Source organism: Tateyamaria sp., from assembly GCF_039940735.1.
GTDB lineage: Bacteria > Pseudomonadota > Alphaproteobacteria > Rhodobacterales > Rhodobacteraceae > Tateyamaria.
On record NZ_JBDVGB010000063.1, the window covers coordinates 1 to 40,670 of the forward strand.

At 55.2% G+C, this 40,670-nt stretch carries 41 protein-coding genes; 27 read left to right on the forward strand and 14 right to left on the reverse strand.

Features of this window, described 5'->3' with window-relative positions:
- The coding region (locus ABJF76_RS13860; protein WP_413822593.1) for a hypothetical protein at positions 1-180 on the reverse strand (180 nt) is incomplete at its 3' end.
- A 183-nt stretch (positions 181-363) separates the two neighbouring features.
- On the opposite strand from ABJF76_RS13860, the gene ABJF76_RS13865 reads away from it, so the two are divergent.
- From ABJF76_RS13865 to ABJF76_RS13920, 12 genes are all read left to right on the forward strand, one after another.
- Positions 364-1,515, forward strand: coding sequence for a hypothetical protein (locus ABJF76_RS13865; RefSeq protein ID WP_413820018.1), 1,152 nt, complete (start codon positions 364-366; stop codon positions 1,513-1,515).
- 67 nt (positions 1,516-1,582) lie between these two features.
- Positions 1,583-2,428, forward strand: a complete 846-nt coding sequence (locus ABJF76_RS13870; RefSeq protein WP_413820019.1) for a sugar phosphate isomerase/epimerase family protein — start codon at positions 1,583-1,585, stop codon at positions 2,426-2,428.
- Positions 2,418-2,957: a DAK2 domain-containing protein gene (locus ABJF76_RS13875; protein ID WP_413820020.1), complete on the forward strand. Its 540-nt coding sequence runs from the start codon at positions 2,418-2,420 to the stop codon at positions 2,955-2,957. Before ABJF76_RS13870 ends, ABJF76_RS13875 begins: the two co-directional genes overlap by 11 nt.
- A complete protein-coding gene (locus tag ABJF76_RS13880) occupies positions 2,954-3,973 on the forward strand; it encodes a dihydroxyacetone kinase subunit DhaK (RefSeq protein ID WP_413820021.1) in 1,020 nt (339 codons plus the stop codon). Before ABJF76_RS13875 ends, ABJF76_RS13880 begins: the two co-directional genes overlap by 4 nt.
- On the forward strand, positions 3,970-4,866 hold the full coding sequence (locus tag ABJF76_RS13885) for a tagatose 1,6-diphosphate aldolase (protein ID WP_413820022.1): 897 nt from the start codon (positions 3,970-3,972) through the stop codon (positions 4,864-4,866). Before ABJF76_RS13880 ends, ABJF76_RS13885 begins: the two co-directional genes overlap by 4 nt.
- Positions 4,863-5,591 carry a GntR family transcriptional regulator gene (locus ABJF76_RS13890; RefSeq protein ID WP_413820023.1) on the forward strand — a complete coding sequence of 243 codons (729 nt, stop codon included), beginning with the start codon at positions 4,863-4,865 and terminating at the stop codon, positions 5,589-5,591. Before ABJF76_RS13885 ends, ABJF76_RS13890 begins: the two co-directional genes overlap by 4 nt.
- A gap of 1 nt (position 5,592) precedes the next feature.
- On the forward strand, positions 5,593-7,035 hold the full coding sequence (locus tag ABJF76_RS13895; RefSeq protein WP_413820024.1) for an L-fucose/L-arabinose isomerase family protein: 1,443 nt from the start codon (positions 5,593-5,595) through the stop codon (positions 7,033-7,035).
- Complete coding sequence (locus ABJF76_RS13900; RefSeq protein ID WP_413820025.1) at positions 7,032-8,063, forward strand: ABC transporter ATP-binding protein; 1,032 nt, start codon at positions 7,032-7,034, stop codon at positions 8,061-8,063. Before ABJF76_RS13895 ends, ABJF76_RS13900 begins: the two co-directional genes overlap by 4 nt.
- Positions 8,064-8,105: 42 nt before the next feature.
- A complete protein-coding gene (locus ABJF76_RS13905; RefSeq protein WP_413820026.1) occupies positions 8,106-9,440 on the forward strand; it encodes an ABC transporter substrate-binding protein in 1,335 nt (444 codons plus the stop codon).
- Positions 9,441-9,494: 54 nt separating this feature from the next.
- Positions 9,495-10,397, forward strand: coding sequence for an ABC transporter permease (locus tag ABJF76_RS13910; RefSeq protein WP_413820027.1), 903 nt, complete (start codon positions 9,495-9,497; stop codon positions 10,395-10,397).
- Positions 10,397-11,260 (forward strand): ABC transporter permease, encoded by an 864-nt coding sequence (locus tag ABJF76_RS13915; RefSeq protein WP_413820028.1) that lies wholly within the window; start codon positions 10,397-10,399, stop codon positions 11,258-11,260. The genes ABJF76_RS13910 and ABJF76_RS13915 overlap by 1 nt, the downstream gene beginning before the upstream one ends.
- Before the next feature lie 12 nt (positions 11,261-11,272).
- Complete coding sequence (locus ABJF76_RS13920) at positions 11,273-12,379, forward strand: nucleoside hydrolase (protein ID WP_413820029.1); 1,107 nt, start codon at positions 11,273-11,275, stop codon at positions 12,377-12,379.
- Here the strand turns inward: ABJF76_RS13920 and ABJF76_RS13925 are convergent.
- Entirely contained in the window at positions 12,376-13,527 is a 1,152-nt protein-coding gene (locus ABJF76_RS13925) for a mandelate racemase/muconate lactonizing enzyme family protein (RefSeq protein WP_413820030.1), read from the reverse strand. The genes ABJF76_RS13920 and ABJF76_RS13925 overlap by 4 nt on opposite strands.
- A 30-nt stretch (positions 13,528-13,557) precedes the next feature.
- On the opposite strand from ABJF76_RS13925, the gene ABJF76_RS13930 reads away from it, so the two are divergent.
- Positions 13,558-15,156, forward strand: a complete 1,599-nt coding sequence (locus ABJF76_RS13930) for a GMC family oxidoreductase (RefSeq protein WP_413820031.1) — start codon at positions 13,558-13,560, stop codon at positions 15,154-15,156.
- 7 nt (positions 15,157-15,163) lie between these two features.
- Here the strand turns inward: ABJF76_RS13930 and ABJF76_RS13935 are convergent, their stop codons facing one another.
- Positions 15,164-15,922, reverse strand: coding sequence for a hypothetical protein (locus ABJF76_RS13935; protein ID WP_413820032.1), 759 nt, complete (start codon positions 15,920-15,922; stop codon positions 15,164-15,166).
- Between the two features lie 837 nt (positions 15,923-16,759).
- Between ABJF76_RS13935 and pqqA the strand changes: the two genes are divergently transcribed.
- Genes pqqA through pqqE form a run of 5 tightly spaced genes read left to right on the forward strand, consistent with a single transcriptional unit; the run spans position 16,760 to position 19,882 of the window.
- Positions 16,760-16,864, forward strand: coding sequence for a pyrroloquinoline quinone precursor peptide PqqA (gene pqqA / locus ABJF76_RS13940; protein ID WP_413820033.1), 105 nt, complete (start codon positions 16,760-16,762; stop codon positions 16,862-16,864).
- 24 nt (positions 16,865-16,888) lie between these two features.
- Complete coding sequence (gene pqqB / locus ABJF76_RS13945; protein ID WP_413820034.1) at positions 16,889-17,785, forward strand: pyrroloquinoline quinone biosynthesis protein PqqB; 897 nt, start codon at positions 16,889-16,891, stop codon at positions 17,783-17,785.
- Entirely contained in the window at positions 17,782-18,525 is a 744-nt protein-coding gene (gene pqqC / locus ABJF76_RS13950; protein WP_413820035.1) for a pyrroloquinoline-quinone synthase PqqC, read from the forward strand. Before pqqB ends, pqqC begins: the two co-directional genes overlap by 4 nt.
- Positions 18,522-18,797, forward strand: a complete 276-nt coding sequence (gene pqqD, locus ABJF76_RS13955) for a pyrroloquinoline quinone biosynthesis peptide chaperone PqqD (protein WP_413822594.1) — start codon at positions 18,522-18,524, stop codon at positions 18,795-18,797. Before pqqC ends, pqqD begins: the two co-directional genes overlap by 4 nt.
- Positions 18,797-19,882, forward strand: coding sequence for a pyrroloquinoline quinone biosynthesis protein PqqE (gene pqqE, locus ABJF76_RS13960; protein WP_413820037.1), 1,086 nt, complete (start codon positions 18,797-18,799; stop codon positions 19,880-19,882). The genes pqqD and pqqE overlap by 1 nt, the downstream gene beginning before the upstream one ends.
- On the opposite strand, the gene ABJF76_RS13965 is transcribed toward pqqE, so the two are convergent.
- The 4 genes from ABJF76_RS13965 to ABJF76_RS13980 all read right to left on the reverse strand — a co-directional run bounded on the left by ABJF76_RS13965 (position 19,879) and on the right by ABJF76_RS13980 (position 25,893).
- The gene (locus tag ABJF76_RS13965) at positions 19,879-22,086 is read right to left on the reverse strand and encodes a PAS-domain containing protein (protein WP_413820038.1); all 2,208 of its coding nucleotides are present in this window, start codon (positions 22,084-22,086) and stop codon (positions 19,879-19,881) included. The two genes, pqqE and ABJF76_RS13965, sit on opposite strands and share 4 nt — an antisense overlap.
- On the reverse strand, positions 22,087-23,265 hold the full coding sequence (locus ABJF76_RS13970) for an FIST N-terminal domain-containing protein (RefSeq protein ID WP_413820039.1): 1,179 nt from the start codon (positions 23,263-23,265) through the stop codon (positions 22,087-22,089). It abuts the gene before it with no gap.
- Positions 23,266-23,300: 35 nt separating this feature from the next.
- Positions 23,301-24,002, reverse strand: a complete 702-nt coding sequence (locus tag ABJF76_RS13975) for a response regulator transcription factor (protein ID WP_413820040.1) — start codon at positions 24,000-24,002, stop codon at positions 23,301-23,303.
- 115 nt (positions 24,003-24,117) lie between these two features.
- Positions 24,118-25,893 carry a PQQ-dependent methanol/ethanol family dehydrogenase gene (locus ABJF76_RS13980; RefSeq protein ID WP_413820041.1) on the reverse strand — a complete coding sequence of 592 codons (1,776 nt, stop codon included), beginning with the start codon at positions 25,891-25,893 and terminating at the stop codon, positions 24,118-24,120.
- A gap of 221 nt (positions 25,894-26,114) precedes the next feature.
- Here ABJF76_RS13980 and ABJF76_RS13985 point away from each other — a divergent pair, with 221 nt between their 5' ends.
- The 3 genes from ABJF76_RS13985 to ABJF76_RS13995 are packed head-to-tail and all read left to right on the forward strand — an operon-like array spanning position 26,115 to position 28,276.
- A complete protein-coding gene (locus ABJF76_RS13985; protein WP_413820042.1) occupies positions 26,115-26,654 on the forward strand; it encodes a hypothetical protein in 540 nt (179 codons plus the stop codon).
- Positions 26,655-26,659: 5 nt separating this feature from the next.
- The gene (locus ABJF76_RS13990) at positions 26,660-27,628 is read left to right on the forward strand and encodes an ABC transporter substrate-binding protein (protein ID WP_413820043.1); all 969 of its coding nucleotides are present in this window, start codon (positions 26,660-26,662) and stop codon (positions 27,626-27,628) included.
- Between the two features lie 21 nt (positions 27,629-27,649).
- Positions 27,650-28,276, forward strand: coding sequence for an ABC transporter ATP-binding protein (locus ABJF76_RS13995; RefSeq protein ID WP_413820044.1), 627 nt, complete (start codon positions 27,650-27,652; stop codon positions 28,274-28,276).
- Here ABJF76_RS13995 and ABJF76_RS14000 read toward each other — a convergent pair.
- The 5 genes from ABJF76_RS14000 to ABJF76_RS14020 are packed head-to-tail and all read right to left on the reverse strand — an operon-like array spanning position 28,273 to position 32,376.
- Positions 28,273-29,064 (reverse strand): ABC transporter permease, encoded by a 792-nt coding sequence (locus ABJF76_RS14000; protein ID WP_413820045.1) that lies wholly within the window; start codon positions 29,062-29,064, stop codon positions 28,273-28,275. The two genes, ABJF76_RS13995 and ABJF76_RS14000, sit on opposite strands and share 4 nt — an antisense overlap.
- The gene (locus ABJF76_RS14005) at positions 29,061-29,777 is read right to left on the reverse strand and encodes an ABC transporter ATP-binding protein (RefSeq protein WP_413820046.1); all 717 of its coding nucleotides are present in this window, start codon (positions 29,775-29,777) and stop codon (positions 29,061-29,063) included. Before ABJF76_RS14005 ends, ABJF76_RS14000 begins: the two co-directional genes overlap by 4 nt.
- Positions 29,774-30,223, reverse strand: coding sequence for a hypothetical protein (locus ABJF76_RS14010; protein WP_413820047.1), 450 nt, complete (start codon positions 30,221-30,223; stop codon positions 29,774-29,776). The genes ABJF76_RS14005 and ABJF76_RS14010 overlap by 4 nt, the downstream gene beginning before the upstream one ends.
- A gap of 12 nt (positions 30,224-30,235) precedes the next feature.
- Positions 30,236-31,204 carry a YVTN family beta-propeller repeat protein gene (locus ABJF76_RS14015; protein ID WP_413820048.1) on the reverse strand — a complete coding sequence of 323 codons (969 nt, stop codon included), beginning with the start codon at positions 31,202-31,204 and terminating at the stop codon, positions 30,236-30,238.
- Positions 31,201-32,376, reverse strand: a complete 1,176-nt coding sequence (locus ABJF76_RS14020; protein WP_413820049.1) for an ABC transporter substrate-binding protein — start codon at positions 32,374-32,376, stop codon at positions 31,201-31,203. Before ABJF76_RS14020 ends, ABJF76_RS14015 begins: the two co-directional genes overlap by 4 nt.
- Before the next feature lie 144 nt (positions 32,377-32,520).
- Between ABJF76_RS14020 and pedF the strand changes: the two genes are divergently transcribed.
- From pedF to ABJF76_RS14050, 6 genes are all read left to right on the forward strand, one after another.
- The gene (gene pedF / locus ABJF76_RS14025; protein WP_413820050.1) at positions 32,521-33,219 is read left to right on the forward strand and encodes a cytochrome c-550 PedF; all 699 of its coding nucleotides are present in this window, start codon (positions 32,521-32,523) and stop codon (positions 33,217-33,219) included.
- Between the two features lie 15 nt (positions 33,220-33,234).
- Positions 33,235-34,137 (forward strand): transporter substrate-binding domain-containing protein, encoded by a 903-nt coding sequence (locus tag ABJF76_RS14030; RefSeq protein ID WP_413820051.1) that lies wholly within the window; start codon positions 33,235-33,237, stop codon positions 34,135-34,137.
- A gap of 100 nt (positions 34,138-34,237) precedes the next feature.
- On the forward strand, positions 34,238-34,747 hold the full coding sequence (locus tag ABJF76_RS14035; RefSeq protein ID WP_413820052.1) for a CoxG family protein: 510 nt from the start codon (positions 34,238-34,240) through the stop codon (positions 34,745-34,747).
- 47 nt (positions 34,748-34,794) lie between these two features.
- The gene (locus tag ABJF76_RS14040; protein ID WP_413820053.1) at positions 34,795-35,280 is read left to right on the forward strand and encodes a (2Fe-2S)-binding protein; all 486 of its coding nucleotides are present in this window, start codon (positions 34,795-34,797) and stop codon (positions 35,278-35,280) included.
- Positions 35,281-35,302: 22 nt separating this feature from the next.
- Positions 35,303-37,669 (forward strand): xanthine dehydrogenase family protein molybdopterin-binding subunit, encoded by a 2,367-nt coding sequence (locus tag ABJF76_RS14045; protein WP_413820054.1) that lies wholly within the window; start codon positions 35,303-35,305, stop codon positions 37,667-37,669.
- A gap of 13 nt (positions 37,670-37,682) precedes the next feature.
- Positions 37,683-38,462, forward strand: coding sequence for an FAD binding domain-containing protein (locus tag ABJF76_RS14050; protein WP_413820055.1), 780 nt, complete (start codon positions 37,683-37,685; stop codon positions 38,460-38,462).
- Positions 38,463-38,521: 59 nt separating this feature from the next.
- Here ABJF76_RS14050 and ABJF76_RS14055 read toward each other — a convergent pair whose 3' ends face one another.
- Both ABJF76_RS14055 and ABJF76_RS14060 read right to left on the reverse strand, forming a co-directional pair.
- On the reverse strand, positions 38,522-39,397 hold the full coding sequence (locus ABJF76_RS14055) for an FAD:protein FMN transferase (RefSeq protein ID WP_413820056.1): 876 nt from the start codon (positions 39,395-39,397) through the stop codon (positions 38,522-38,524).
- Positions 39,394-40,670 (reverse strand): 4Fe-4S binding protein (locus ABJF76_RS14060; protein WP_413822595.1); only part of this gene is annotated, 1,277 nt, incomplete at its 5' end. The genes ABJF76_RS14060 and ABJF76_RS14055, both read right to left, overlap by 4 nt.

Below are 40,670 nucleotides of genomic sequence, written 5' to 3' on the forward strand. Positions count from 1 at the left end.
ATTAAGCTGTAGCGTAAAGAAATCGCTTTCCGACGCTACGATCAGCGCGTCTATGTCATCCCGGTTGATCCCCGACATAGCGAGCGCCGCACCAAATGCGTCACACGCCCAATCGCGAAACGATGATCCGTCTTTGCGCCGGTTAAACGGCGTCTGCGCAGCTCCGATAACAAGGACCAAACTGTCTCCTCTCTTTCGTGTAGAGATTGACTCAGTAAATTTGTTCCTACAAGTCTGTTATAAGCACTTCTGGGAAACTCCGACTTACGTTGCATCGTTTACGCGGTGAAATCTCTGATTTCAGACGCGGATGGTAGATGCAATTTCTTCCGTAAGTGCTTTGCAGATTGGGGGTGTTTGATCATGTCTCTTGCGGCGGGCAAAGCCTATTCAGGACTGACCATCTTGGCGTGTTTTGGTGGCGGGAGCCTTTATGGCTGGTCCGGCTACCTGCCCACGGTGCGCGCGCAGTTTGGAGTCGGCAATGCCTCTGCCTCAATGGTGTTTTCGCTAGCGTTATTGAGCTTCACGTTGGGTGTCTTGCTGGGGCCATATCTGTTCGCACACATATCAGCGCGCTATCGGCTGAGCCTGTTGGCGGGCCTCTCGGTCCTTGCCTTGAGCATTACAGGGGCAAGCGTGGGGTTTGCGGGGTTTGTTCTGTCTTATGGGCTCTGCTTTGGTTTCGTCGCGGGTGCGCTTTATAACTATGCGATTTCAACGGCCTCAGCATCCGTGGCTGCGCATGTGCTCGTTCCGTTCAGCGTTGCGGCCTTTGGACTTGGCGGGGCGGTGTTTGGGCCAGCACATGTCTGGTTGACGGCAGCGGGCTGGGGCCTGTGGTCACTTGCACCAGCCTTGGTTTGCCTTGCCTTTGTAGCTGTTCTGGCGTTGGTAATGCGGCCATTTCCTGCTTTGGAAGAGGACGGTCAAGCGCGGCCAGAGCCGATGATCATACCTGACAAAATGATTGTAACGCTTGGCATTATCTTTGCTGCGGGGTCTTGTTCAGGCCTGATCGTGCTGGGCTTTGCGTCGCAAATCCTGCCGCGCGGCGCTGATGGGATCGGTCTTGCCAGCCTCGCGATCTTTTTGGCGGCGATTGGCAATACGCTTGGACGGTTGTGCGCGGCGATCACCGCTGGTCGGTTCGGACCGGCGCGGGCGATTATAGGGGCGCTGGTGCTGTCGATGATCACGCTTGGAGCGTTGGTTATTACCTCCGTTCCGGGTGTGATTGTTGGGTTGCTGTTTTTGGTCGCCTTTGCCTACGGTCAACTTGCGGCGACCATGCCGTTGTTGGTGAAATCGCAGGTCAGTGGTGCTGCATTTTCGCGTTCTTTTGGATGGGTATTCATCGGCTGGGGCGTTGCTGGATTGCTGGGCCCGTGGAGCGCAGGGTGGTTGATGGATGTGACAGGCAATGTGCACATTTCACTGATCCTGTGCATCTTGCTCGCCGCACTCAGCCTCTGGCTGGTGTCGGGGTTCGTCAAATCGGACAGGCCGTCATAGGATTGTTGACAGGTCTAATTTGTTACTACTAATGTGGATGTATCGCGGTCCGGGGGGAAGTGCTGCAATGAAGTTTGGAATTCACGCAGGGCTTTGGATGCAAGCCTGGACAGATGATCCGGCCCCCATTTTTAAGACAGCTGCAAAGATCGGATACGACGGGGTTGAGTTGTCTTTGCTCGGCATCGGTCTGGACCGTGCAGACGAAATTCGCGCGCAGGCTGAGGGGTGCGGGTTGGAGCTGACCTGCTCAACCGGGCTGGGACCAGAGGCAGACCCGACGTCTGATGATCCTGCCGTACGTGACAATGCGGTTACCGTGTTAACGCAAGCCATTCAGGTGACAGCGCGGCTGGGTGCAAAAGGTTTGGCCGGTGTGGTTGCGGCCCCTTGGGGTGTTTTTGATCCGGCAAATAAACCTGCACGTGCGGCCCGTTCTGCCGAAACTTTGGCGCGCGTGGACAGCGTGCTCAGGGACGAAGGAGTGACGCTGGGTATTGAGGCATTAAACCGCTTTGAGGGGGATCTGACCTCAACCGCGGCTGAGACCTGCGCGATTGCACGTGCCTGTGGGTCTGATCACATCGGCGTATTGCTCGATAGTTTTCACATGAACATCGAAGAGAAAGACCCGCCCGCAGCCTTGCGCGCCGCGGGAGAAACGTTGGTGCATTATCATGTCTCAGACAATGATCGTGGGCAGCCGGGGTCCGGGCGCTATGATTTTGCTGCTGATGCGCAGGCTTTGGCTGACATCGGCTATGACAAGTGGGTTGTGGCTGAGATGTTTGTGATGGCGGGGCATAGCTCAAGCCGCGATTTGAACATTTGGCGGGATATTGAGCCGGATCCGACGGTGGCGGCGACCAACACGCTGGCTTATCTCAAAGAGGTGTTTGGCGATGTCGGCTGAACCGTTCTTCTTAGCACTTAAAAAACGGTTTGCGGTTGAGGTGGACCAACTCAACGCGCTGGATGCGGCGATTGGGGATGGTGATCACGGGGCCACAATGTTGCGCGGATTGACCAAGGCTGAGACGGCAGCAGATGGGGCGCGGGCCAAAGCCTTTATGCGGGCTTCTGGCGGGGCCTCGGGGACGCTGTTTGGATTGATCCTGTTGGAGATTGAGGCGCATTTGGAAACGAATGCGACGCTGCACGAAAGGCTGACGCGGGCCTGTGCACGAATTTGCGATTTGGGTGAAGTCGCAGTAGGCGACAAGAGCATGGTGGATGCGCTAAGCCCGGCGATAGACGCGCTTGGTTCTGGAGGGCTGGAGGCCGCAATTGCGGCTGCCATGGTGGGACGGGATGGCACGAAAGACCTTTCTGCGCGCCGTGGTCGTGCGCAATATGTCGAGAACGGCGGGCGCGGGCATCTGGATCCCGGAGCGGTATCCGTGGTGCATTTCCTTGAAGTGCTGCGCGAGGTGGCTGCATGAAAAAGCTCTTTAACAGCGCAGAAACCATGGTTGAGGATATGCTCGACGGGTTTGTCAGTGCCTTTCCGCAGGTGATGCGCGGCACCAATGATCCGCGCGTGATCAAGCGTGCCACCCATACCAAAGATGCGGATGAAAAGGTGACGTTGCTGATCGGCAATGGCTCTGGCCATGAACCCATTGCGATGGGGTTTGTGGGGCAGGGCGTGTTGGACGCCAACATTGTGGGCGATGTCTTTGCGGCCCCCTCTGCCGATCTGATCTTAGACGGCTTGAATGAGCTGACCGGCAAGGCGGGATCGATTCTGCTGATCTCGCAGCATTCGGGGGACATGATCAACGGGCGCGCGGCCACGATGATGGCCAACGACCTTGGTCTGAAAACCGTGCCGTTGCCGATGTATGATGACATTTCTGCAGCCCCGCCGGAACGCAAACAAGACCGTCGCGGCGCACCGGGAACGATGTTTATTTACAAGATCCTTGGGGCCGCTGCTGAGGAAGGGCGATCGTTAGAGGATCTTGTGGCGCTAGGTGAGGCGGTGCGCGACAGGTTGGTCACGCTGGCCGCTGCTGTGACGCCGCCGGTATCACCGCTGACGGGTCAAAAGATGTTCAGCCTGCCAGAGGATGAGATTTTCCTTGGGATGGGCGTGCACGGCGAACCGGGTGTGGGCCGTGCTAAGGTGGGACCGGTCAACCAGCTTGTAGGGCAGATGGTTGAAAAACTGCTGGCCGATCGCCCTATGTCGAAGGGGTCGCGCGCTTGTGTGATTATCAATGGCATGGGCGGAACCACGCTAATGGAATTGCTCACGATCTGGGAAGAAACACGCAAGGCGTTGGCGTCACAGGGCATCACTGCGATTGCACCTATGATCGGCAGTTACGTGACAACGCAGGAAATGGGTGGATTTTCGATCTCGTTCCTTGAACCAACGGAAGACATGTTGGCCCTGTGGTGCGCGCCGTCGGACACACCTTACTTTCCTGCCATAAAATTGGAGCAGTCATGACGTTTTCAGAGGGACCAGTGTTTGGAGTGGCGGTTGACCAAGGCAGCGGACTTGAAGCTGCGTTGCGTGAGGGGCGCGGTGCGCAGGCGCGCGATGACGATCTGTTCACCTTCAAACGCATCGTTGTGGAAACGCTCAGCCCGTATGCTTCAACCATGCTGGTCGATGCGGCTTTGGGGCGGGAATTACTGCCATCATACGACGCAACTTGCACCAAAATGCTGGCCTATGAGGCGGACGTCTATCACATCGTCGATGAGGACCGGATTACCAAACTGCCCGATAATCTAAAGGTCTCGGACTACCCCGGATTGGACGTGCCGATCCTGAAATTCTTCCTGTATTACGGCCCCAATGATCCAGCTGAATTGAACCAACGCAAGGCTGATCTGGTGTCAAAGATTGGGGCCGAGTGTCGTGCCAATGGGGTGACGTTTTTGTTTGAGCCCATCGTTTATGACCGCGCGATCCCAGATGGAGCCTCGGCGGAATATGCGCTAGCGAAACCTGAATTGGTGCGTGCAGCAACGGTGCGATTTGCGGCAGCAGAGTTCAATATTGATTTCCTGAAAGTCGAAATCCCGGTGAATTTCGCGCAGATCGGCAGCACGATGTCACAGGCGCAAGCAAAGGCCGCATTTGCAAATGCGGCTGAGGCTGCGGGTGACATTCCGCTGCTCTACCTCAGTGCTGGTGTCACGTTTGAACAGTTCCGGGATGCGCTGAAAATGTCTCGGGACGCTGGTGTGAACGCCAAAGGCTTTATGTGTGGTCGCGCGATCTGGAGCGATGCCATCGGGTTATTCTGCGCTGAAGGTCCCGTCGCGATGGAACGTTGGATGAAGGCCACTGGCCGCGATCGACTGGCCGAATTGAAAGACACCATCACGTGAACCTCGCCCCGAAATATCAGGTTGTGCATGACAAGATCCTGCAACGACTCTACAGCGGGCAATATGCGATTGGCATGCGTTTGCCGACCGAGGGGGAGCTGTCCCAAGCCTTTGAGGTCAGCCGGGTGACGGTAAGAAAGGCGCTGGAAATGCTGGTGCGCGCGGGATTCCTGACGTCTCGTCAGGGGAGCGGATATAGTGTGGCGACGCTATCGCCACCTGCTTCGACCTGTCTGGTTAGTTTTACTGACAAAGTGCTTTTTGAGGGCCGCGTGCCCGGGGCAAAACTGTTGCGGATTGAGACACCAGCCAAAGGCATCCCTGCTGAGGTCGGCGCGCTGTTTGACGAGCCTCTGGCAATGGTTGAACGTCTGCGCACGGTGGACGGTGAGCCGCGCATGTTGACCCAAACTTGGATCCCGCGCCGTCTTGTGCCGCAGATCAATGCCGCGCACTTTCCAGAAACCGGCCAAAACCAGTCTATCCTGCGTATTCTACAGCAGGATTTTGCGTTGGAATGGACCACGGCGTGCGAAACGCTAGATAGCTTGTTGGCGACCGCAAACGTTTCAGACAGGTTGGAAGTGCCGGAGAAAACTCCGATCCTGTCGCAGGCCTGCACTGCCTTTGACAAGGACGGTCACGCGGTTTTCTTTGATCTGGTTTATCGCCAAGGACCGATTAGTTTTGACCTTGCCGGACCCGCCCCAAGGCAGATTGCATAACATGAAACAGGAACAGCATATGCCGCTGACCATTGGCCTAATAAAGGCTTCACTGCCCAGCTATTTCCCGCAAAAGCACGGGGTGTTTGAGGCTTGCCAAAACTGGTTAGAAGAACTGGCCAGCACACTTGGCGCGCGGGTTGTGGTGGCCAAAGATATCCCAATGAACGGGGCCGAAGCACGCAATGCTGTCGCAGATGTGCAGGCGCAGGGTGCTGATTTTCTGCTGCTGTTGCACGGTGGTTTTTCAATGGGGGACGTGGCGCGCGAGGTGGCGCGTTCGCCGCTGCCCATGGGCGTTTGGGCGACGCCCGAGCCGACGTTAGTGGACGACATTCAGCTAAATAATTTTGTCTCTCTCAACATGACCATGTCCATCGCGCGCGGCGTACGAGACCTAAGCACCAGCCCGGTGCAGTGGTATTTGGGTGCTCCGGGCGAGGCCGCACTGGCGCAGCGGATGGGCCAGACAATCCACGCGTTGGCAGCGAAGAAAGCGTTGGAGGGTGCCAAAATCGGAGTGATCGGCGGGCTGGCGATGACCTTTTACAATATGGAAGTATCGACCGATACGTTGATGCGCCAGTTGGGTGTTTGGTGTGAACATATCGACATTCACCACATGACAGACCTCATGGCCGCGCAGTCTCAGGCGGATGTGGAGGCCGAGCTAGCGGCGATGACCAAAGCTGCCGAGGTGCGCGGCGTGTCGGATGCGCAAATGGCACTGACGGCGCGTGCGTCACTGGCAATGCGGGCGATCGCGACGGAGGGGGGCTATGACGCGCTTACGGTGTCGGATTGGCCTGCATTGCAGGACCATCCCGGCATGCATCCCGGTGCAGCCTTTAGCTGGCTAGAGGAAAACGATGGCCTGCCTGTGGCCTCAGAGGGAGACATATTGGGGGCGGTTACACAATTGGTTGCCAAATCACTGACGGGCAAGGTCGGGTGTCTGCTCGACATGACCTCGCCCGACTTTGAGCGCGACCAGATTCTGATGTGGCATGGCGGCGGCGGGCCACTTTACATGGCAAAAGACGATGTGGCGTGGATCAATCACCCGATGATTGGGCGCGGGACCGAGGCCGGACCGATCTATGGCGCAATTGCGGATTATGAATTTGCTCATGGCGAGTGCACGGTCATTCGCGTGTCGCGCCACGGCACGGCGCGTTTTGCGGTTGAGGGCGTAGTGGCCGAAGGACCCGCGCCGGGGTTTACCGGGTGCCGTGGGTGGATTGGCGGGTTTTCCAGTGCAAATGGGGATTGTTCGGCGCGCGATGTGGTGACGTCGGTGATGGAGCACGGGTTGGAGCATCATTTCATCCTTGTGCCCGGGCTGTACCGCGCTGCATTTGAGGAATTCGCCGGATGGTGCGGGATGGGCGCTTTACCTGTGATCACGGCCCGTGATGGATTGCCAGAGGGGGCCTCGTTTTGACAGCAGTCCAACTCAAAGGTGTTCGCAAGGACTTTGGCGCGTTTACCGCCATCTCGCATATTGATCTGGATATAAAATCGGGTGAGTTGGTTGCGCTTCTTGGCCCCTCGGGTTGTGGCAAAACGACGACTTTGCGGATGATCGCAGGGCTTGAAGTGCCCTCCGCCGGGCAGATCTGTTTTGATGGCGAAGACGTGTCCGAAGTCGCCGTGCAAAAGCGCAATGTGGGTATGGTGTTCCAACGCTATGCATTGTTTCCGCATATGACCGTTGAAAAGAACGTCATGTTTGGGCTGAAGGTCCGTGGCACAGACAAGGCAGAGATTGATAAACGCCTGACAGAGATCCTCGACGTGGTGCAGTTGCAAGAATTCCGTCACCGCTTTCCTGCGCAATTGTCGGGGGGGCAAATGCAGCGCGTCGCGATTGCACGCACCTTGATCACCAATCCGTCCGTACTGATGATGGATGAACCACTGGCGAACCTAGACACCAAGCTGCGCGGAGAGATGCGGCGATTTATCCGAGAACTACAACAACGCCTTGGGATCACAACGATTTTTGTGACCCACGACCAGATTGAAGCGATGGAACTGGCGGACCGTGTGGCCGTGATCTTTGATGGAAACCTCGCGCAATATGACGCGCCTGATGCGCTTTACAAGCGGCCCAATAGCATTGAGATCGCGGATTTCATGGGGGCTACGAATGTCTTTGAAGCCACAATAGCGGGCAATACGGCAACGGCTGCTTTTGGTGCGTTGACGCTGGAAGACACGGCAACCGACGGCCAATCGCATGTCATGCTACGCGGTGAGGCGATTGATTTACATCTGGATGAAGTCACGGGCGAGCCGAACATCATCCAAGGGCGGATCACCGCCCGCGAGTTTTTTGGCGCCAACATCACCTATTCCGTCGACTGTGGCGGAGAGACGATCCAAGTCACCGAACAGTCGCGCCGCATGGTGGAGATCGGCCAACCGGTTTGGCTGACCATCCCGCCCGAACGCATCTGGATCATTTAAAAACCATAACCAAGAAAGATCAAAACGGAGGAGGAAGACACGATGAAAAAGACAATAGTAAGCTTGTCGGTGATCGGCAGCCTGATGGCGGGGGTCGCATTTGCGCAAGACGCCACAGCATTCCGGGACGGCTTTGTTGCCGGCAACGTCAGTTGGGAAGACGTGCAAGCGCGCGCCAAGGATGAAGGTGAGATCAACCTTTATTATTGGGGCGGCAGCGACAAAATTAACATCTGGATGGACAGCGTTGCAGTGCCTGCCTTGGCTGCCGAAGGGGTCAAGCTGAATCCCGTGCGGATAACCGGCACGAAGGATGCGGTTGATCTGGTGCTGGCCGAAAAAGGTTCTGGTAAGGGTCTGGGCGAAGGCAGCGTTGACGCGATCTGGGTCAATGGTGAGAACTTTGCCACCCTCAAACGGCAAGACGCCCTGATGGGTGCCTTTGCGGACAAACTGCCGAACTCGACCAACATTGAATGGAACCCTGAAGATCCGCGCGCTTTGTTAAACTTGCGTGACTTTGGTGTTGAGACCAACGCGTCAGAAATGCCGTGGTCAGGTCAGCAGTATGTCTGTTCGGTCAATACGGCCCGTGTGTCTGGAGATGTTCCGCACACCTTTGCTGCGATGAAGAGCTATCTGGAGGCTAATCCGGGCAAATTCGCTTATGTGAAGCCACCGCATTTCGTCGGCAACACATTCGTTCAAGCCGCGATGTATGCTCATAATCCTGATGGCAATGGCGCGGTTCCGTTCCAAGCATCGATTGACGAGATGGGTGCCGCTGAACTTGCGCGCTTGATCACGCCGGGTATGGAATACCTCAAGGCGCTTGAACCACATCTGCTTGGGGCAGGGGGCACAGCCCGTTATCCCGAAGATCCTAAGACGCTGGATGGCCTGTTCTTGAACGGCGAGATTGATTTCTCCTGTCAGTTTGGTCTCTTCGGTGTGGCCACGGGTTTGCGCGACGGCACGTATCCCGAAGGGGCGGAACAGTTTGTCTTTCCCGAAGGCAACATGATCAAAAACAAGAACTATCTTGTGATCCCCGGCAACGCGCCAAACCCGGCGGCAGCGATGGTCATGGCGAACTACATGGCCTCCGTGGACAGCCAAGCCACTAAGCTTGAGATCGCAGGCATGCCTGCGGGCATCGACCCATGGCGTCTGAGCGCTGAGGATTCAGCTAAACTTGATGCGGCCTCCCCCGGTCTGGTGGGCGTCACGCAGGCTGATCTGGATGCCAACACAGCACCAGATACCAACGCGACACTCGTGGATGTGATCGAAGCGACATGGCTTGAGTATATCGAGCGCGACAGTTCCGAGAGCATTGAGACCATCGTGGCCAACGCTGTGGCCAACCTAAAGTAAAACGCAAGCGAGGCTCCGGTGAAACGCCGGGGCCTTATTTCCTAAGGATGAAACGTGGCTGATACCAAAGAACTTGCCCGCCACCGGCGCGAACGCGCGTGGATGTGGATCCAGCTGTTGCCGGTGATGACGGTCTTGGTTGTGCTTTTTGGCGGCGCATTGGTGCTGGGCGTGGCGCAGTCCTTGGGCTTTGCCCCTTGGTTTGGGGTCAATACATTCCCGGATTTTTCCTATTTCGCGGCGCTCTGGGGCGATGTTTTCTTTTGGAAATCGCTAGGGCTGACGCTTTATTATGCCATTGTGGCGACATTGGTGTCGCTGGTCTTCGGCATTCTGCTGGCGCTGGCGATGGTGCGGACGTTCCCCTCAAAGACGCTATATAAATATCTCTACAAACTGCCGCTGATGATCCCCTACACCGTGGGCATTGCGCTGGCGGTGATCATGCTGGGCAACGGCGGCATGCTGTCCCGGCTCATGGCCTTTACAGGGTTTATTGATGACCCGAGCCAATTCCCGCAGATCCTGAAAACCCACATGGGGTGGGGTATTATCGCTGTTTATGTCTGGAAACAGACGCCCTTTGTGGCGCTGACGATCTATGCCGTTCTGCTTGGCGTGGGCCGCGAAACCGAAGAGGCGGCTGCAATCTTGGGGGCAAACAAACGCCAGATCTTCTTTCAGGTAACCCTGCCGCAGATTCTGCCGGGCATCATCTCTTCCACCTTGATCATCTTCGCCTTTAACATAGGGGCATTCGAGGCTCCGTTCATCTTAGGCGGGGGCTTTCCTGACACATTGCCTGTCGTGGCATGGCGCTATTTCAACGACGCGGACTACACATTGCAATTGCAAGGCATGGCAACGGTTGTCTCCATCGCATTGGTGGCGGGGGTGATTCTTTATAGCTACCTCGCGCTTTATCGCCGTTATGAACGCCGGATCGGACGGAACTGATGGCGCGTAAGGCTTCTTCCGTTGCGCTGAGCGAGCGCCTTGGCCCGTACCAAAAGCTATATCTGCTGCTGGTGGCGGGGTTCATCCTTGGCCCGTTCATTCCGCTGATTATCCAAAGCTTTGCTTTCCGCTGGGCATGGCCGGACCTTCTGCCCGGCACATGGTGGCTGGAACAACGTGAGAAATCGATCCTGCCGCTGGCCTGGGACTATGTGATCTCGCCCTATAGCCAGGTGTGGGAGGCGACGCTGAATACCATCTACATAGGCTGCGTTGTCACGGTGATCTGCCTGATCATTTGCCTGCCTGCCGCCCGCGTGCTGGCCCGCGAAAACTTTAAGGGCAAACCGGCATTTGAGTTTTTCCTTTCCATGCCGCTGATCGTGCCAGAGGCCGCCATTGGCATCGCGCTGCTGATGATCTTTATCCATATAGGGCTGGCGGGCAGTTATACCGGTATCATCATTGTGCATCTGATCCCGACGATCCCGTATATGATCCGCATGTTGACGGCGGTCTATCAGGGCTTGGGACGCGATTTTGAAGAACAGGCGATGATCCTTGGCGCGAGCCGCTGGCAGATATTGCGGATGGTGACGCTGCCCATGTTGCTGCCCGGTGTGGTGGCAGGGGCGCTGTTTACGTTTCTAGTCTCCACCAACATCTTCCTGCTCACGTTCTTTATGGGGCAAGGCAAGATCGTGACCTTGCCGACGCTGCTGTTCTCAAAGATCTCCGGCGGAACGTTGGATGCATCAGCGGCAGGGATAACACTGGTTGTGACGGTGCCGGGGATCATCCTGTTGCTGATCACGGAACGGTTCATCAAAGAAGAGGCTTTTGGCAAAGGCTTTGGCAATTAGAAAGGGTTCGATATGACCACGCTGAACGAGGCTGTTAAGAGGTTCACGCCCCTTGATCCTGATCTGATGGCTAAGCGGTTGGCGCGTCCCGGCCCTATGCCGCGCGTGATCATTGATACCGACACGGCCAATGAGATTGATGATCAATATGCGGTTGCTTGGGCGCTGCTGTCGCAAGACCGGATGAAGCTGGAGGGCGTGACCGCCGCGCCGTTTTCGTTCCTGCACCATCGCGACGGGCTTTATGACGCGGTTGCAGCGCTGCAAAAGGGTGGTGGCAGTGACCATGACAGCAAGTTTGTTGGTCCATTTGCAGGATGGGCCAAGCGGCTATTAGCGGATGGGCGCACCGCGGATGATATTGAATTTGTAACGCCGGACGTCGGAGAAGAACGGTCCTACGAGGAAATTTTGCGGGTGTTTGAGGCCTGCGGCGTGCCGCATGAGGGCAAAGTATTTCGCGGCTCGCCCGCGCATTTGCCGAGCTATGACAAGCCGGTAGAATCCGAAGCCGCGCAATTCATCATTGATCAGTGCCGCAACCGAGAGGATGGCCCGGTCTATGTACTGGCCATGGGCGCGCTGCCGAATATTGGCTCTGCCTTGCTGATGGCCCCGGACATCATCGACAATCTGGTGGTGGTCTGGACCTCTGGTTTCCCGAGTTACTCGCCGTTTTGTAACGAGCCTTCGCTGAACCTTGTGCAGGATCGGCTGTCGTCACGTTTGATCTATGAATGTGGCGTACCGCACGTCTATTTACCGGGCTATCACGTGGGCGCGCAGCTGACGATTTCGCTGCCCGAAATGGAGCAGTTCGTGAAGGGGCGCGGGGCAATTGGTGACTACCTCTGGCATCTCTACACCAACAATCCGCTGCATAAGAAATACGCGATATCCCAACCGGAGACAAAGACCTGGGTGATCTGGGATATCATCAACGTGGCGTGGCTGCTGGACGCGGCCTATGTACCGACGCATCTGACCACCTCGCCGCATCTGGACGAGGCGCTTTATTGGCAAAAGGACCCCTCGCGCCATGCGATGCTGGAGGCCTATGACGTGGCGCGGGATGCGATTTTTGAGGACTTTTATCGCGCGTTGGGGACTGCCCCCTAAACGTGCATATCTATCTGGGCTGTTTGGTATTGCGCCAGTTCTTTGGGTAGGGTTTCGATGCCGAGGCCGGGCTCGTCAGAGCAGTTCCAACTCGCATCGTACAAGCCTTTGCGCACCTCAAACGCCTCTCTCAGAGGGTTGGGATTAACGTCGGCCTCCAGCAAACCGTCTCCTCCTACAGCGGCCAACAGCTCGGCTGAGGCGGCGAGCCCGATACCACCGCCCAAGAAGTGCGGACAGTACCGCGCGCCAGCCTTCAGAGCCAAATGGGCTGCGTCATAGCACCCGCTCAAACCGCCCCATTTGATAACATCGGGTTGGATGACGTTCAGGTATCCTTGTTCTACCACGGCCTTGAAATCCTCTAATCCAGCGACGTTCTCTCCGGCAGCCAGTGGCATGGATGCGGCAGCCGCCAATGTCTGCCAATCTGCGTGGCTAGCATAGGCCGGGAGCGGTTCTTCCAACCACGCCAACTGCGCTGCTTGCACTTTACGCGCAAACCGCAGGGCGGTTTCCAGATCCCAAGCCTGATTGGCGTCTGCGGCCAAGGTCTCCTCGCCGCTCAAACTCTGTGTCAGATCAAGAACGGCTGCCGAATCTTTTTCGAGATCAAACCCAACCTTCACCTTGAAATGAATATGCCCTTCGCGCCGCGCTTGCGCGATCATCTGATGGGCTGCAGCGATATGAATTCCGCTGGCATAAGCGGGCACGCGGTCCACAGCCCCCTTGTTCAAAAGCATGCGCACTGGCGCGCCAGCCCGCCGGGCAAAAAGATCCCACATTGCGATATCAAGACCCGCGATCACTTGACGAAACGGGCCAAATTCTCCGCATTGCAAGGCGCGCAACCGCGTGGCTTGACGTAGATGATGAAACAGATCAGCAGGCGCTTGCGCAACAAACCCCAAAACCAAATCAGACAGATCCGCGTATAGCAAATTCACCCGATGCTCGGCCCCGGCAGCGGGCCAGTTGGCAAAGACCTCGCCAAAGCCAAAACACCCATCCTGATCCTCGACACGCAAAAACACTGCAGGACGATCCCGCATCACGCCAAAGGACGTCACAACAGGTGTCTTGATAGGACAGCGAAAGGCAAAGGCCTGTACGCGCTTGATCACTACGGGTTTTTCCACTGTCATTTCGTCACCGTAGCGATATTGTCCAATCTCATGAAGGGGTATGATTATATCATCGTGGGGTCCGGCTCAGCCGGTGCGCTGCTGGCGACACGGCTGAGCGAAAACCCCGATGTACGCGTGCTGGTGATTGAGGCGGGATCAAAGGACGCGGGGTTTTGGTTGAAACTGCCGGTGGGCTATTTCCGCTCGATTTATGATCCGCGCCATGCGCACCTTTATAAATCCGAGAGTGATCCCGGCATCGCGGGCCGCCAAATGGATTGCCCGCGTGGGCGTGTGCTTGGCGGGTCCGGGGCGATCAACGGGCTCATTTTCATTCGAGGGCAACGGCAGGATTTCGACGATTGGCAAGATCTGGGTGCGACCGGCTGGGGGTACAAGGACGTCCTGCCACATTTTCGCAGTCTTGAGACTTATGATGGCCCACCCTCGCAATATCGCGGCGCTCATGGGCCGATTAGTGTGCGCGATTTACGCAATGACAACCCGGCCTGTAATGCGTGGCTGCAAGCGGCAGCGGACTATGGGCTGGCGCACAACCCTGATTTCAACGCCGACGACGCGGCAGGGATTGGGCGCTATCAGCTGACGCTTGATGGGCATTGGCGTTCCAGTGCCGGGCGGTCCATGTTGAAACCCGCACTGGCGCGTCCCAATTTGACGCTTGAGTTGAACGCCCATGTCACGGACCTGTTGCGGCAGGGCGATCAGGTGACAGGCGTCAGCTATCTGCAAGGAGGCGAAGTCCATCACGTGCATGCCGACGTCGAAGTCATCCTGAGTGCAGGTGCCGTGCAATCCCCTCAAATCCTGCAATTGGCAGGGATTGGTCCTGCGGACCTGCTGCGCGCCAAGGGGATCGAGGTTGTGCATGACGCGCCAGAGGTGGGGGAAAACCTTCAGGATCATCTGCAGTTGCGCACAATTGTCAGGCTGACGAACCCAAAAGAGTCATTGAATGCACAGGTGCGTAGCCCGTTGGGGTTGGCGCGTATGGGGTTGGAATGGCTGTTGGCACAGCGCGGGCCGTTGACCGTTGGGGCAGGGCAGGTGGGGGGTGCGATGTGTACCAAGTACGCGCACGATGACCGCCCTGATCTGCAGCTATTTGTCATGCCCCTCAGCGTGGATAGACCAGGTGCGCCGCTGCACCGTGACCCGGGTTTCACAATGTCATTCTGGCAATGCCATCCAGAAAGCCGTGGGTCTGTGAGGATCAAGGGCACTGACCCACTCGCGGACCCTGAGATCAGAGTGAATTACCTGAGCGCCGAACGTGATTGCGCTGTCATGACCGAAGGCCTCAAAATCGTGCGCGACATCTACAGACAACCGGGGTTCAGGGACCGTTGGTCCGAGGAAGTAATCCCGGGCGCTGCCGTTCAAAGCGACGCTGAGATTTTGGATGCAGCCCGGCGGATGGCCAGCACGGTGTACCATTTGGTCGGAACCTGCCGCATGGGCAGTGACACAAGTGCCGTTGTCGATAGTGCGTTGCGGGTGAATGGGGTGCGGGGGCTACGCGTTGTTGACGCGTCCGTCATGCCGAAAATCACCTCGGCCAATACCAACGCAGCCACGTTGATGATTGCCGAAAAAGCGGCGGACATGATTGTCAGAGCGCAATAGCGTTGGTTCAGTTTTCAGACTTGGTAGCGGCTTTCGCGACCTCAAGCGCGACCTCAAAAACCGCTCGATTGGCGTGCTGCAATTTTTCAGCCGCATCCGAGGGCAGGGGATCGTTAAACGTGCGGCCTTCAAAAAGCTGATCCCATACAGACAATAGAGACAACGTGCGTGCCCCAAACCTTTCGCCCGCTGCAATTACTGCAGACGTTTCCATGTCAATCGTTGCAATCCCGTCGCGTGCCCAATCTGCACACATATCGTCTGACTGCGCAAACAGGCTGGGCCAGGTTAAGTGCCGGGTCCGCTGTGTCGGGATGCCACGTTTTGTCAAAGACTGTTCGGCGGCAGTCACCAAAGCGGGGTCAGTGTAAACCAGAGGTTTAGCTCCATAATACTGTGAAATGCCATCCTGCGCGACGCATTCCTCAGGCAAGGCGACAACTCCGGTCGTTGCATCCGCATCCAACGATCCGCAAGTGCCGATTTGGATCAAGGTCTGCGTCCCCAACTGGCTGAAAACATGCACCGGTTCAACCGCACGCGCAGCACCATAAGCACAGCAATATGCGACCCTAATGCCATTCCAGTCGCCTGTGTAGATTTCTGGAAACGCAAGCTCGGTTACACTATCCAGAAGAGCAAGCCGGGACTGTGTCGCTGTTTGTCGCCACCACGTGCCTTCCAAGATGAGCGCGGTTGGTTCAGCACCTTTTTCGATATCCAACGCGTCGCGCCAATGCTGCTCAGAATAGTCCAAGATGGCCATGGTGCGGGTGTTCCTTTTGGGGATGGGGGCGTCGTTGCTCAAGCTCATAAGAGTAATAATCAGGCGCAAACTAACCCCGGTCGGGTTTTTGACATCATTGACCAAGACCCGCCACGGATCAAGCAACCGAACCGGCTTTCAGTTGTAGTGGCCATGTCCAATTAGAGGCTCTGAGTTGGCTGGAGAGCGTCAACACAGGTATATGTTGGTGACGCGTTTGAACACATCAAACGGGTCGGTGGGTGCTACTTTTATGTATCAATTTTATTAAAAAACAATGGGTTATATAATGAGAAGCCCGTGCCATGGGAGCTATTTACACGAAGCTGAGTATCACAAAACAACGTAGAATAGAACGTTGGAGACCCGCTAAGGTCCCTATCGTTGAGATGGCGCGTGTCTTGAGGCGTTATCGCTCGGCGATCTTTCGTGAGCTACTGGCAAAGCTTCCGATCATTAAGGTCTGCGAAGGCGACTTTGCAGGGCATGGAAACCATCAAAACGAACAAGAACCGGCGTGTCCAAATACGACAACCAGGCGTACGAAGGGGGGTCGTCTTCATACATCAGTTGTTTGGTTTGGCGGCGTGGAACCGATCTGTTAGCCTCACGTTTGTAACGGTGAAACTTAGTGCAACAGTTCCGCATATAAAGACAAGAAAACGTAACACGGGTCAGGATGCAACCGAAACGTTGACGGTTATGAATTGGTCTTTCGTCGTTGCAAGTTTCTCCATCTTGCGATGCGCGACCAGCACCTTGGTCTCATAGACAATGACGCTCGACGGGCCGACACTGACAATATTAAGGTAGTTGAACTTTATGGGAGAAAATCAGATGGCATGGTCGAAACCAATCATTCGTGAAATCGAATGCGGGATGGAAATCAACATGTACGGTCCAGACGGCGATCGCGAAAACGACGACGGCGTACTGTTCTAAAACCACTTGGCGCGGAGCGTTTGAATGACATTCCGCGCTCATATTCTAGGTGCGGCAGCCGGTGGTGGTTTGCCGCAGTGGAATTGTGGTTGCGAAAATTGCAACCTTGCGCGGGCTGGTGAAATTCCGGCCCAATCGCAGTCTTCTGTCGCTTTTTCGGCCGACGGCGGACAATGGGCAATTGTTAACGCATCGCCTGACATTCGTGATCAGGTGGCGCGGACAACGGCCTTGCACCCGACAGATTTGCGCAAGTCTCCTCTCAAATCCATTCTGTTGACCAATGGGGACATTGATCATGTTGCGGGCCTATTGACCCTGCGAGAGCAGCAGACCTTCACGCTATTTGCGACACCTGAAATTCATCAAGTGATTGCAGACAATCCAATCTTCAACGCGCTGAACCCGGATTTTGTAACCCGCATTGCAATCAAACTGGACGAACCGTTTCAACTTGCCACGGGTATCACTGCACGCCTGATAGCGGTGCCGGGCAAGGTGCCGCTCTATCTGGAGGGGGAAACCGTGCAAACCGATCTCATTGGGGAGCAGACGGTTGGCGTGCAACTCGAGGCATCAGGCAAGCGTGTCTTTTATATTCCAGGGTGTGCGGCCATGCCTCCGAACCTTAAGGCAAGGATCGAGGGTGCGGATATGGTGATGTTTGACGGCACGCTTTGGCAGGATGATGAAATGGTGCGCGCTGGCCTAAGCCAGAAGACTGGTCAGCGCATGGGGCATATGTCGATGTCTGGAACTGAAGGGTCTATCGCAGCCTTTGAAGGGGTCAACGTTGATCAAAAGATCTTTGTGCACATGAACAACACCAACCCCGTTCTGCGGCCCGGTTCGTCCGAAAAGAACCAAGCGGAACAGGCCGGGTGGATTGTGGCGCAAGACGGGATGGAATTTGAGATATGACGGCGTCAGCGGCTGAATTCGAAGCGCGCCTGCGCCAAATCGGGGCTGAGAGGTATCACGACAAACATCCCTTTCACGACCTGTTACATTCAGGTGGTTGCACCCCGGAACAGGTGCTGGCTTGGGTCATCAATAGGTTTTATTATCAGGCCAGCATTCCGATCAAAGACGCCGCATTCATGAGCCGTGTCGAAGATCCTGCCCTGCGCCGGGCGTGGCGCTCGCGGATTGAAGACCATGATGGAACGGCAGAAAACGAAGGCGGGATTGAGCGTTGGTTGCGTTTGGCTGATGCGGTCGGATTGGATCGTGATTATGTGGCCAGTAAGCAGGGCGTGCTGCCCGCCACACGGTTTGCGGTCGATGCATACGTCCGCTTTGTGCGGGACAAGACGTTGCTTGAGGCGGTTGCGGCGTCCCTTACGGAATTGTTCGCGCCCAAAATCCATGCGGCCCGGATTGAGGGTCTTTTGGCGAATTACGATTTTGCGGATGATCGCAGCCTGTCCTATTTCCGAAATCGGTTGCAAGAAGCGCCCAAGGACGTGGCCTTTGGGCTGGCGTGGGTGCTGGAACATGCCGATACAGCTGAGAAACAGGATGCTGCGGCCGCTGCGTTGATTTTCAAAACGGATGTCTTGTGGGCGCAGCTTGACGCGTTGCATGCCGCCTATGTCACGCCGGGGCGCATACCGCCGGGGGGCTGGCGACCCGGCACCTTTCAGGTCGCTACGCAATGATTGCCCAAGACGCCATCCCGGTGATCCTTCGCGGGGTGCGGTTGCACGAAGACAAGGTGCGAGGAGGGTGGGTGTTGCTTGCTCATGAACGCACAATTGATCTTGACCCCATCGGTTTGGCGATCCTGAATGAAGTTGACGGTGAATGCAGTCTTGGCAAACTGGTCAGCGTGCTCGCCGCAAAGTACAAGGCCCCCGCCGAACAGATTGAAGGTGATGTGACAGATTTTCTTACTGGCTTAGCGGATCGCCGTTTTCTGGAGTTCATTTAATGTCCCAGCCCCCAGCCCCCATCGCTATGCTCGCAGAACTGACATATCGTTGTCCGCTGTCGTGTCCTTATTGTTCCAACCCTGTGGAAATGGCGAAAAAGGAAAGCGAATTGTCCACTGCTGAGTGGGCGGATGTGTTTGAACAGGCCGCAAAGCTGGGTGTTTTGCAACTGCATCTATCGGGCGGAGAACCTGCATCGCGTCGAGATTTGGTAGAGCTGGTTAAAGCTGCACGGGGCGCGGGGCTTTATACCAACCTCATCACCTCAGCCATTGGATTGACACAGCGCCGCCTCGCAGAATTAGACGCGGCAGGATTGGATCATATCCAGCTTTCTCTGCAAGGCACGGATGCTGAAATGGCAGATCGGATTGGCGGTTACAAAGGTGGTTTTGAACGCAAGATGCAGGCTGCGGATTGGATCGTTGAGGCTGGGTTTCCGCTGACTTTAAATGCCGTCCTGCACCGTCAGAACCTGCACCAGTTACCGCAAGCGATTGAGATGGCCGTCGCGATGAAAGCACGGCGGATGGAAGTCGCTGTCGTGCAATTCCACGGCTGGGCGATGTTAAACCGAAATGGTTTGATGCCCACGCGGGAACAGGCGGAAGAGGCCAACCAGATCGTCGCAGACGCGCGCAAGCGACTTAAGGGCGTTATGGTCATCGACTACGTGCCTGCCGATTATCACAGTGATTATCCCAAGCGCTGTATGGGCGGTTGGGGCACTACGGGTCTTAACGTTACACCTGATGGCACTGTGTTGCCGTGCCACGCGGCACAGACCATTCCATCGCTGAGCTTTGACAACGTGAAGGACAAATCCCTATCGGATATCTGGTACCAAGGGACTGCATTCAATGCATATCGTGGTGAGGATTGGATGCAGGAACCGTGCAGATCTTGCGACCGCCGAAAACTTGATTTTGGCGGCTGCAGATGTCAGGCGATGGCCATTGCCGGAGATGCGTCAGCCACCGATCCTGTGTGCATCAAGTCACCGTTTCATCAAAAGATGACGGAGTTGGCACAGGGGTATTCGATGGATGCAACCGCCGAGCTGATCTATCGCAAAAGCCCTTAATCGGTCTCTGCTGCAAAGAGGTGACCAAGGAGATCTTTTAGGCGGTTCTTTTCAATTGGCTTAGGGGCCAGTTCCAAACTTAGCGTCTTGCAGGTGTCGCGCAACGTTTTGGTGCGTTCAGCTGAGATAATGGCCGTGGGAACCTTGCCGTAACGGTCTGTAATTTCTTGGTAAAGCTCAGTGCCATTTTGGCCAACGCCAAGTTGGTAATCAATCAACAACGCATCGGGGACCAGTTGGATGTCTTGCAAGATTTCCAGCGCCTCTTGGGCGCTGCTTGCGTGAATTACAGTTGTGCCGAACCCTTCGATCATTGCAACAGTCGCTTCTGCCAGTTGCGGGTTGTCTTCAACCAGCATCAAGAGGCGATCAGGCAATTTTGCGTCATGGTCGTCGGCCGATGGGAGTTGATCATGACCCATCTGCCCATTGTTCTGAAAAATCGGTACGTTAAGGGAAAAGCAACTGCCCAACTTTGGTTCTGACCAAAGACTAAGCGGGTGATCAAGCCCTTTGCAGGCCTGTTCCACAATCGAAAGCCCCAACCCCAGCCCCGTGTCCGCCGTATTCGGAGAAAGACGTTCAAATTCGCGAAAAATGGTTTGCTGGTCACTGTGGGCAATGCCGCGTCCAGTATCCCAGACCTCAATGCGCGCGGAGTTTCCTGTGCGGCGCACCCCCACGAGAACCCGGCCATAATCGGTATAGCGGATGGCGTTAGTCAGCAGATTTTGAACGATGCGACGCAGATATCCGGGGTCACTTTCCACCATTAACCCGGTTTCGACAATCCGCAGGTCGATCCCCTTTTGCTTGGCCAATGGCATGAGTTCATTGTGAAGGGGCACGAAAATCTGCGAGAGTTTCAGCGGCTGAATTTCAAAAACAGCCTTCCCCGCGTCCAATTTCGAGATGTCCAGCAAGGAGGCGATAAAGTGCTCTACGCTGCTGAGTGCGGTTTCCGCCTTGTCCATCACGTCTTTGGCGCTGGTCGGGTCGGGTTGCTCAGGCAAGGAGGATATGAACAGCTTGGCCGCCGAAAGGGGTTGCAGCAGATCATGGCTGGCCGCTGCCACAAAACGAGATTTTGATGCATTGGCCCGTTCTGCTTCGGCCAAGGCAAGGCCAAGCTCGCGGGTGCGGTCTTCAACCCGTTGTTCCAGCAGTTCATTCAATTCAAACAAAGTTCTGGCAGAGGCGCGTTCGGCTGTGACATCTGAAAAGCTGATCACAAATCCCTTATCCGGCATTTCCTGGGCAAAAACCGAAAAAACCTCACTTTCGTCGCGCAAAACTTCAAACATGATTGGGTCACGCTTGGTGGGGCTATACGCCCATTTTCGCAACCTTGTGGCGTCCATATGAGTGTCAAACGTCAGCTCATCACTCAACCTTTGCAACAGGGTATCAAAGCTAATCCCAGCGGCGGAATCTTGAGGGGTCGACGTAAAGAGACCATCCATGCGCGTGTTCCACCCGACCAGCGTCTGTGCACTATCAAAGATGCAGACACCTTGATTCAAGTGGTCAAGTGTCGCTTGCAGCATTTCCGCTTGTTGGTCGCGCATCTTGGCGCGTTCCTGACGCGCGCGTCGAATGATGTTGGTAACGTCCGTCTGCAAGATCACTGTACCGCCTTGCGAGGTACGGTGCTCGCTGACCTGCAACCAGCGATCCCATTTCAGACGCACGTTAAAGACCACGTGTTCATCTCCGTGATGATTCAAGCGGTGCGTAATCCAATCTTTTGGGGTTTGATCTTCTGGTAATGCCAGAAAGCGACTGCCTGAAATCAACGCAACATAATCCTCAAAACTGAGGCCTGTGATCAGCTGTTCAGAGACATCCGATAAATCGCGGCAAAACCGACTGTTGGACAATACTAGGCCGTCATCCACATCAAATAGGGCAAAGCCTTCGTTGATGGTTTCAATCGCTTCGGTCAGGTTGGATTGCGCTGTTTCAGTTTCTTTGTTCGCAATCTCAAGCCGGGTGTTGGATTCCTGCAAAAGGTCAAGTGCATGCTCCAGATCATCGGTGCGTTCGCGAACCTCAGTTTCCAACAACGCGGCGCGTTCAAATTGCTGATAGGCAAACCCGGACTGTTCGCTTTTTTGTTCCACCCGTCGCATGAGCGACTGGGCGATTTGCTGCAATTTTTCGTTTTGCCGCTCTATTGTGTCGTTAGGGTTTATCAGGGACATTTAGTGCGGCTCATCTGAATCGTAGATCGCGACGCCGCTCATCGTGTGGTTCACATGCAAAGGGCCAATCTGTTCACCGTAGGTCGAAAACCCGGTCACGTTGTGGGTTGAAAGGATTTCTGACAAATCCCGTGTCATCTGGGTTTGTTCGGCCTCAATCCGGCGCAGGATGCAGTCACAGCCGATGATGTGAGCGGGTGGCCCGCGGTCGGACAATTCGGCCAATTTACGGCTTAGATGCTCGACCATATTCTGCGGAGTGGCAGTGGTTAGAACCATACCCTCGTCAATGGCCGAAAAGAAGACGAGTTCACCGTCTTCATTGACCTGCTGAATTGCGCGTACATGATGCGCCCCGCCAATGCGCACGACCACTGGATGCGAAGCAAAAGTGAAGCGATCCAATTGCGCCGGGTCTTTCCCCACAATGCGGGCATATTCGGGGGCCGCAAGTTCTGCATTGATTGACTTAACGATGCGCCGGGCAGGGTCAGCTTCGGTCACCACCATCTGCTGTTCGGTGGGCACAAGATGATCAAGGCTGAACACATGGGTTCGATAGACGCTGCGCACAAGAGTCAGCACAGCCGCATTCACCGCAACCTGGCCATTCAACGACACCAGCGTTTCTTGAAAGTTGGTCCCATCCCCGGCAGATCCACCAAAAAGCGGCATATCGCGTAAGGCCGGAGAAATGACGGTGGTCAGCGCGTCTTCGGCCAGCGATAACCCGTCAACGACAAGCAAGGCAAAGCCGTTGGGCATGTCTCTGTTCAGTTCCAGCAACCTGACCCGCTCCAACGCCACACGGTCGTTCAACGCCTGCGGGTTCAACTGATGAATGTCTTCGATCAACAGAGAAGTCGTGGCAAACCCTGTTGCGGGAAAACCGATGGCGATGATTTTGTTTTCGTCGTAACCCGAAGCGCTGATTTCACCTGCTGTGGTGCAGCCAACAACATCCGTATCGGGATAATGTCGCCGGGCCTCGGCAATCACGCTTTCAAAGTCCGCGATAGGAGAGATGAATAGCGTCAGTAGGCTGAGATCCTGAGTGCCGAAATCTTGTTTGATCTGCGCGATAGGCGAGGTGTTCGTGGCCGACACCTCTCCCGTCATCACAATAGGGCGCGCGTTAGCCTTGGTTTGCGACAAGCCACTATTCACGTCAGCCGACATGTTTGTAGTCCTCCCTACCAGAAAGAATATTGCCGTTAGCTAGCGCTTGGCAAGACGCTTGAGAAACGCGCGTTCTGGGCGACCAACACGGCCTGCGTGCGGCTTTGTACACCAAGCTTGCGCATGATCGCGGTAACGTGCGCTTTTACAGTGGTTTCGGCGATTGTCAGATCAAAGGCGATTTGTTTGTTCAGCTTGCCTTCGCAGATTAATTCCAGAATGCGCGCTTGCTGGTTGGTCAGCGAGGAAAGTCGAGAGACAGTCTCATCCTGCCCACTTGGGGAACTGCCCTCAACATATCCGCTGGGTTTATAGACCTCACCGCGTTCGATATGTGCGATGGCATCTTTGAACACACCGCGCGGGCTGTGTTTGGGTACAAAGCCTGCAGCGCCGGCCACAATGGCGGCGCTGATGATAGAATTATCTGTCATGGACGAGACAATCACAATCGGGGTTTTTTCTGCCTGCCTTTTGAGACTTATCAGCCCATCCAACCCGTCCACATCGGGCAGGTTCAGGTCAAGGATCACCAGCCCCGGCGGATCATTCTCTTGTAAAACAATCTGCGCACTCTCAAGGGAATTGGCAGTTCTCACTTTGTGATATTTTGCAACCGATTTGAGTGTAAGTTCCAGCGCGTCACAAAAGAGTGGATGGTCATCAACAACCAACGCCCATCCTTGGTTTGGAGGAGTCGAAATTGGGCCGGTATTGTTGAACTGTTTGGGTGTCATGGCTCTACGCTACCTCGACTTTGTCCTTTGAGTCACCTGTCAGAAGGTAGGGGTTCGCAAAAAAAGCGCACCTCCCGAAGGAGATGCGCAATCAGTTGACCTCCGTCAAATGTGCTTATTTTGAAGCCAATTGTTCAGGAAGACGGAATGTCCAAAGCAATCCACCTTGGTTGAGGTAGTTCACTTTTTTGGCGACTTCACCACCCCAAAGTGGAACAGCGCCACCCCAACCAGAAATCACAGTCAGGTACTGTTCACCGTCCTGTTCCCAGGTGATGGGCTGGCCAATCACGCCAGAGCCCGTCTGGAACGACCAAAGCTGTTCACCGGTCTCATCGTCAAAAGCGATAAATTCACCTTCTGGCGTACCTGTAAATACAAGGCCGCCCGCAGTGGTCATCACACCACCCCAAAGTGGCGCCTCATTTTTGAATTCCCACTTAAGCTCACCGCTGTCAGGATCAATGGCTTTCAGGCTGCCGATGTGGTCGTCATAGTTCGGTTTGATTGTGAAACCGGAACCCAAGTAAGCCGCGCCCTTTTTGTAGGAAATCGGCTCATTCCAGATATCCATGCCCCATTCGTTTGAGGGCACATAGAACAGGCCTGTTTTGGGCGAATGCGCCATTGGCATCCAGTTCTTACCACCAAGGAAGGAAGGTGATGCAAAGACCACTTCGCCTTTCTTACCGTCCGCAGCTGCGGCGGGATCACCCGGGCGGTTGCCTTCGACAAAGATCGGACGTCCTGTATCATCGATACCCTCAGCCCAGCTGATGTCTTTGACAAACGGTACGGCTGACACAAAAGCACCATCTTCGCGGTTCAATACATAGAAGTAACCGTTACGGTCCGCAGTCGCAAAACGCTTGTTGCCGGAGCGATCCGTGTAGGCGACGACTTCGTTTACGCCGTCATAATCCCAGCCTTCGCGCGGTGTCGTCTGGAAGTGCCATTTGATCTCGCCCGTGGCTGGATCAATACCAATGCGTGAAGCCGCATAAAGATTGTCACCGGTGTTGCCTTCGGTCGGCGTTCCTGCATCGCGCAGGTGGCTGTTCCATGGGGCAGGGTTTCCTGTCCCAAAAATCAGCGTGTCAGTATCAGCGTCGTAAGAACCGCCCAGCCATGTTGCGCCGCCGCCAGTTTTCCACATATCGCCGGGCCACGTGGCGTTTAGCGTGCCAGTCATGGTGGATTCTTCACCATTTAGCGTCCCCATGTGCCCTTCGATCACAGGGCGGGTCCAAACCAGATCACCGGATTCAGCTGAACGCGCTTGCACTTCGCCGACAATACCAAATTCGCCGCCGGAGTTTCCTGTGATGATCAAACCATCAACGATCAGCGGCGCCGCTGTGTAAGAATAGCCCGCTTTATAGTCTTCGATCTTCTTGTTCCAAACGACGTCACCCGTCTTTTGGTTCAAGGCAACGATACGGGCATCCAGTGTACCAAAATAGATGTTGTCGCCATAGATCGCGGCGCCTCGGTTTACCACGTCACAACAAGGCAAAATACCTTCGGGCAGGCGGGCATCATACTGCCACAGCTCTTTGCCCGTCATAACATCGATCGCATACATGCGGCTGTAAGACCCAGTAATGAACATGACGCCATCATGCACAATCGGCTGGGTTTCCTGGCCGCGTTGCTTTTCGCCACCAAGGCTAAAGGCCCACGCTGGTTGCAAATTTTTGACATTTTCCTTGTTCAATATGTCGAGCGGAGAGTGGCGTTGAAGATGGCGGCCCATGCCATTTGTAAGCACATCGCCTGTTGAGGCGGTGTCATTTGCAAGCATTTCTTCCGTAACACCGGCAGCCTGCACACTGCTCATTGTTGTTGCTGCCAGAATTCCTGCAGCTGCAGCCATGATAAATCTGTTCATTGTTTCGGTCTCCTCCCATTGCCCTTTGGTGGGCGTATTTCATTAGGCCAGAAATTGCGCTTAGGCGCAGGTCGACCTTGGAGTTAGTATTCGCTCAAATGTTGCATCTAGATATTGAACATTGGTCGTAAGCGCCGCATCGGCGGCGATTGATCTCGATTGGACCTTGGTCGCAATGAAAATTTGAACTGAGGAAGATACAGTTTTCATGGGAGAAACACATGAAACACGTATTTGCCCTGTTTTGCTTATTACTTGCGAACACAGCATCCGCTGAGACGCGTTCTGTTTATGTTGAGGATATAGATGGTGCGCGGATCAAAGTCGCAGAGTTGCAGCTTGAGGCGGATGGTTCATATCAGGTGAGCATGGCCGAGGACCCTTTCTCGGATCATTTCTTATCTATGCGTCCGTTCAAGTGTTTGGAGGGGCCCGGCAAACACTGGTGCCATGTTCCCTATCCTTATGAAATCAAGCGTAATGTCAGCAGCGATTTGACTGACTTGGAGTATGATTTTTTGTTCGTCTGGAAGGGCGCGGGTGAGTACGGCATCAACATGTGGAATGGCGTCTATTACAAGTTGTCAGAAGAGAACGGGCAATGGACAGGCAAATTGCATGAGATGGACATGGACACGCTGTCTGCACCACCATCCGCCGGAGAACTCAGGCCACTTTCGGAAAAAGACCTACATCCCAGCGATCCAGACAGCCATTGGCTGCCCCGGCTCGTAATTGAACAGAACCCATCGACGGAATAAAACTCATGATTTCTAGAATACTCTTTTCCTTCATTCTGTCCGTATCGTTGATGTCACCCGTCTGGGCAGACACGCCAACTTTGCGGGTGGCCGTGCTCAAGTTCGGAACAGTCAATTGGGAGCTTGATACGATCAAGCACAACAAGTTGGATGCTGCCAACGGGGTATCGTTACAGGTGCAAGGCATGGCGGGGGGGTCCGCTACCAAGATTGCGTTTCAGGGTGGCGAGGCGGATATCATCGTATCCGATTGGCTTTGGGTTGCGCGGCAACGAGCGGCCGGCAAAGATTACGTGTTCATCCCGTATTCAAAGGCTGTCGGGGGCGTGCTTGTCGCCAAGGGCAATACCGCACAAAGTCTTGCGGATCTCAAAGGCAGCAAGATCGGGATTGCAGGCGGACCTTTGGACAAAAGCTGGCTGATCCTGCGTGCCTATGCTGAACAATCTGTCGGCTTTGATCTGGCACGGGAGACAGAGCAGGTTTACGGCGCGCCGCCTTTGATCTTTAAATCCGCTTTGTCAGGTGACGTGGACGCGGCCATCAACTTTTGGCATTTCACCGCAAAGATGGAAGCCTCTGGCATGCGCAAACTTGTCGATATCGCTGACGCGGCAAAGGCGTTAGGGTTGGACTCTGAGACACCTTTGCTGGGTTATGTAGTCAAGGGCGAGATGCTGCGCGACAATCCGGATGCGATCAAAGGGTTCGCGGCAGCTTCACGAGCGGCCAAAACAATGTTGGCCAGTGACGACACAGAGTGGGACCGGTTGCGCCCTCGGATGAATGCACAGACGGACGCCCAGTTTGACGCTCTCAAGGCTGGATTTCGCGCAGGCATTCCGGCAGATCAGCCCATCGACGAAACTGCAGCGGGTAATATGCTGGAACTGATGATAAAGCTTGGCGGTGAAAAGCTCTTGGGGAAGGCGACGGAATTGCCAAGCGGTACATTCTACTCAAGTGGGAATTAAACACTGAAGAAAGCCTGCACAGTGCGAACACCGGTTCTGGACCTGCAAATTGAGCGACTGAACCTTGGCGGCACACAGGTTCTTGGGCAAATCAACCTGCATGTGATGCCTTCCCAGACGGTTGCGTTACTAGGCCCCTCAGGCGTTGGCAAAACCACATTGCTGCGCATCATTGCCGGGCTCGAAACCCGTCACGCAGGCCGATGCGATGTGCAGGGGCGCGTGGGCATGGTGTTTCAAGAACCGACGCTTTTGCCATGGTGCTCGGTTCTAGAAAATTTGTGCATCCCAACGGGCATCACCGCGCAAACAGCGCGACAAGCGTTAGACGATGTCGGACTGGCCGGACGGGAACACGACTTTCCGCAACAATTGTCCTTGGGCCAACAACGGCGTTTGTCACTTGCACGCGCCTTTGCGATCAAACCGGATCTGTTGTTGATGGATGAACCTTTTGTGTCGCTCGACCCGAATTTGGTAGAAGATATGATCGCGCTGTTTCAGCGGCTTCAACACCGCCACGGTGTGGCGACCATTTTGGTGACCCATGTCGCAGCAGAGGCAAAGCGCCTGTCTGACCGGATCATCACTCTTTCGGGCAGTCCAGCACAGATCACAGATGATCACCCCAACAATGGCGCGCCTTAGTGCTTTTTGCCTACCCCTGTACGGGCCGGGTTATAACCCCACAGCGCGCCGAAGGTGAACACACCGCTGGCTGACACTGCCCAGAACAGGGCTGTGCCATTGAAGTTTACGTAAAGCGCAAAGCGGATCAATTCCACCGCGTGCGTAAAGGGATTGAATGCGCAGATTGTATAAAGCAGTTCGCTGCTTTCAGCCATTTTCCACAGCGGATAAAGCGCCGAGGACAGAAAAAACATCGGGAAGATGACAAAGTTCATCACACCTGCAAAGTTCTCCAACTGTTTGATAAAGCTCGACAGCAACAGGCCCAAAGCGCCTAACATCATTCCAACCACAATCAACGCCGGCAGCGCTGCGACATAGCCCATCAAAGGCATTTTAATGTCAAATACTGCCGCAATGGCCAGAAAGGCATAGACCTGCAGAATCGAGATCGCAGTCGACCCCATCAGTTTGCAAAACAACAACCACCAGCGGGGCAGGGGACTGGTCAGCAGCAACTTCATCGATCCCATTTCACGATCGTAAACAAGGCTGAGCGAGGATTGCATCCCGTTAAACAGCATGATCATCCCGCACAGGCCCGGCACGATGTATGTCTCATAGGTGATATAGGTCTGATAGGGCGGAATGATGCTAAGGCCCAAGGCCGCCCGGAAACCCGCGGCAAAAACCAGCAGCCAGACCAGCGGGCGCACAAGTGCCGCAATGAAACGTTCACGTTGATGGATAAACCGCAAGGCTTCGCGTTTCACGATTGCGATCAGAGAGGTCAGATAAGGGCTCATGCAGGGACTGCCGTGAGCGATAGGAAGGCGTCTTGCAACGGGGCATCCTTGCAAATGCTCTGCATTGTTCCGGTAGCCAGTACTCGGGCCTGATGCAGGATCACCAAGGTGTCATCGGGGCGTACTTCATCCGTCAAATGCGTGGCCCATAATACAGTGGTGCCTTCCGCGCTGAGTTGATGCACATGATCCGTAATCGCGGCGCGGGCCGCCGCATCCAGCCCAACGGTGGGTTCATCTAGCAGCAAAACTGAAGGTTCATGGATCAACGCACGGGCAATTTCTGCGCGGCGGCGATGGCCACCATTTAGGGCACGCGCCTTTTCATCTGCGCGTTCCAGCATGTCGAGCCTATCGAGAGCCGCATCAATTCGTTTACTGGCGTCACGCCCAGCCAACCCATGGAGCGCAGCAAAGTAACCGAGATTTTGGCGCACGCTCAGATCCAGATCAAGTGTGGTTTGCTGGAATACAATTCCCAGCTTGGCCAGTGCGGCGCGGGGATCTTGGGCCAGATCATGGCTGGCAATTTCGATTGATCCGGCATCGGTGTTAAGCAACCGCGTCAGCAAGGCGAACAACGTGGATTTACCCGCGCCATTGGGGCCAAGCAGCGCACAGAATTGTCCGGGTTCCACATCAAAGCTGACATTTTCCAGGGCCTGTTTTGACCCGTAAGAAAAGCTAAGATCGTGGACCCTAAGGCCGCTCATTCGATGGTGATTTCGATACGCTGGGTTTCACCTGTTGAGCCGGGGATTTTCATGTAATAGCGCCCCGGTTTGATGGCGAGAAAGCCGATCTCCATCTCGCCCGCCTCATCAAATTCAACCGAGTCGAGCCCTAAGGGCCGGATTTCAAGACCTTCCACTACGATTTCGTCAATCCAAATGGCGCGGAAGAATTCGGGGCCAACCAGAGCCAATTCTTGAGACCCATCACCAATGATCTCAAACTCATAATAGGCACCTGACTTCAGCACCCAGGGCCCACTGGCAATAGGTTCGCCCGCAGACAGGGTGATGGGCGACAGATCTTCTTTGTTTTTGCCCGACAATACGCCAGCAGCGCCAAAGCCTTTGTCGTCGTCATCTGCCCAAGCGGTGCCTGCAACAGACAAAACGGCGATCAGCGCTGCGGATTTCAAAAGTGTCGACATAAAAAACCTCGATCAGTTGGTGGGACGGAACGCGGCACCCCAAGGGAAGCGCCCGACTTTGATGGATTTGAGCGCTTTGCGCGAGGCCACGTCAATAACCGTGACATCCCCAGATACTCCGTTGGTGGTGAAAAGTTGGGACTTGTCGTCGTTAAACGCCATGTGCCAGACGCGACGGCCAACGAGGATGTAGTCTTCGACTTCATAGGTTTCCGCGTTCACGACGGCGATGTGGTTGGACGGCCCTAGGGCGACAAACGCGTGGGTATCCCCATTGGTGAATTCAAAGCCCACGGGTTGAACTCTATCCGGGTGTACACCCTGTATTTCAAAGTTGATTTTGGCCTGCTCCGTCTGGGTGGCCGTGTCAAAAATGGTCAAAGTGCCGCCAATTTCTGAACTGACCCACATCTGGGAACCGCCTTTAGCAAACTCTGCATGGCGCGGGCGGCTGTCGACCAGCGTGTTCGCGAACAATTCCTGCGTAGTAGTATCGATCCAATGGGCCATGTTTGTTGTCTCAGAGGTGGTAATGGCGATTTTACCATCGGGGGACACGGCCATGCCTTCGGGTTCCACGCCCACATCGATTTGCGCCACAACCTTGCGGGTCTGAGTGTTGACCACAGTGGTGATCGCATCGTCTTCATTGGCGATATAAAGATGGATGTCATCCGGGTGCAGCACGAACTGTTCGGGATCTTCGCCCGAAGGCAGATCATGCAGGATTTCGCCGGTGTTCGGGTCCATAACCTGCACCGCATCACTGTCAGAGGCACAGATGAATAGCCGGGAGAAATCTTTGGAAAACGTGATGCCGCGCGGGCGTTCGCCTGTCTCGTAGGTTTTGATCACTTCCAGCGTGTCAGTGTCGATCACGGATACGGTGTCATCCCGTTCATTGGTGACCCAAATTTCATCGGACATTGCAGGGCCCGCAATAAGGGCCAAAACCGAGGTAAAAGTTGAAAAACGTGTCATTGAAAGGCCTCACAGGTGCTTTCGGGGTGATCCAGCCCAAGGCTGTCCATTTCGTTGGTCTGGTGGAGAAACCCTTCCAGCGGTGCTTGAGCAACCAAAGCGCGAGGATGGGCAAGTGCGATGGGCTGGCGCAACTGACCGTTCCACATGCGATAGGTCAGGGGGCGCCCTTTGAACCCGGCAAGTTCAAAGGCGTCAGACAGGATATACGCACGCAAGGTCGCCACGTCTGTTTTGTTGGTGCGCGTTACGGCCTCTCCCAAAGTGCGCATCGCGGCCCAAGCAGCGTAGTCTGCACTGCGCATGCTGCGCGCATGCTCATCGCGAAAACGGTTTTGCAGCTGCGCGGCTCCCCACTGTTCGATCACGGGCGACCACGTGAGCGCGGACAGCCCCTCTGACCCCACAACAGGGCGGGCATGCCATGTGTTATACAGCACGAAGCGCCCGAAATCCTGTACCTCGTCGGCCAGCAGCAAAGCGTCATAATCTCCAAAGTCCTGCGTAAACAATGGAATTTCCTGTGACGCGGTGCGGCGCATGTCCGCATTTGCATCCCAAATTTTGCTGTCAGACAGTTTTAGCCCATATTTGGTGAGCGATCTGCGCAACGCCGCTGCATAGGCGGCGTCCTTTGGGTAAGTGCCTTCAATCATCACCAAATCGGACCAGCGTTTTTTAACCAAAAGCTGCGCCAAGGCGTCTGTGCGCATGGCATAAGAAGGCTGGCTGTGCAGAACATTTGCACGACAGTCCTTATCGCGCAACGCAACGTCAGCGGCGGTTGCATTAAAGATCAAAGCATCCTGCGCCTCAGTCAGATCGGCGATCTGCAGCAACACGTCCGCCGGTGCATCAAGTATGAGATAGGGCGATTGCGCGAGCATCTTTTTCGCTGTCGCAACTGGGTCATCTTCAGAAACAACAATGTTGGTATTCAGCGTGTATGTCTGTTTTAGAAACTTGCCCGTTGTCAGATTGTCCTGCAACCCCGTTTCAACCCCGGCCAAACCTAGATTTTCAGGCACCTCATCTAAATTTGACAGCGTCGCGGGGCGCGGCACCTCGACTTTCAGGTAGCCTACGGACAACTCAGTGTCAGCCTGTGCAGGCTGGCTAAGCATCCAAAGGACAACCAGGCACAAGCCACCAAAGATCGAATTTAGCTTCATCCGTCCACGGTACCAAGGCCACCTCATCACGTCGAATAATACTTTCGTCTAAGGACAGGCGGACCACAACCAAAGTCCAATACCGTTGCCTTGATACGTTGTCCTACAAGTGCAACTGTACAGATCGTGGATAGGAGTTTGGCCATGGGAAAAAATCGAAAAAGAGTATTTTTTGCGATCGGCTTGGTTTTGACCTCCAGTCTGATTGTTCATGCCCATGGCGACGTGAACCCGCAGCCGGTCGATACCGCTGGCCTGCCTGAAGTCGGCGAGGAGTGGTTGACTGAAAACCCTTACCGGGTTGACCCAGCAGGGCAAGATGTGTGGCAAAAGGCGATCGAAATTGGTGCCTCTGGTTATAACCAGAACTGTGCGCGTTGCCATGGATTGGAAGTGGTGTCCGGTGGGCTAGCCCCTGATTTGCGGTTCCTTGAGGCCGAAGAGTACGGCGATGAGTGGTATACGGAACGTTACCGCTTTGGGTACACACAAAACGGCACAACCAAGATGCCCGCCTTTGGGGAACTGTTGGGCCAAGAGGCCGCTTGGGCCATTCGCACTTATATTGAGACCCGTCCTGATAGCGATGCTATGGAAGAGGTGTCGGACGAATTAAAAGGTTTGCGCGACCAGCTTGCAGGTTATGCAGATGGTGCCGATGGCGCGGACCCCGATGCGCTGAAATCACGGCTCAGCGAGATTGCTAGCGGTATCGAGACACTTTCAGGGGCGCCGGTTGCTGATTCAGTCGCCTATCGCGCGGCAAAACAGATTGACGGAACACCCGCGGGATACAAAACTGCGGCTGAAACGCTGACAATTGGGTTGTCAGCGACACAGTAAAAGCAGGGGGCGAAGGTGCGGCGCATATCAAATATCACTTTGCAACTGGTCATCGTGCTAGGGCTTGCAGGCCCTGCCTATGCGGCCGATCCCTGCGCTGATCACGTTCCACAACCAAAGCCGCAAAATGTCGGGCGCGACATCGTTGGTCAGGACATGGATACGATCCAGGATCAGGGTCACATGCTGTTCGCGGTCTACGAGGATTACCCGCCCTACAGTTGGGAAGAGGCGGGCAAACCACGCGGTGTTGACATCGAAATCGCACAGATTATTGCGGAAGATCTTGGCGTAGAAGCGCGATTCAACTTTGTGTCAGCGGGTGAAAATCTGGACGCCGACTTGCGCAATAACATCTGGAAAGGCGCGTTGATTGGCGGGCGCATTTCAAATGTGATGATGCGAGTACCTTACGACAGCGCGTTTAAGTGCCGCGTGGAACAGGTTGTGTTCACTGGGCAATATGCAGCTGAATCGATCGCTATCGCGTACGACAAGGAAAGCTATCCAGAAGAAAAGCCGGTGCCAGCTTATTTCCGCTTTGATGCGGTGTCTGTGGAAAACGATTCAATCTCTGATTTTTACCTATCTTCTTTTGCTGGTGGTCAGCTAGCGGGCAAAGTGCAGCGGTTCTCCGATATGACCAAAGCGATGAACGCGCTGCGGACAGGCGAAGTCAAAGCCACAATGGGGCCACTTGGCCAGTTGGAATTTGGATTGGATGAGAGCGTTGCAGTGCATCAACCCCCTTTGGCGGGGTTTGCGGTTAGCAAGTGGACTTTGGGTGTTGCTGTAAACTTCAGCTATCGCCCGCTGTCTTATGCGGTAGATGACGCCATTAACTTCGCCCTTCAGGATGGTCGGATCGCCTCTATTTATGGGCGTTATGGTCTTAGCTTGCAGGCTCCAGAACGTTAAAAACTGACGGACCATAGACTTTGGTCTTACACACTTAGTCCAATGGCAGTGCAGGTCTCCTCTTCGTTATCGTGACAGGCGACGACCAAAGGGGACTTTCATGAAATTGAGCGATAGCTGCACAATAGATGCTGATGTTGCAACTGTCTGGACAGGGCTGCTGGATGCAGAGGTCCTTAAGGCATGCGTGCCGGGATGCACTGAAATGGTGGGTTCTCCCAGCGAGGGGTTTGAGGCGACGGTGGTCCAAAAAGTTGGCCCCGTCAAAGCGACCTTCAAAGGTGCCGTGACCATCAGCGACATGGTTGAGCCAGAAACCCTCACAATCTCTGGCGAGGGCAAAGGGGGTGCGGCCGGGTTCGCCAAGGGAGGCGCCGATGTGCGCCTTGAAGCTGCCGGAGACACAACAATCCTGCATTACAATGTAGATGCAAAAGTGGGTGGCAAGCTGGCACAGCTTGGCAGCCGCATCATCGACGGGTTTGCCAAGAAGATGGCAGGCCAGTTCTTTGAGAATTTTTCCCAGACAGTCGGCACGCCCGCGCCCGATGGCTCTGATGAAGCAACAAACGAAAAGAAAAAATCTTGGCTCAAGTCGTTGGTTGGATAACCCAGCGCTTTGCCAAAATACTGTGACAATCCAAAGGGAGGATTTTGATGACAAAGGTTTCAATGACCATTAACGGCACATCCGTTTCAGGGGATGTCGAGGACCAAACTCTGCTTGTGGAATTTCTGCGCGAAGATTTGCGTATGACGGGCACTCATGTCGGCTGTGACACGAGCCAATGCGGGGCTTGCGTCGTCCATGTCGACGGTCGCCCTGTCAAAGCTTGCACCATGTTCGCAGCAGAGGCGGAGGGGGCAGAAGTCTCCACGATTGAAGGTCAGGCAAATGCGGATGGTTCCCTAAACGTCATCCAACAAGCATTTCAGGATCATCACGGGTTGCAATGCGGGTTCTGTACGCCCGGCATGGTTATGACAACCGCAGCCCTGCTGAAAGAAAACCCAAAGCCAACAGTGGCTGAAGTGCGCACATATCTAGAGGGAAATATTTGCCGCTGCACTGGATACCACAACATCGTCAAAGCGATCATGGCGGCATCCGGTCAAGACGTCAGCACAATCGCTGCCGAATAAGAACATAGAGGGAGGATAGATTATGCCCAAAGATGGAATTGGCGCTGCAACAGTGCGCCGCGAGGATGCCCGTTTTCTTACCGGCACCGGTCAATATTGCGATGACATCAAAACGTTCGGTCAGGCAGCGGCGGTCTTCGCCCGTTCAACCGTCGCCAATGGTGTGATCAAAAGCATCGACACCACAGCAGCGGCGGCCATGCCCGGCGTTCTGGCGATTTTCACCGGGGAAGATTTTGTTGAAGTTGGCGGAAACCCCGCTGGTTGGCTGATCAACTCGCGTGATGGCACGCCCATGCATGAACCAAAGCGCCCCGTGCTGGCGCATGGCAAAGTCCGCCACGTTGGTGATGCCTATGCTGCCGTGATTGCTGAAACAACTGAGCAGGCCCGCAATGCTGTTGAGGCCATCGAGGCTGACATCGAAGAATTGCCTGCTGTTGTGAATATGAAAGACGCGCTGGCCGGGTCCAATTATGTGCACGACGAGATTGGCACAAACCAGTGTTTCGATTGGGGATGGATTGAAGACAACCGCGCGGCCACCGATGCAGCCATCAAGGGCGCACACCATGTCACAACACTTGAATTGGTGAACAACCGTCTGGTGCCCAACGCGATGGAACCACGGTGTTCCATGGCCGAATACAATCAGGCCAGAGACGAATACGTTTTGCATACGACCTCGCAGAACCCACACCTGACGCGGCTTTTGATTTCAGCTTTTGTACTGGGCATTCCAGAAAACAAACTGACTGTGATCGCACCTGACGTGGGCGGTGGTTTCGGCTCTAAAATCTATCACTACGGCGAAGAGGCATTGGTCTTGGCAGCCGCCAAGCGGTTGAACCGTCCCGTGAAATGGACAGCCGACCGGACTGAGGCGTTTTTGACAGATGCGCATGGCCGAGACCACGTGACCAAGATTGAATTGGCGCTGGATGAGGCAGGCAACTTTCTTGCCTTCCGCACCGAAACCATGGCGAATGTTGGTGCGTATCTTTCCAACTTTTCGACAGCGACACCGACCTTCTTGCACGGCACGTTGATGGCAGGGAACTACACGGTGCCGCTGGTCTATGTGAATGTGAAGGCTGTCTTCACCAACACCGCACCGGTTGATGCCTATCGCGGAGCTGGGCGGCCAGAGGCGACCTATTCGCTTGAGCGGGTCATCGACAAAGCCGCGCGCGAGTTGGGCATGGACCCCATCGCACTTCGTCGTCAGAACTTTGTAAAGCCTGATCAATATCCGTTCGCCTCTGCGGCGGGGCTTGAGTACGACAGCGGCAACTACGACGCGCTGATGGACAAAATGGAAGAAGTTGCGGACATGAAGGGCTTTGCAGCCCGTCGCAAAGCCTCTGAAGCAAACGGCAAGCTGCGCGGTTTTGGCGTGAATGCTTATATTGAGGCCTGCGGCATTGCACCGTCAAACCTTGTCGGTGTGCTGGGCTCTCGTGTCGGGCTTTATGATGCGGCAACAGTGCGCGTAAATGCGACTGGCAACCTGTCAGTCATGGTGGGGGCACACAGCCATGGTCAGGGCCATGAAACGGCGTTCCCGCAAGTGGTTGCGGAAATGCTGGGCATTGATGCGTCGATTATTGATATCGTGCACGGCGACACCTCAAAGATCCCGTTTGGGATGGGGACTTACGGATCACGTTCTCTGGCGGTGTGTGGTTCTGCTGTGGTGCGTGCCACAGAAAAGATCATCAACAAGGCCAAGAAAATCGCAGGCCATATGTTGGAAGCCTCTGACGGTGATATCGAGCTGAAAGATGGGGTGTTCTCAGTTGCGGGTACGGACAAATCCGTCACCTTTGGTGAGGTGGCGCTCAAGGCCTATATCCCACATGAATTCCCGCTAGAAGACATTGAGCCGGGCCTTGAGGAAACCGCGTTTTATGACCCGGCGAACTTTACTTACCCTTCGGGAGCTTACTGTTGTGAAGTGGAACTAGACCCTGACACTGGTAAGGTAACGGTTGAACGGTTTGCTGCGGTCGATGACTTTGGCAATGTGATCAATCCGATGATTGTCACGGGTCAGGTTCATGGCGGTTTGGGCCAGGGTATCGGTCAAGCGTTGTTGGAAAACACGACCTACGATGAAAACGGCCAACTGCTGAGCGCGTCATACATGGATTACACCATGCCGCGTGCGGACGATCTGCCGTTCTACACGGTCGATCATTCTCAGGGGAACCCTTGTACGCACAACCCATTGGGCGTGAAAGGCTGCGGCGAGGCGGGGGCCATTGGATCCCCCCCAACTGTGATCAATGCAGTCATCGACGCCATGCAGTCAGGTGGACATGACGTGACCCACATTGATATGCCAGTGACCCCACATCGCGTGTGGTCAGCCATGAACAACGCTTGAAAGGAGAAAGCACATGTACGCATTTGACATAGAGCGTCCAACAACCGTGGCAGAGGCTGCGGCGGCGTTGGGGGGCGACAATCAAGCTTTGGGCGGAGGTCAAACGCTGATCCCCACCCTAAAGGCGCGATTGGCGAACCCTGATAAGCTGGTATCGTTGTCCGGCGTTTCCGAAATGCAAGGGATCGGTCTGGAAGGGCGCGATCTGCGGATCGGTGGCGCGACAGTGCATGCGGATGTTGCGGCGGATGGCACCTTTAGTGCGCTGTCCGAACTAGCCAGCCACATCGGAGACCCGGCAGTGCGCAGCCGGGGCACAATTGGCGGATCGATCGCCAACAATGACCCCGCCGCGTGCTATCCTGCGGCGGCACTAGGGTCTGGCGCCACAATTGTGACCAACACGCGTGAGATTGCGGCAGATGATTTCTTTCAAGGGATGTTCGAAACAGCCCTGGAAGACGGAGAGATCGTGACAGCCGTTAAGTTCCCGATCCCGGAAAAGGCAAACTATCAGAAGTTTGTACAACCCGCCTCCCGCTTTGCTCTTGTGGGGGTGTTTGTCGCCAAATTCGCCGACGGCGTACGGGTCGCGGTCACCGGAGCCTCCAACGAGGGGGTGCATCGCTGGAGCGCGGCAGAAGAAGCCTTGTCAGCAGATTTCTCACCCTCGGCGATTGAAGGGCTGAGCGTACCTGCAGACAATATGATTTCTGATCTGCATGGCTCACCTGAATACCGCGCCCATCTGGTTAAAGTTATGACAGGCCGGGCTGTGACAGCTGCGTCTTGATTGAATCGAAGACCTGAGAAAGGCCTCGCGCAATGCGCGGGGCCTTTTTCGTTGTCCGCTCAGAGCGTGATCAGATTGCCGTCAAAGTCCACCAATGTGACACGTGTCACATCGCTGTCCTGCTTGATCTTGTGGATTTGTTCACGGGGCGCCAACACCATAGCTGTGGAAAGGCTATCGGCCAGTGTCGCACTTGGGGCCTCTACCGAAACGGTAGACCAGCGTGGGCGCGCATTCCTTTGAATGATATGCCCGTCGTGACCCATCGGCGTGGCGTGTGGGCTAGAGGTTGCGATGGCGCCATTGTGCAGCGTCCGCATGCCGAGAAGCCCATGCTCAGGGTCCTGCACACCCAATCGCCATGCCCCCCCAATGCCACGATGTTCACCGATATTCACCAACACATCTGAGAACCCATGCGCGATCAGAACTTCGCTGACCTGATCAGTGGCATAGCCCTGTGCAATTCCATTGAATGTCAGCGCCTGACCAACCCCCAACGTCACCTGACGCGCATCAAATTGAACGCGGTCCCAGCCGATTGTGTCAAAGTACTCCGCCGGATTATGTCCCCGCGCAAGAACCTGCCATAGTCGCTGAACGCTGGGATCAAACAAGCCATCCGTCAAGTGATAAGCCCGATCTGACGCGCGCATAACCGTCAGAAAGTCGAGGTCGGGTGCATTTAAAACGCCGTCTCGGTTGAGATGCGAAAGGGCCGAGTTGGTATCAAACAGACTGAACAGTGCTTCAATGTCGCGCAGCACTTTGCGGGCCTCTGCCAATACCTGTTGTGCTTGTGCCTGCTCGCCTCTGATGGTGATCGACACCTCCGCGCCAAAAGCGTGGCCTTGCCAGGTTTCGGCCTGCGCAGAGCCTGATAGCGCGCTTGCGGCGGCAGCAATGCTTAAAAACCGGCGGCGTGAAAGCGTCATTCGGCTGCCATCCTTAGTTTGCGCCCCTTGGCAGCCAAGATCAAAGGCACACACTGCGCCTCACTATCGTGGATTGTCACGCAATCGAGGCACTGGAAACATTCTGAATACTGAATTTCCCCTGTCTTCTTGATCGCACCGTAGCTGCATTTTACTTTGCACAATTGGCAAGGGGATCCGCATTCTTGTCGCCGTTCAATCCATTTGCGCCCGCGCAGCAGCCCACCAATCGCCATGACAGCGCCCAAGGGGCAGACATAGCGGCAGAACCCTTTGAACAATACCATCGAGAGCAACAACAACCCCACGGCGTAGGCCACGTAATACCATTCGCGGATAAAGAAGGTGGTGATTGCAGTCTTGAAAGGCTCCACTTCAATCGCCTTATCCAAGCGGGCAGGGGCTGTGAACAACAGCAAGACCATGGCCGCAAGGGTGATATATTTCAGCCATTTCAGCCGATCATCCCACGCGGCAGATGGTTCAATCTGAGGCAGGCGCAATAGGCGGCCAATATGGTGAGCGAATTCCTGTAGCGCGCCAAATGGGCACAGCCATCCGCAAAACAGCCCGCGTCCCCACAGAACAAAACCAACGATTGTGACGCCCCAAATAACCAGCGAAAACGGATCATAAAGCAGGAAGACATAAGACCCGCCATCGAGCGCCGTGCGCGCCACTGCCAATGGGGTCGCAATAGACAGCTGGCCTTGCCCCAACCAACCAATGAAGGCGGTCATAAACGCCAAGATAACAAGGCGGATAGGGGTGAAATATCGATGTGCTGCAAGGCGGTTCAGCCCAAGCCCAAGCAGCGCCACCAACCCGACCAGAAACACGCTTAGCAAGATGAGATCACCCTGTCGATTCCGCAAGGCATCCAGCCAAGGTGGGGTCGGTTTAACTGGCTCAACTCTGGAAAAGAACCTTTCCGGTGTCGTATGCGTCACTTCTAGGGTCGCAGAGCCAATTTCGGGCCTAAAGGAGCCGTGTTCCCGCAATGCTTTGATCCGCAATATCCATTCCGCCGCCGGGTCAAAACCAAGGCGTCGGTCGGTGCGAAGGATCATCGAAGCCCCATCATGCAAAGCCTCTGGCACCGCGTCACTGAGTTCGACAAAGAGATCCGAGTCGCGAAACGCGATTGGAAAACCACCTTGTTCTGCGCTGATCAAGTCGGGCGAGGTGTTGCGAACAAACTCTTCTGTCACCAGCCCATGCCGCGCTGTTTCAATAAGAAGGACGGGCTCATCGGTGGTGGAGATCGTCATGA

Excerpts from the sequence above, each read along its gene's own strand:
- ABJF76_RS13875 (WP_413820020.1), top strand. The coding sequence starts at position 2,418 with ATGTCGGCTGAACCGTTCTTCTTAGCACTTAAAAAACGGTTTGCGGTT.
- pqqB (WP_413820034.1), top strand. The coding sequence starts at position 16,889 with ATGACATTCCGCGCTCATATTCTAGGTGCGGCAGCCGGTGGTGGTTTG.
- ABJF76_RS13980 (WP_413820041.1), bottom strand. The coding sequence starts at position 25,893 with ATGAACAGATTTATCATGGCTGCAGCTGCAGGAATTCTGGCAGCAACA.
- ABJF76_RS13925 (WP_413820030.1), bottom strand. The coding sequence starts at position 13,527 with ATGACAGTGGAAAAACCCGTAGTGATCAAGCGCGTACAGGCCTTTGCC.
- ABJF76_RS14055 (WP_413820056.1), bottom strand. The coding sequence starts at position 39,397 with ATGACGCTTTCACGCCGCCGGTTTTTAAGCATTGCTGCCGCCGCAAGC.
- pqqA (WP_413820033.1), top strand. The coding sequence starts at position 16,760 with ATGGCATGGTCGAAACCAATCATTCGTGAAATCGAATGCGGGATGGAA.
- ABJF76_RS14010 (WP_413820047.1), bottom strand. The coding sequence starts at position 30,223 with ATGTCGACACTTTTGAAATCCGCAGCGCTGATCGCCGTTTTGTCTGTT.
- ABJF76_RS13930 (WP_413820031.1), top strand. The coding sequence starts at position 13,558 with ATGAAGGGGTATGATTATATCATCGTGGGGTCCGGCTCAGCCGGTGCG.
- ABJF76_RS14045 (WP_413820054.1), top strand. The coding sequence starts at position 35,303 with ATGCCCAAAGATGGAATTGGCGCTGCAACAGTGCGCCGCGAGGATGCC.
- ABJF76_RS13990 (WP_413820043.1), top strand. The coding sequence starts at position 26,660 with ATGATTTCTAGAATACTCTTTTCCTTCATTCTGTCCGTATCGTTGATG.
- ABJF76_RS14050 (WP_413820055.1), top strand. The coding sequence starts at position 37,683 with ATGTACGCATTTGACATAGAGCGTCCAACAACCGTGGCAGAGGCTGCG.
- ABJF76_RS13935 (WP_413820032.1), bottom strand. The coding sequence starts at position 15,922 with ATGGCCATCTTGGACTATTCTGAGCAGCATTGGCGCGACGCGTTGGAT.
- ABJF76_RS13985 (WP_413820042.1), top strand. The coding sequence starts at position 26,115 with ATGAAACACGTATTTGCCCTGTTTTGCTTATTACTTGCGAACACAGCA.
- ABJF76_RS13880 (WP_413820021.1), top strand. The coding sequence starts at position 2,954 with ATGAAAAAGCTCTTTAACAGCGCAGAAACCATGGTTGAGGATATGCTC.
- ABJF76_RS14020 (WP_413820049.1), bottom strand. The coding sequence starts at position 32,376 with ATGAAGCTAAATTCGATCTTTGGTGGCTTGTGCCTGGTTGTCCTTTGG.
- ABJF76_RS13895 (WP_413820024.1), top strand. The coding sequence starts at position 5,593 with ATGAAACAGGAACAGCATATGCCGCTGACCATTGGCCTAATAAAGGCT.
- ABJF76_RS13975 (WP_413820040.1), bottom strand. The coding sequence starts at position 24,002 with ATGACACCCAAACAGTTCAACAATACCGGCCCAATTTCGACTCCTCCA.
- ABJF76_RS14035 (WP_413820052.1), top strand. The coding sequence starts at position 34,238 with ATGAAATTGAGCGATAGCTGCACAATAGATGCTGATGTTGCAACTGTC.
- ABJF76_RS13905 (WP_413820026.1), top strand. The coding sequence starts at position 8,106 with ATGAAAAAGACAATAGTAAGCTTGTCGGTGATCGGCAGCCTGATGGCG.
- ABJF76_RS14015 (WP_413820048.1), bottom strand. The coding sequence starts at position 31,204 with ATGACACGTTTTTCAACTTTTACCTCGGTTTTGGCCCTTATTGCGGGC.
- ABJF76_RS13865 (WP_413820018.1), top strand. The coding sequence starts at position 364 with ATGTCTCTTGCGGCGGGCAAAGCCTATTCAGGACTGACCATCTTGGCG.
- pqqD (WP_413822594.1), top strand. The coding sequence starts at position 18,522 with ATGATTGCCCAAGACGCCATCCCGGTGATCCTTCGCGGGGTGCGGTTG.
- pedF (WP_413820050.1), top strand. The coding sequence starts at position 32,521 with ATGGGAAAAAATCGAAAAAGAGTATTTTTTGCGATCGGCTTGGTTTTG.
- ABJF76_RS14005 (WP_413820046.1), bottom strand. The coding sequence starts at position 29,777 with ATGAGCGGCCTTAGGGTCCACGATCTTAGCTTTTCTTACGGGTCAAAA.
- ABJF76_RS14000 (WP_413820045.1), bottom strand. The coding sequence starts at position 29,064 with ATGAGCCCTTATCTGACCTCTCTGATCGCAATCGTGAAACGCGAAGCC.
- ABJF76_RS13970 (WP_413820039.1), bottom strand. The coding sequence starts at position 23,265 with ATGTCGGCTGACGTGAATAGTGGCTTGTCGCAAACCAAGGCTAACGCG.
- ABJF76_RS14040 (WP_413820053.1), top strand. The coding sequence starts at position 34,795 with ATGACAAAGGTTTCAATGACCATTAACGGCACATCCGTTTCAGGGGAT.
- ABJF76_RS13885 (WP_413820022.1), top strand. The coding sequence starts at position 3,970 with ATGACGTTTTCAGAGGGACCAGTGTTTGGAGTGGCGGTTGACCAAGGC.
- pqqC (WP_413820035.1), top strand. The coding sequence starts at position 17,782 with ATGACGGCGTCAGCGGCTGAATTCGAAGCGCGCCTGCGCCAAATCGGG.
- ABJF76_RS13965 (WP_413820038.1), bottom strand. The coding sequence starts at position 22,086 with ATGTCCCTGATAAACCCTAACGACACAATAGAGCGGCAAAACGAAAAA.
- pqqE (WP_413820037.1), top strand. The coding sequence starts at position 18,797 with ATGTCCCAGCCCCCAGCCCCCATCGCTATGCTCGCAGAACTGACATAT.
- ABJF76_RS13915 (WP_413820028.1), top strand. The coding sequence starts at position 10,397 with ATGGCGCGTAAGGCTTCTTCCGTTGCGCTGAGCGAGCGCCTTGGCCCG.
- ABJF76_RS13920 (WP_413820029.1), top strand. The coding sequence starts at position 11,273 with ATGACCACGCTGAACGAGGCTGTTAAGAGGTTCACGCCCCTTGATCCT.
- ABJF76_RS13870 (WP_413820019.1), top strand. The coding sequence starts at position 1,583 with ATGAAGTTTGGAATTCACGCAGGGCTTTGGATGCAAGCCTGGACAGAT.